The organism is Oscillospiraceae bacterium, assembly GCA_034925865.1.
In the GTDB taxonomy this organism is placed as follows: Bacteria; Bacillota; Clostridia; order Oscillospirales; family SIG627; genus SIG704.
The window spans coordinates 1-57671 of the sequence record JAYFRN010000004.1; the positions used below are offsets into that span (position 1 = coordinate 1).

Below are 57671 nucleotides of genomic sequence, written 5' to 3' on the forward strand. Positions count from 1 at the left end.
GCTGTATTTATACATCTCGTCGCCCCCAAGTGCAAGCTTTTTAACATGTTTCGGCCATTTTCCTTGCACTTATTATACCATAATTCTTGCGATTTGTCTTGCCTTGCTGTATATTTTCTTTTGTTCAGCGGGCATTAAGTATAAATTCGTCTTGCACTCATTTTATTGAACAGCAAATCATAATATGCGTGAGCGGCTTCGTAAGCATAACCCTTGCCTTGATAATCCGAGTTCAGCATCCAACATGGAGAATAGGTATCTTGTACGCTATCGGTTGGGTCTGTGCTTTCAGGCCCTGCAAACAGTTCGCCGATTACTTTTCCATTTTCCTTCAGAACAATTGCGAGATACAGTCCTGTCGTGTCGTTCATTCTTTCTGCTATACCGTTTCGGGCGTCCTCCATTGTTTCAAGCTTCATATCCATAAAACAATGTACCGACGGGGTATGCAGATATGAGTAAAGGTCTTGAACGTCCTTCGTTTCAAAGGGGCGAAGCATCAGTCTTTCGGTTTCGATTAGCATTTCAATTTCTCCTCGTTAATACTTGTATTTTTTGCGTTTTCCTATCAAGAACACGACAGTTACCGCTACCGCCATAACCTCGGCTACGACCGTGGAAATCCAGATTCCGTCAAGCTTCCATATCAGCGGCAGGAGCATTATCGCGGAGGTCTGGAATACAAGCGTCCGCAAAAATGAAATGAGCGCCGAAATCAAGCCGTCGTTGAGTGCTGTGAAGAAGGACGAGCCGAAAATAGCAAGGCCGGCGAACAAAAAGCAAAAAGAAAATATGAGAAAGGCGTGGAGTGTCATTTCCATCAGCCCGGTGTCATAACCGACAAACAGAAGCGCGAGCGGTTTTGACAATAAAAGAGCGGCGGTAAACATACAGACAGAAAACACGGCTATGATCGTCAGACTCTTTTTGAGAATGTCTTTTAGCTCGTTATGGTTCTGTGCGCCGAAATGAAAGCTGATAACCGGAGCCGTTCCGATGGAAAAGCCGATGAACACGGCGAGAAATATCATATTGACATACATTATCACACCGTAAGCCGCCACGCCGTTTTCTCCGGCGTATTTGAGCAGTTGATAATTGTACAGCATTCCCACAAGCGACATAGATATGTTGCTCATAACCTCAGACGAGCCGTTCGCGCAAATCCGTGCAAGCGCGTGTCCGTCAAAGACGGGTTTTGAGAGCTGCAGGAGGCTTGTGTTTTTACGTAAAAAGTAAATCACAGGCAGAACTCCGCCGATAAGCTGACTGAAAGCGGTCGCGGCGGCGGCTCCGGCAAGTCCCCATTTGAATACGGCGACAAACAACGCGTCAAGCGCCATATTCGTCACACCTGCCGCTATGGTCACATATAAACCGAGCTTCGGCTTTTCCGCTGTGACAAAAAGAGCTTGAAATTCGTACTGTAAAAACAGAACAGGTATTGCGGGAATCACAATGCTTGCGTATAACAGGCAGTTGTCAAGCATTTCTCCCTCTGCTCCGAGAAGGGATAAAACCGGACGGATTATAAGCAGACCGAGAACAGCGATCAGCATACCGCACACGACAGATGTAGCAATCAGCATTGAGAACAGCTTGTTTGCTTTTTCCTTATTTCTTTCGCCTAAAGTTTTTGAAATCAGCGCGCTTCCGCCTGTACCGAACATAAAGCCGACGCCGCCGAAAATCATAATAACGGGCATGACGAAATTGACTGCGGCAAACGGTGTCTTGCCGACAAAGTTTGAAACGAAGAAACCGTCAACGACACCGTAAATGGAGATGAATACCATCATAATGATAGACGGAAAGGTGAAGCGGAGCAGCTTGCGGGAGGTGAAGTGATCGGATAACTGAATCATTATAATGCTTTGACCTTTTCTTTTAATGCGACAAGGTAGCGTTCCGTCAGCGACAGATACTGTCTGACTTCCTCATCGCTCCACGAATCGAACACATCGTTTTCCGCTTTTATAATCTTTGCCACCGTGCTTTCGGAAAGAAGGACTCCTTTTTCGGTTAGCACTACTTTCTTTGATTTTGCGTTAACCGCTATAAATCCGATAATACCGTCCCGCTCAAGATTGCGGAGCGATGAATTGACCGTTTGCTTTGTCAACCCCGTCAGACGGCATATGTCCACAGGTATGCAGCCATCGCCGGAATCGCATACCGCGTACAGAATTTGCAGTACGCTGTCGGATATTCCGAGTTTTACCGATGCCGCATGATACACAGCGCCGGTTTCGCTCATCAAATAATTATAACGCCTCATGTTTTGAGATAATGCAGTTTTCATATGTCCCTCCTTATCGTCCGAAATCGGACTATGCTATTATAGTACGATTTCGGACAAATGTCAAGATGATTCAAAAAAGTTCCGATAATACTTGTTTCCTTATTCGATAATCTTCTGGAGCATTATCGGGATGTAACAAGCCGAAGGTCAGTCTCACACCGAGCCTGACCTTTTACATATGATAATTCTTTCTGAACTTTGCCGATTCTCTCTGGCTATTCGGAATGATGTATAGTATTGTGTGTCGCTGAAGGAGGTAGTCTCAGATGAGCGTAATCGACGAAATATGGAATGGCAGTCTTTATCCAGCGCAAATACTAAACGCTACACAGACAGTACAAAGCGAGTCTCGGAGCTGAAAGAGGAACTGATCGCAGTGCTTACGCCGGAAGATGTCGTAAAGCTTGAATCCTTGATTGTCGCTATGTTCGATTCAAGCGATGAAATGTCGAAGGAAGCATATCGCATGGGCATACGATTCGGATTCGATCTGTCCAAAGCAATTGAAGATAGCAACAAGACGTTACCGAAAAAGAACCGCGAATCCGACCAACAACCGGAATAGTGGTTCTTTCTTATCTCAGGCGCGGTCAGAAATGATCGCGTCATTTTAATAGAGGATAATGTCTGCGTTTATGAATCAGTGATAAAGTAAAATCCGCTAATAAGCAATATAATTGGCGGGTTATTTTTATTAAAACACCGATATAACTAACCGATAATTTGATGAATGGATTAAAATAATACACTAATTTTACTTGCTATTATGATGTATCGTTGGTATAATAAATATAGCAGGATATTCGAAATTTAAATTATAGATATAAGAGTTATATGAAAAACAACAGATTTCAAATGTTAAAAAAAAATAACCGTTTGTTTCTATATAATGAACATTTGTTAGAAATTTCAATTCATAGATGAAGCGGAGGTTTAAATATATGATTCCCATTATATTAGCCATCAAGGATGAAAGAGATCGCTTATTAGTGGAAAATATATACGATACATACGAGAAAAAAATATATATGATTGCATACAGCATCTTAAAAAACAAACAGGATGCGGAAGATGCCGTAAATAATACCATAATAAAAATAATAGATTACATTGATAACTTTGTTGATATTTCGTGTGAGGAAACAAAGCGGTTGATTGTTATATACAGCAGAAGTGTCGCTCTAAATATGTACAATTCTAAAAAGATACGATCAAAAATGTCTCTACCAATATGCGATGATGAAAATAATGACCATGAGATAAATGACATTGAAGAAAATTTACAGGATATTATTATTAATGAAGAAACCATTTCAATTGTGCGAAATGCGATAGAGAAACTTGATGTAAAATATCGTGATGTAATAATACTAAAGTATTATAATAATATGAAAGATGCGCAAATTGCGGATATATTAAGCATTTCAGAAACCGCCGTCAGCACAAGATTAACACGTGCAAAGAATTTGCTAAAAAAAGAGGGAGGATATGTGCTGTATGCAAGACTTAAATAACAGAAAATTTGAACTTTTAATTCGCGCCGCGGTTTACGACTGCCATACAGACGATGTCACCATGCTTGAAGCGCTTGACATATCCTCCGTTAAATTCGATAAGGCTTATTTACGTCGTAAAAAAAGGATTTTATCAGAACAAAAAGCGATAAATTCATATAATCATAAAAAAGTAGTATTTAACAGAATAGCCATTACTGCATTAATTATAATTTCTATTATTTTCGGTTCTATTATGAGTGTTTCAGCTGTCCGCGAATCATTATGGAAAACAGTAACAAAATGGTATGATAAATATATTGACATATATTTTAATAATTATAGCTATGAATCATCGCCACCGTCAGAGATAGAAATAGTACGAAAGCCAATGAATATATCCGCAGATTGGGAAGAAAACATATTATCTAATGATTCAACCAGTGTTTATATTGAATATTATAAAGACAATGAATTCCTTTTTTCATACCAACAAGGATTAATTCAAGACGGGTCAGTATGGATTAACGGTGAAAATGTAAAGGTAACTGATATACAAATACACGGATGTGAAGCAAAACTATCTCAAAACAACGATAATCCAGACGATTGTCAAATTATATGGAATGATGGCGAATATTATTATATGATCAGTGGATATACCTTACCTATCGAGCAAATGATAAAAATTGCGGAAAGTGTTAAATGATACATTTATATAACATATTGTGCCAGCTTATAAGAGCTGGCACTTTTGTACAACAAACATTGGTAAATTTTTATATAATGCAACAAATATAAGATTTATTGAATTTTTTTCCGACAATTTGTGAGGAAATAACTCATTCAACTGTTATATATTAGAAAGCAAAAGGATGTACGTGCCAAATATATATTTGGCACGGCAAAAATAAATATGAAAAAAATAATCACTTTAGTACTTTTATGCCTATTGTTTTTAACTTCATGTTCGGCTAATATCACAAGCGGAAGCTCACCCGATACCAGCGGCGCGGATACCGGAAAAGATTCATATTTATATTTGGCGGTGGACGGAGTATTGTATAAATACAATATTCAAACCGGTTACGCCACGCCCGTATGTCAGGATCCGTTATGCCATCACGATTCCGATAAATGCCCTTTTTACGGGATAGTCGATGCTGTGATGCCAGTAGGGAACAAATTATATTTCGTAAAAGGTAGCCAAATTTGCGTTTACGATACCTCGGACGGGGATTTGAAAACGCTGTACGATACGAACGGTGCCGTGTTTTATCCCTTTATGGCGGATAAATATATCTATTACAATACTCTTACAACTAAAAAAGAAAACGGAGAGCTTGTAAATAATATCGACCTTTTCAGGTTCAACATTGAAGATAATTCCTGCATACAGTTAAATAAAGAATTACTTTACGGATTTAATTTTTGTTCTACGATAATAAATGATAAAATATATTGGGATGATATAGGTACTAACATGTCATATTCCACAAATTTCTCATACGGCAATAAAGTCGAAGGAGCAGATTTAAAATACAGTATACAATCTAAAAACTATGAATACAGACTTGAAGTAGTTAATAGACAACCAATAAAAGTTAAGCTGATTGTTAAAAAAAAATCCGGCAGTGATGAATATATGATTGCGGATAATGTTGCTTCTTTTAAAGTTATGGACGACTGTATACTTTTGTTATATAATACCGATACCCCGAAGCAGGTCGGAACGGCTCTTGATGAGAACGAAAGCGAGACAGCGATTTATGATTATCAATGCAACGACATATATATCGCGGACTGCGACGGAGGAAATAAAAAATTGCTTTGCAGTATCTCTGATAATTATGTAATATTCAATATGACAAACAGCGACGGGGCACTGATACGCTATCCGTATATCGGGATAATGCTTTGGGAATACGAATACGATGAAAAAGGCTATATAGCGGGGAAGGAAATAGCAAAAGATATTATCATTCTAAACATAAAAACCGGGGAATATAAAATTACGATATCCGAATGATGTTAAATAACTATACGGGGGAATCGCCTTGCTTTTAAAATATGAAATTTTAAAAATAAGAAAGCTGTCGTTATTCGCTTTTATGGTATGTCTTGCGTTAAATTTCGTAGCGGCGTTCTTCAGCGCTGCCGCGCCTGCCGCCGACGTAAAAACCGCCAAGGAATATTATTCGGTGTACGAGCGTTCCCCGGAAGAAATAAACAGTCGTTTTAACGAATACGATTTTTCTCAGGATATCGAATTGCTGCAGGCAAACCCCGATTATTATTGCATAAAAAACATCATAGACAGGCAGAAATACATATTACAATATGACGATGATATGCGCACCGTGCTGTTCCATGCGAAAGTCGTGATGTCCGAAGTACCAGAAAATTCATATATGTACCGGTACGAGAGGGAGGTTATAAACAGATATACTAAGCTATATGAAAACAACAAGCTGACAGTAAGTTATATACGCGGATGGGACGAATATTTTAAATACAGCCTTCAGAATGTATTTATGCTTCTTTCGGTGTTGTTTCTTTCCGTATACCTGTTTGCTGAAGACCTGAGTATGCGAAGCATCCTCCGCGATTGCAAACGCAATTCCCGCGCCGTTTGCGCTAAACTTATAGTTCTGCTTGGCGGAACCATGCTGTTCGCTTTATTGATAACGTTGACCACACTTGAAGCTTTTCAACTTAAGACGGGGTTCGCAGGCGGAGGGGCTCCTATACAGCAGATAGCAGAATTCGAATACCTGCCGTACAAATTTACTATTTTCGGCTTTGCCGCAGTACAGACTTTTATCAGAATATTTGGATTATATATTTTTGCGGTTATCGCAGGGATATTGGTTTTACTGACACATTCCGCAATTATTTCTTTAATAGCTTCAGTCGGGATTTGCGGGCTGAATATTTTCGCTTTCAATTCGATTGATATATCCGGAACGGAATATACGCATTTTTTAAATCTATGGACGTTTTTAGAATCGAAAAGCATATTCTACAGGTTCTTTTCCTATAAGATATTTGAATATGCCGCCGACGGGCTTTTTTGCGTTTTTGTCATCGGTTTGCTTTTACTGTTTGTCCTTGCAGGTTTAAGCATCTTTTTATATCTCAAACGAACGGCGAGCCGTCTGCGCATATTTAATTTTTCGATAAAATCGATAAGAAAAACGCGTATATATAAACAAAGAACCTATCCGCAAAATTTAACGGCATATGAGATTCTAAAATTGTGTACTTACAGAGTCCTTATTCCTCTGGTAATTATACTAACGCTTTCAAAGGTTTTTTATACAGGCTATTTATATGATAATTACTATGAAAAAGACGATATTTTTCATTTATATATAGAAAAGATAGGTGGCGAGATTACCGAGGAAAAAAACCTTTTCATGTTTACGGAACGTCAACGCATTGACGACATACTTACTCAGAAGGACACAATAACTGAACAGTATAAAGACGGTGTTATAGAAGAGGAACAATACCGCGGTTATATGCGCGAATACTGGAATGCGTTCGTTTCGGACGACGCTTTTTCGGAAATCGAAGACTATTACCGCTGTTTGAAAGCACATGACAACGGCGGCTTTTTGATATACGATAAAGCGTATACGCTCTTCTTCCGCTCTTTTCCGGATTCTATCTTGTGCCTTGTTATTTTATTAATCACGCTTGTGCTGTTTACGGTAGATGTGACATCCGGAATGGATAATATAACACGAGCAACTCGCAATGGCAGAAATACGATATTGAAGCATAAATATATAACTTGCGTCGGGGCGTCGCTGTTATTTATTATTCTGTTTTCCTTAATTGATATCTCATGTTTATATAAATACTACGGTTCCGAGTCGCTTTCAGCTCCCATAAGCAGCATAAGAACATTTGCAGGAGTAAGCGTCCATATTAATATTATATGGTCTGATTTATTGTTTTTACTGTTCAGATGCTTGTGCTATATCGTCGCTGCGTGTCTGCTTTCGGTTCCCATACTTTATTTTCAATATAAAAAACATAACTACATAAAGAAAAGAAGGATCGGTATGAAAAAAGTATTTTCGCTTACTCTTTTATACGTATTGATGATGTCAATATGCTTTTCGTTTATGTCTTGCAGCAGCGAACAAAAGTATATAAAAAGCGGTAATAGCAACGATTATCTGTATGCCAAGCCTAATGATGTAATATATAAATATAATATTGAAAACGGTTATGCTGTGCCATTATGTGAAGACCCCTTGTGTAAACATGATAGCGACAGCTGTCCTTTTTACGGAGCAAGCGATGAAATTTACAAGCATGACGATTATATTATATACTTTAAAGGCAATGAAATAAACAAATATAATATTGCCAACGGTAAGGTTGAAACGTTGTTGTCCGCAGAAGGAAAAATATATTATCCTTACATGATAGATGACAGAATATATTACAATGCGGTTAATTTTAATTATAAACCCGATGCTGAACACACTTCAATTGTTAATTTATACTATTACGATATGAAAACCTTTCTTTCCGTTAAATTAAACGATTCGGAGCTGTATGATATGCAGCATATCGATGGATTGGAAGACGGAAAGCTATTATGGTATGACGATGGGCTTCAGACAGAATATACTACTGATCTTGAATATAAAAATGTATCCGATTATAACGAGGATTACTGCGGTATCGTGGCGGGTGAAGCAAAATATAGACTTGAGGTAACCGGAGTAAAGCCTATGAGTTTTAATTTGTATAATATGTCTGACGACGGAACGAAAAATATTGCTGTCCGCGATGTTGTATCCGTTAAAGGTTATAATGGTTTTCTGCTTGTGACCCATAACAGAACAGAACCAAAACTTATAGGCCAAGAAAAGACTGATGACGGTAAAATACAGGATATTTACGAATACCAGAGTAATAAAATTTATAAATATACTTCTGATGGAAAAAGCAGAGTATTACTGTGTACCTTACCTGACGGATATTATATTTACTCCCTTTCATCTGCAGCAAAAACACTTTACTCCGGGAATTATATAGGTATACTGTTGAAAGGATATAATTTCGATTCACAAGGATATGTGACAGGTTACCATGTTCTAAATAATATAGCGATCATTAATATTGAAACCGGAAAATACATTAGCACGGTATCAAATTAAAGGATGAAAAAAGATAATGGAATTATATATAAAAGCTCTTTTCGCCGACCGTTATAGCCGCAATCATTTTAAAAGCAAAAACAGATATACTGACGCATATTCAAGTACACTCCGATGAATCGATTCGTATAAAGACTCGGTCATCATGCTCGAACATATAAGAACTATAGATAAATTCCGACTACTTGATATGTTGGTAGACTGGATAAAAAACGTAAAAATAATATATCGGTATTGTTTAGCACGCTATTTTATCTTTCATTTCAATCCGTTACGACAGAATCGTATACAGAATACAATTCGGAAAAAGTATAAAGTGGTAAATTGATAAGTTTTTCCTCAACACGGTAATCTGACATAGAGGTTCTGATTCCGGTTGGAAGACCGTTTGCCGAAATGAAACTCTTCAGACTTTTGGCTTGCAGGTTTTCTTCGGCTTTTACTTCGATCGGCAGAATATGACCGCTGTGCTGAACAAGAAAATCTATCTCGCCCGTCGAGTTTTCCGCTGACCAGTAATACGGAATCGCACCGACCTCGGCGGCAAGCTGCTGGCAGACATACTGTTCGGTCATTGAACCTTTGAACTCGGTGAAAATAGCATTTCCTCGAAGTAGCGTTTTCTCGTCAATGTCAGCCATAGCACCGAGAAGTCCTACATCCACAAGATAGAGTTTAAAGGATGGCAGATCACGGTAAGCCTTCAGCGGGATTCCGCTTTTAGTGACACGACCGACCTTGTGGCACAGACCGCAGTCGAGAAGCCATTGAATAGCAAGCTCAAAGTCTTTCGCCCGCGATCCCTCGCGCAGTACACTGTAGATAAATTTTTTGTTTTCCTTAGCAAGCTGTGAAGGAATACCGTCCCACACCATCTGAATACGCGGAACAACAGCTGGCGGTGCGTGCTTGGAGAAATCCTGTTCATAGTCGGAAATAAGCTGGCACTGTATTGCGCGGACTTCCTTCAGGCCTCCGTTCTCGGCATAGACATATACCGCTTCAGGCATACCACCTACATAATAATACAGCTTAAGCAAGTCGACAAACTTGCTTTTAAACGCCGTTATCATTTGAAAATCGCACTCGTGAAGAAGTTCTAAGAGAATGTTCTCCCCCACGGCACCGAGAAATTCTGTAAAGGTAAGCGGGTACATGTCAAAACTTTCAACTTTCCCGACCGGAAACGATGTTCCTGAATGGAGCGCAATACCGAGAAGCGAACCGGCAGCGAGGATATAATAGTCGGAGTCATTGTCCTCCGCAAAGTATTTAAGCGAACCGAGCGCTGCGGGAACCTCCTGCACCTCGTCAAGAATGATAAGTGTGTTATGAAGTTCAATAGCGACGCCGCTTTCAATGGAAAGGCCGCGTAGAATACGCGGAATATCAAATCCGCCCTCAAACAGCAGCTTCATGCGCTCGTTTTTATCGAAGTTGATATATGCGGTTTTCTCGAATTCGCATCTTCCGAATTCTTTCATCAACCATGTCTTCCCGACCTGACGCGCACCGCGGATGATCATCGGCTTACGGTGCTTTTTATTCTTCCAGTCGACAAGCGACTGCATCGCGTTTCTTTTCATAGCAAACACCTCTTTCGCTTATTAGTGTACCCATATTATACTCAACGTAACGCATAATGTCAAGGGAATATGTGTGATCGTAATCAAATTGTCGTCCATAAAAGTGTGATGCAAAAAAATTTAGAGGTAACAATGCTTGTTGAAAACAAAACCAAAAGCGCAAACTATCTTCGTATCATCGCATTGTTGAAGCATTTGCTCGCAAATGCGTTGCTTTCGTTCGCCTTTTCAAAATCCGAGTTTGATGCAAATAAAAAGATGCTGTTTTTCTCCCCTGTGGTTGATGCGGATTTATAAATACATTCACTTTAGTACTTGCAAGTATTATACTGCAGTATAGATAATAATGTTTGATAAAATTAACCCACAGTTAAGTTGTACCTTTTGTTGGATAGCTTCCATTTCGAAATGCAACCTGCTATACTGTATACAACGGTACCGGAATAATCTAAACGGAGGAATCATAATGGCAGAAACAATGGGACATATAATCAGGCGCTTGCGCAAGGAACAAAACTTGACACAGGAAGAACTTGCTGAGCAACTCAACATCTCAGCTCCGGCAATTTCAAAGTGGGAAAACGATACAGGTATGCCAGATATTTCACAGGTTGTGCCGATTGCCAAAATTTTCGGAGTAAGTACCGATGTACTTTTCGGAACATTCGGCGAAAGCGACGATGACGAGGCAATGAAAATCATCTACAAAGCACAGGAGTAGACCTATGAAGACGGACGAAGCACAACGAAACGCTTGTATGAAGGTTATCTTACTGTTCAGGAAGGCTTAAAGCGTTATCCCAACAATATTTTATTGCTTCTATTCAGCCTTGAACGCAGTATTGCCCTTGCTTATCCAGAAAATGACTGTTATGATGCCGAACACGCGAAAAATATAGCCGAACACGCGAAAAATATATATGAAGAAAGTATCCGGCAAGCTAATATCGTCATCTCATACGGAAAGAACGCCGCCGATATTTTGCGTGCGCATATGATCATGGTCATACTCCATTCTGCTTATGAAAATGCCAGCCAAGCTGCGGAACATTCATACCAGTTCCCAAGCAGAGCCGATATGACTGTTTTCAACATGTCGGCGTTTATAGCTCATTCCGAACATGACTACACCCGCGAAGTCGAGAACAGGCAATATGACTTTGTTTATCATCTTGAGTCAATGCTTGACAATATGGCACTAAGCGGTAGGGCATTGGTTATGTGCGGTAAATATGCAGACGCAATCATGGTATATACTTCGGCTTTCTCGCTGATAAAATCGGTATTTGGGGATGAAAAGTATATCCCGCCGGTTCATGAGCGCGAAAGCGGAGATATGTATGTATTGATTGCGAAAGCCTGTATAAAGTCAGGCGATAAAAGCAGCGCGATATTATATCTTAAAAGAATGGTAAATTACGACTTGGAAACACGAGTTCATTTCACGGACGATATACAGGTCAGAATGCCATTGCTGCATCAGGTGCCTTTTATAACCTATTATAAAAATGCAACATCGCGTAAAGGTCACTTGGAAATACTTATATCAAAATTACAAGACAGCGCTTTTGACTGCTTGAAGGATGATGAGAAATTGAAAAGATTGATCGAACGTGTTTCTGTTGAAATCAACAAGGAATAATAGATCAAAGAAGCTATTTTACATTGGCTTTTACTTATGTGGAGAATATAATAGCCAGATTCATTGTCCTCCCGCAAAGCATTTCAGCGAACCGAACACTGCGGGAACCTTTTGTACCTCGTCAAGAATGATAAGTGTGTTATGAGGTTCAATGGCAACGACGTTTTCAATGGAAAAGCATACCATAAGGAATTGAAAATAGCCAGAGAGAATCATGGGCTCTGATAATTATTTCATCACTTTCTCAAATCGGAACATCATATCGTCCCCATCTCCTTCTTGATTGCCGTCCGGATCACCGTCAGGCATATGAGAATTAGGATGATGTATATTAAAAAATTCCACTGCATGAAAGCCACACTTGTTGATATAGAAATGGATGTTCCGCGTTTCAAAATACGGTGTGCAGGTTTCCCACACCTCGGTTTCAGGGTGTAACTTTTCAATTTCCCGCCATGCGGCATAACCTATACCGTGACTGTGAACTTCGGGATTGACGAAGAACAAGACCAATTCGTTATAATTCGTATTGAGATTGATTGATATAATTACGCCACCAACAATTTTTCCATCAGCTACGATTCTGTATATTTCCGCATAATCCGCGTCCATTGAGTCCTCAATTGTCTTGCGGGAAATGATTTCGCCTTCTTCTTCAAAGTGTTCGTCGCGTCTGCCGAATTCCTCGATCGCACCATACTTGAATGCGCGTTGATTATCCAAAACAAATTGCTTACGGTCGTTTTTTTCCATTGGTACGAGTTTTACTTTTGTGTTTTTCATTTATCTTATCTCCTTCATTATCATATAACAAACGCCCGGTTATGACATGACAGAAAATCATATCAAAACCGGGCGCACCCGACATCTTATCCGACAGGCGGCCTGCAAGCGTATCGCTTACGATCCCCTACACTACGGTGTACTGTCCTCCGATGGCAAATATTCAGTTTACACATACAGAATAACATAAAAGCTGAGAAAATTCAATCGGTTCAATATGGATTCACATCACATGTTTTGCGTTTTTGTTTATATATTGTTGATTTTCTGTCGAATGTATTATATAATAATAACTGTTTATATGAAAAGAAGATTCGGATTAAAGGGTAAATCCTATAAATCAAATTATTTCTAATCGTCACGATTAAAAACCACAATTTCGGCAAGCCGAAGCTGCCATAAAAGATAGCGGTTCGGCGGAAAGGCATGGCCATAAATGTTCGAAAATACAGAAAATATTATATATAAAGCCGTCGGACGCTTTGATGTACCATGTGCCGTTGCTGCTTTCGGAAACAGAAACGGCGATTTTTATAAAAAGGCCTTTGGATACAGACGCGTATACCCGGATAACATTAAACCGACCGGTATTACACCTCCCGGAATTTTTCCGGAATCAATAAAATGCGAAACTGATACGCTATTTGACCTTGCCTCTCTTTCAAAGCTTGTTTCAACGACCATGATAGCGCTTAAGCTAATTGAAGAAGGCACACTATGCCTGACCGACTCGATCGGTTTCTTTTTTCCGTCTGCACCTGACGATAAAAGAAATATTACAATAAAACAGCTGATGACCCACACAAGCGGGATAAAAGCCCATTTTCATCTTGAGAAAGTAATTAAAAAGCCTGTCCCAGATGACCGTGATATAATTAATTCGATATTGAATATGCCTCTTGTTCATGCACCGGGCGAAATAGTTGAATATACCTGCATGGGGTATATTCTGCTTGGCAAGATACTTGAATTAATTACCGGAAAAACCCTTGATATGCTTGCGTATAAATACGTGTTTGAACCGCTTGGGATGAATCACACAGGGTATAACCCAAAGAAAGACACCCGGCTTTTGGGAATGAATTCGGCGGTGACTGAATACAATGAGAGCTGTAACGGTTATATCGAAGGCATAGTACATGACGAAAACGCAAGATATCAAGGCGGTGTTTCCGCAAATGCCGGTGTATTTTCAACAGTAGATGATCTTATTAAATTTGCAGTAATGCTTTCAAACAGAGGCAAATATTCAAATAAAATATATTTGAACAAAAGAACCTTTGAGCTTGCGATTACCGATCATACGCCGCAAAAAGGGGATTCGCGCGGGCTTGGCTTTGAGCTTTACGACGGTGGATTATTTCCTACCGGTGATCTTTTTTCTCCGCTGTCTTACGGCCATAACGGCTTTACCGGCACGTCGCTGTATGTTGACAGGGAAACAGGATTTTTTATGATATTTTTAACTAACCGAGTGCACTTTACGCGCGAATCCTCCGCTCTTTACAGACTCAGAAGAGCCGTGGCTAATTCCGCTATATCCGAATATCTGAGAGGAATGTGATATGAACAGCAAGACCCTAATCCAAAAACGCGAAAGAATTTCCGACAGCTGCTATTCGTTTACATTATATGCGCCTGATATAGCAAAAAAATGCGAACCGGGCCAAATTATACATGTGGACTGCGGAGGCGATACCTTTTTAAGACGTCCGTTTGGTATATGTGAAGCTTCTCGCACGGAAGGAACGATCAGATTCTGTTATGAGATCAGAGGAAAAGGTACAAATCTTCTATCGGAAATGAAGGAAGGCGAAGAGCTTGATATCCTCGGCGCATTCGGAAACGGTTTTCCTGCTGCAAAGGGAAGACGCATCCTCCTTGTAGGTGGCGGAATCGGTATTTTTCCGCTGTTGTTTTGCGCAGAAAGTTCGCCTGAAAGCTGTGACACAATTCTTGCGTTCAGATGCTGTTCGAAAATATGCCTTGAAGAAGATTTTAGAAAATACTGTCGCAATGTATATTTATGCACTGATGACGGTTCGGCCGGATATAAAGGTTATGCCGCTCAGCTTCTGAGTGAGCTTAATATAAAAAAGCAGTATGACGTCGTATATGTATGCGGGCCGATGAAAATGATGAAGACTGTTGCGGAGGTCTGCATTAAAGCAAACATTGAATGCTTTGTCAGCCTTGAGGAAAGAATGGGCTGCGGAGTGGGCGCGTGTCTTGGCTGTGCATTTAGAACAATTATGCCCGATGGAAGCAGGGGCTACAAACGTGTATGTGTCGACGGACCGGTATTCAATGCGTCGGAGGTTGATTGGAGTGAAATCTGATATGGATATGAGTGTGACCATTGCGGGAGTGAAGCTTAAGAATCCCGTTGTTACGGCGTCGGGAACATGCGGTTTTGGAGAAGAATATCTTGATTATTATAAACCGGAAGAACTGGGAGCTATCGCGGTAAAAGGGCTTACGTTGCTGCCGCGTGAAGGAAATCCTCCTCCGCGAATTGCGGAAACTCCGTCCGGAATGCTCAACAGCATAGGCTTGCAGAATCCGGGAGTGGAAATGTTTGTTAAAAAGCATCTCCCTCGTCTGAAGGAAAGGGGCGCGACCGTAATTGCGAATATTGCGGGTTCATCTGCGGATGATTACGCGCGTATGACGGAGATATTGTCTGATACAGATGTGGATTTTATCGAAATGAATATATCATGCCCTAATGTAAAACAAGGCGGAGTGCATTTCGGTACAGATCCGAGGATTGCCGAGGAGGTTGTCAAAGCGGCGCGTTTAAAATCGAAGAAACCTCTGATCGTAAAGCTGTCTCCGAACGTTGCGGATATAACCGAAATTGCACGCGCTGCGGAAGCGGCCGGAGCCGATTGCCTTTCAATGATAAATACGCTTCTTGGTATGCGGATAGATATTGAAACGCGCCGTCCGATACTAAAAAACAATGTCGGAGGGCTGTCGGGCGCTTGCGTAAAGCCTATCGCCGTAAGAATGATATGGCAGGTAAGAAGGATCACCTCTCTGCCGATTATCGGGATGGGCGGCGTATGTACGGCGTCTGATGCCATTGAGCTGATGATTGCTGGAGCCAACGCAATCGCAATCGGAAGCGCGGCTTTTAAAAAGCCTGACACACCCAGAGCAGTTATCAAGGGAATAGCGGACTATATGAAGTTAAAAAGCATTCGTGACATATCTGATATTTCAGGATCAATAATAACATATTAATTTAGGTATAGGTTGCCTTTATAATAAAGCTTATTAATCGGATTTTCTTATCTTCGACAGCCATGTCCCGTTTTACCTCGCTTTAATTATATGTGGATGATTACAAACACAAACTTCTTTTAAAAAAGGGATAAGCATATTAAATATTTACTGTAAGCATCGACAATGCTTGACAATTTGTTACAAATATGTTAAAATTTAAAAAATGAAGCGCTTTACTTATATTTTGCGTATATTGCGCAGAGGAAAAAATGAACACCGACAATAACAATAAAGAGAACGGTAATAAAAACAAGCGGGAAGAAGAGCCTAAAAACAATGATTTAAATATAAAGCTTTCCGATAAAACCGCTCCTGATAAAAAAAGAATCAATGCAAAATGGAAAAAAGCCGCAGGAATCGTGTTAACGGTAATTGCTATCATGATAGTTTCAGCGCTTGCGGTTACAGTTATTGCGCTGTATATCGCGTATAACAAAGTATATACTGAGGTTCCGATTCAGGAACGGACAGGAGATTACATTCCTCCTGTCCTTGATACCGACAAACTTCACGATATCAGCGAAATTATCGGCGAAGGTGAAATACCTCCGATGTCAATTGATCCGGTTATTACCGATACGCCACCTGTGCAGACAACATCAGGTAATAATGATACTGAACCAAATGATGATATAACGCCTGAAAATAATAACACTACTGGCAAAAATTCCGACGTTTCCACTGGCGGTTCATCCGGTGTTTCCACTGGCGGTTCATCCGGCGGATCTTCAGATGTAGAGCCAGTGCGGGTAAGATATGATAAATATGTCGAGCCAAAAGGTACAAAGACAACTATATATAAAGTTGCGCAAAAGGATCCCAATGTACTGAATATTATTTTATTGGGACGCGATGCCCGTGATCCGCTTCACGACAGAGGACGCACGGATGCGATGATGATTGTCAGTTATAATAAGAAAACAAAAGATATAAAAGTAACATCGCTTTTGCGCGACACGCTTGTCCCGATCGAAGGGTGGCATTGGAACAGAATAAATGCGGCATATTTCTTCGGCGGCACAGGCCTTTGCATTAATACCGTAAACGACGTCTACGATATGGATATACAGAATTATGTAACCGTAACCTTTGACAGCGTTGAAGGTATAATCGACCTTCTCGGCGGAATAGAAATAGAAATTACAAAGAAAGAAGCTGAATGGGGAGGTTGGGGAATATTTACTTCACAGATCCATGAAGGAAAATGTCTTATTACCGGCGCATGCGCGAGAGCGTATATGCAAAACCGTTCGATTGGCAAAACCGATTTTGCCCGCACCAACAGACAAAAGATTGTACTGGAAGCGCTATTTCATAGGTTTGTAACAATAAAAAGTATTTCCGAATTTTCCGATGTAATAAACTATATCCTGAACATGGTGCAGACAAATATGAAACTCGATACCATACTGTCCCTTGCGTCAAGCATACTTTCCAACGGGATAAAAAATTTCGAATATGCTTATCTTCCTTATGAAGGTAACTATAAATCTCAATATTACGACACCGGAAAAGCAAAGCTCATGATACTTATGACCGACCTCGATAAAAGCACTAGATATCTGCATAATTTTATTTATAATTACTGAAATCCTGTTGTGGGTTTCGCAATACTACGTTAAAACGAAGGTAACCTTTTGACAGCTTCATTTGAAAAAATGCTGAGACTGTTCGCGCTTTCCGCGTGTACCGGAGACGCGGATGGATATCCTGACGATTTTATACCGGATATCAATGAGATTAAAACAGTTCTTACGCTCGCGGACGAGCAAACTGTCGGCCGTAATGTACGCGCCGCTCTTCTTCTTCTTTCTGCGGCCGGACGTGCTCCGGCGGTTACGGAAAACGATCGCGTGGTATGGAAAGCACTTATAAAAACCGATATATTCGCTAAACTTAAACATGAAGATGGGCAAACCGCCGTTCTAAAAGCTCTGAAAGCAAAGGGAATTCAAGCCGTAACGCTAAAAGGCACGGCGGCCGCCAGGTTCTATAAGGTTCCGGAATACCGTTTGTCTGTCGATACCGATATATATGTCGTCCATGAAGACGAAGAAAGCGCGTTATGTGTATTTCGCTCCCTGGGCTTTCAAGTCGCTCCGCGAACACTGTTTTCAAACCATTCTTCCTGCCGCAGTCCGGAATACGGCGAATATGAGCTTCACACATCGTTTTACGCGGATATAATAAGAAATAATGTGCTTTGCCGTGAAAATGAGTCGGATGCTGTCAGAGAGCCTTTTGATGAATACGAGGTTTATGGCGCGAAACGCCTGTCACTCGGCCCCACCGACGCGGTATGCTATATGTTCGCGCATTTTGCCGGTCATTTTGTAAATTCAGGCGCTTCGATAAGACAGATATGTGATATATTGCTGCATATCAGATATGAGAGACGACGCATAGATTTCCAAAGATTTCTGACATCACTTGACAGATGGGGCTTTCGCAGCTTGTATGATGTAATATGCTCGTTGGGGATACATTATCTTAGCTTTTCTCTTGATGAGCTTCCTGGTTGCTCGGCGGTATCCGCCGATGTTTTTGATATGTTCATATATGACCTTGAAGAAGGCGGCTGGATAGGTAAAAAGCGTGAAAACAGCGGTGAAGCTTTAAGATATTTCGGTCTTGCACGGGCGGGAGACAGGAAAGCATATTTAAAGGAATTAAAAAAATATCAAAAAAGCAGAATTGCCGCCGCAATATTTCCGCCCAAAGAACGAATAGCGGCAAAATTTTCTTTCATTAAAAAAAGCGCTCTGCTGTTACCTGTCGGATGGGTCTGTTGGTTGTTTTATGGATTGGCTTTGATGAAAAAAGGCGAGCTGAGCTGTTCTGCTCCGGACAGCGCGAGAGAAGCAGACGAAGTAATCCGCAGACGCATTATGTTATTCGAATCGCTCATGATGATAAAAGAAAGGGCAGAACATGACTCAGAAAATTAATTTCACCATGATTTTCAAATTGCTTTTCAAAAACATTTGGATTATTCTGTTGTTTGCGGTATTGGGAGCGGAATTTACTTATTTTACTACCGAATATAATAAAATTCCCATTTATACCGCGAAGGCCACTATGTATGTTGCAAACGCCAATTATTCGTCTACTGACGGTAAATGGTATTTTTCTACCGGTGAGTTTTATGCCGCAAAAGAGCTTGTCAATCTATATACACAGCTGGTAAAAAGCTCAAAGGTTTGTGAAGAAGTAGCGGAAAAGCTTGATAATAAATATTCAGCGGATTATATCCGAGGTTCTCTTTCCATATCATCTTTAAGCGAAACCTCCATAATGGTCATTTATTCAACAACAACAAATATGCAGACCTCTGTCGATATTTGCAACGCTGTTTTGGATGCCGCTCCTGAAGTTTTTACCTCGGTGGTTAAATTCGGATATTGTGAGCCTGTAGATAATGCTTATATGCCGAAATATCCGGTACAGTCCAATCCGAGATCGCTTCGGAATACTTTTGTCAGTGGATTTATGGGTGTTGCTGTAGCAATCGCTTTAATATTATTAATATATATGTTAGACAACAGGATAAAAGGCACATCAGATATTAAGGATAATTATCAGGTCGCAATTCTCGGCGAAATTCCTAATTTTTCATTAAAATCCGACGAAAGGTATTCAAATTATGGCTCGTCAAAGGAAAAGGGACAGAGAAGAGGATATTAACCTTCTCAATGACAGTTCACCGTTTCAAATTACCGAAGCATATAAGACACTACGAACAAATTTAATATTCTCATTGGCCGCGAATAAATCGGAAACAAACGACCATAAAGCAAAAATCATTGTCATAACAAGCTCAATCCCGAGCGAAGGAAAATCTACGACCTGTGCGAACCTTTCAATAGCAATGGCACAAAAAAGCGAAAAAGTACTTATAATAGACGCTGATCTAAGAAAGCCTGTCCAAAACAAGCTTTTTGAAATTGATAACAGCCGCGGGCTTTCCGATGTTCTTATCGACGAGTGCGTGCTTGAAAATACAATATCTAAAAATGTAAGACCATTTTTGGATCTATTATCTTCCGGGACAATAGCGCCAAATCCTTCAGAGCTGCTTGGCAGCAAAGCTATGGAGCAGATGCTTAAAACTCTGTCGGAAAAGTACGATTATATTTTTATTGATTCACCTCCGATCAATATCGTTTCCGATGCGCTGGTTGCTTCTGTCAACGCTACGGGAATTGTTATGGTTGTTCGTCCAGAAATCTGTACACATGAACACTTTAAACATGCCACCGAATCGATAAAGCTTGCCAATATCAAGCTTTTGGGAGTGGTTATGTCTAATGTCAAGGAAGATAATTTAGGATTTAAATATAAGAGAAAGTACTATAGTTATCGTAAATATAAAAATTGATGATTATATAAAAAAGAAGGGACAATCTTCTTGAAAGCGGATTTTCACAGTCATATTTTGCCTTGCTTTGACGACGGAGTAATAAATACCGCCCAGACGGCGAAATATATAGCGTTATTAAAAAAGAACGGTATTACCCATATATACTCGACCTCTCATTATATTCCGCACAGAGAGCCGGTGGATGATTTTATCTGCCGCCGCAAAGAGGCATATGCGAAATTAGTATCTGAGCTTGAATCGGATGGAAAATCGATACCGGAAATAAGACTTGGCGCCGAGGTTCATATGGAGAAAGGTATTTCTCAGAATGACAAATTGCCTTTATTGTGTATAGAGGGAACAAATGTTATTCTGCTTGAACTGCCCTACAGGGAATACGAACCTTGGATGCTCGAGGAAATTTATAATATAGTATTTAAATTTAAAATTCACCCGTTGATTGCGCATTTAAACAGATATTTTTCCATATATAACGATTCACAGTTGTCACAAATTTTATCAGTAAAAAATGCCGTTTATCAGTTTAACCTTGAAGCATTTGAAAGCCGCTCGTCATCCAGACGAATAATACGCCTAATATCAGGGGGATTGCCGGCAGTTTTCGGAACCGATTATCATGGGGACATGGATGAGCTCGGTGACTTTTTTATAAATTTTGAACGTCGGACGAAAAAAAAGGACATTGCCGATATGACGGAATCAACGGAGCAAAAAGTATTGGAAGGTATGCTTTAAAAAGCGAAAGGGTATCATGTTTTGAAATCGAGATATCGCGCGTTTATATTGATGCTTTCGGATACTGCGATAGTGGTATTTCTTTTCAGCTTTATATACGCAATATGTCATATCGATGAGGCGCTGCCGATACAGATTTTTTTTAAATCCCTCTTGCTTGCCGCGGTGGTATATCTGCTCGTAATGATTTTATTCGGTATTTACAAGAGTCTTTGGCGATATGCGCAGCCAAAAGAATATTTCATGTGCAATATCGCGTCTTTTGCCGCCGGATTTGTTTTTTTTGGTATAAGCAGACTGATTTTACCGGAAATAATACCGTTTTACTTTTATTTGCTCGTGATGTCGACAATTTCTATTGCTTTTGTGACTGTAAGGCTTTTATATCGTGTTTTCCGTGATTATTATATAAATCAATCAAGGATGCTCAAGCAGGACAAACGAAATATTTTAAAAAAGCGTACAATTATAGTAGGCTGCGGAGCCGAGACGCGTAATCTGCTTGATGAAATCACAAAGGATGGAAGCTCTGATATTCTTCCTATAATCGCGGTTGACGACGATATTTCAAAAATAGGTAAATATTTTCAAAATATAAAGGTTGCAGGAGTGTGCGGCGATATTCCTCGTCTATGCGAAGAATACGAAATTGAAATGATTGTAATCGCCATGCCCTCTGCCACAAACTCACAGCGCTCCGTGATACTCGAATACTGTGTCGAAACCGGATGTGAAGTTAAAATAATGCCGCATTCCTACGATTTTACCACAGATACAGATTATTTGAGTAAGCTTAGAGAAATCACAACAGACGAGCTTCTCGGACGTGATCCGCAGGTAATCGCAGACAATGAAATTTATTCATTTGTAAGCGGAAAAACGGTAATGGTTACCGGCGGCGGCGGATCCATCGGTTCCGAGCTGTGCAGGCAGATCGCAAAATACAATCCGAAAAAGCTTGTGATTGTGGATATATACGAAAACAATGCATATGACATAGAACAGGAATTAAAGCGTAAATATTCTGACAGTCTGAATCTGGAAACAGTTATTGCTTCAGTGAGGGAATATGATAGAATAAACCGGATCATGGAAGAACAAAAGCCTGTTATCGTATTCCATGCCGCGGCGCACAAGCATGTTCCGCTTATGGAGAATTCTCCTCAGGAGGCCGTAAAAAATAATATTTTCGGAACTCTGAACGTTGCGCGTGCTGCGGAAGCAAACGGCGTTAAAAAATTTATAATGATTTCCACCGACAAAGCCGTAAATCCCACTAATATTATGGGAGCTTCAAAACGCATATGTGAAATGATCATACAATCAATGAGTAAACGTTCTAAAACGGTGTTTGCGGCGGTCAGATTCGGAAATGTTCTCGGTTCCAACGGATCTGTCATACCTCTTTTTAAAAAGCAGATAGAAGAAGGCGGACCGGTTACAATCACACATCCCGATATAATAAGGTATTTCATGACGATTCCGGAAGCCGCTCAGCTGGTTCTTACCGCCGGCGCAATGGCTGCCGGAGGCGAAATATTCGTGCTTGATATGGGTAAACCGGTGAAAATTCTAGATCTTGCAAAGAAGCTTATATTCCTCGCGGGCCTTGTTCCGGACAAGGACATAAAAATAGAATATATAGGACTCAGACCCGGAGAAAAGCTTTTTGAAGAACTCCTGCTTGATGAAGAGGGAATTAGAACAACTGATAATAATAAAATATTCGTCGGCAATCCTTCGGACATATCATATGAAAAGCTTATACCGATGTTAGATAAAATAAAAGAAATCGCATATAAAACAGATATTGACAGTAAAGCCATGCTGCATGAAATCGAGACAGAAATGATGAAAATAGTACCTAATTTCAGGCGGGCTGTTTAATATACTTAGACGAAGGGACTTGATTATATTGTCAAAAAGGATATTTTTATCGTCTCCCACCATGAATGGGAGCGAAAAAGCTTATATAGATGAAGCATTCCGTACAAACTGGATCGCCCCTCTCGGTGCGAATGTGGACGGATTTGAAAAGGAATTATGCGAATATTTAGATCCGGTCGGGTTTGCCTGCGCTCTCGTTTCCGGGACATCGGCAATTCATCTTGCACTTAAGCTGGCCGGAATAGACGAAGGCGACAGGGTTTTTTGTTCATCACTGACTTTTTCCGCATCGGCCAACCCGATCGTATATGAAAAAGCTATTCCGGTTTTCATCGACAGCGAAACCGAATCATGGAATATGTCGCCGGAAGCATTGGAAAAAGCTTTTATAAAATATCCTGATACAAAAGCTGTAATTGCAGTTAATCTCTACGGAACACCGGCAAAGCTTGACGAGATCAGTGATATCTGCACATCACATAATGCCGTTTTTATCGAAGACGCGGCCGAATCTCTCGGTGCTCGCTACAAAAGCAGGCAAACAGGAACATTCGGCAGATTTAGTGCATTTTCTTTCAACGGAAATAAAATAATAACTACTTCCGGCGGGGGAATGCTTTTTTCATATGACGAAAACGCCGTAAAAAAGGCACGCTTCTGGGCGACGCAGTCACGTGATCCTGCAAGGCATTATCAGCACAGCGAAATTGGATATAATTACAGGATGAGCAATATTGTCGCAGGAATAGGTCGTGGACAGCTTAAAACACTTGATGAGTTTATCTCACGTAAAAAAGCGATAAGGGATAAATATCTATGCTCGCTTTCCGGATTGCCGGAGCTGACTTTGAATCCGGTTCCGGCTTATTCGGAACCGAATTACTGGCTTACCTCTGTAACGGTCGACAAAAGCTCAAAAATAACGCCGGATGATATTATCAATACCCTTAATGATGACAACATAGAATCGCGTCCTATATGGAAGCCTATGCATCTCCAGCCGGTTTTTACAGGTATGGATTATATAACCGCCGGCAAGACAAGCGTATCGGATGACATATTTACTCGCGGCGTATGTCTCCCAAGCGATATTAAAATGGATGAAAATGATATGGAAAGAGTCACACAACGTATATTAAAGCTCTTTGGAAAATGAAAAATACGGATAAATTTTCTGTCTTAATGTGCGTTTATGCATTAGACGATGCCAAAAAGTTTATAAATGCATTTAATTCCATATACTTTGAGCAAACGATAAAGCCTGATGAGATAATAATTGTAATTGACGGATCATTGCCGCCGGAACTGAGTGATACAGTTGAAAATGTCATTTCATCCTGCCCGGCAGTAAAAATAATAAAGCTTAATGAAAACCTTGGCCGGGGTGAAGCCAGAAGAATAGGAATGCTGGCTTGTACAATGCCGCTTGTCGCAGTTATGGATGCAGACGATCTCAGTGTATCAGAACGTTTTGAGCTTCAGCTTGAGTGTTATCGGAAGGATCCTTCGCTTTCGATCGTCGGCGGATACATCGAAGAGCTTTCTTCAGAAAAAGGAATATCTCACAGATTGATAAGGACTGTCCCGTTGAATGACAGTGATATCCGACGCGGTATGAAGGACAGGTCTCCGTTCAATCATATAACCATAATGATGCGCAGAGACGATGTGATTGCCGCCGGAAACTATTCCGGGCACTTTGAAAGCGAGGATTATGATCTTTTTTTCAGAATGGAGCAAAAAGGCTTCCGTTTTCTGAATCTCCCCATGGTACTGTGCGTAATTTCTAGTGATAAAAACATGTACCGCCGCAGGGGGGGATGGCATTATTTCAAAAGTGAAGCATCACAACATATCGAAATGTATAAATGCGGCTTCATCTCGTTTCCGCGGCTTATTTATAACATTGCACTTAGATTTGTCGTTCATTCGGCCGCTCCAAACAGTTTCAGAATAATTTTATACCGAATTTTCGCAAGAAAGAGCAAAGATAAGAGAAATAGCAGTGATTAAAATTTTTATATGCTTTACAATAGGATTATTTTATGTATAAAAAATTCATTAAAAGACTGCTTGATATAGTAATATCCTTTTTAGGACTGGTTATACTCTCGCCGGTCATGCTTATCACCGCAATACTCGTCAGAATCAAGCTGGGAAAACCAATTTTGTTCAAGCAGGTAAGGCCCGGTAAAAACGAAAAGCTATTTACAATCAAAAAATTCCGTACAATGACCAACGAGTATGACGCGTCAGGGAAAATTATGTCTGATGAAAAGCGCCTTACAAAATTTGGCCGGATTTTACGATCGACGAGCCTCGATGAGCTTCCCGAGCTTTGGAATATATTTATTGGTGAAATGAGTATTATCGGCCCGCGACCTTTGCTTGTTGAATACCTTACGCAATACACTCCGCGTCAAAAACACCGTCACGATGTTTCTCCCGGGCTGACAGGTTGGGCACAAGTCAACGGACGCAATGCACTGACCCGAGAGAAAAAAATTGAATATGACCTCGAATACATAGACAAGATGTCATTCTTGTTTGATTGTAAAATTTTCTTAAAGACAATTTCAAAAGTTTTTAAACGCGAAAACATAGAGCCGGCACCCGGAACTGAGGACGCGTAAAAATTGTAAATTAATCTATCAATCTTCAGAATAATCGGCAAAAACAACCGCAATTTGGTTAAGACAAAACCGCTGAAAACTTGCGGCTCGGTAAAAATGCCGTATAGAGAAAGGCATATCAATTTATGAGCGGCAAGCGTATACTTATTCTTTCAAACAACGGACTCGGGCTTTATAAATTCAGAAAAGAGCTCATTGAAGCGATGATTTCACATGGCAATACAGTGATCCTCGCTTTCCCATTTGATGAATATAAAGAAAGACTTACAGAAGAATTAGGTTGTGAATGCATAGATACGCCGCTTGAACGCCGCGGTACCGATCCTGCAAAAGATCTCAGTCTTTTAAACGAGTATACCCGCTTAATGAAACGCGTAAAGCCCAGCATTGTTATTACATATACGATAAAACCGAACATATACGGCGGGCTTGCCGCAAAATCAAGAAAAATACCGTATTACTCGAATATAACCGGTCTTGGCACCGCGTTTCACACAGACGGTATGATGAAAGCTCTCGTGACCGCGCTGTATAAAGCCGCGTTATCTAAAGCATCGCATGTTTTTTTTGAAAATGCTGAAAACAGGAATATATTTTTATCTCTGGGTATTATTCCTGAAAACATCACAACCATATTGAACGGCGCAGGCGTCAACACGAATTATTATTCTTTCCAAACATATCCCGATCCTGAAAGCGTTCCGATAAAATTTTTGTTCATAGGAAGGATAATGGCGGAGAAGGGAATTAACGAGCTTTTTGAAGCAGCTCGCAGAATTAAAGCAGAAAAAATAAACGCAGAGGTTAATATTGCCGGATATTTCGACGATGACTATAAAAAGCAAACCGAAGCTCTGTGCGACGAAGGAATTATCAGATATCTTGGATTTCATGACGATGTCAGACCTCTTTTAAAAGAAACACATTGTTTTATTCTTCCTTCATATCATGAAGGAATGGCAAATACCGTTCTTGAAGCCGCATCTTCCGGGCGGCCTCTGATTGTTTCTGATATAAGCGGCTGCAGAGAAGCTGTTGAAAACGGGGAAAACGGATTATTGATTGAACCACATTCTGTTGAATCGCTTTTTTCGGCCATGAAAAGCTTTGCGGAACTCTCTAATGACATACGCATATCAATGGGAGAGGAATCAAGACGCATTGCAGTAAATAAATTCGATAAAAACAAGGTCGTCGATATGGTTATGGAGGTAATAGGATTATGAGCGCTCGGGAAAAACCGTTTGCGTGCTTTCTTATAAAACATATACAGCATTACGACCATGATAAATATTGGAGAATGCGAAACGCCGTAATCGATCCGCAAAACAATACTCCGCTTTTGATCAAATATTTATATCTGCTTAAAATTAAAAAAATGGATGCGTATAACAACGCATCGCTCGGAACAGATATTGGTTACGGATCAAGGTTTGCCTCTCCACCGTCGCTTCCCCATGGTATAAGAGGAATTTTTATTCACAATAATGTTGTTGTCGGCAAAAACTGTACCATATTTCAGCAGGTCACAATCGGCGCGAGAAAACAGGCGATCGATCCCCACGACGAAGCCACGCCGATAATCGGTGACAATGTTCTCATCGGAGCAGGAGCGAAAATACTCGGCGGCATAGTGATAGGAAACGGAGTGAAAATCGGAGCAAATTGCGTGGTTACTATGGATGTTCCCGATAACGCCGTTGTTTTTTTACCTGAACCCACAGTTATTATTAGGAAAGAAGCTAATGAACACTGAAAAAAAGATCTCAGTGATAATGGGTATATATAATTGTTCATCGACGCTTGCCGCCGCAATTGAATCCATTCTTTCACAAACATATGATAATTTTGAGCTAATAATATGCGACGATGGATCTGTCGACCGGACATATGAAATTGCAAAAGCATATGCCGATATCAATCCCGAAAAAATCAAGCTGATAAAAAACAAAAAAAATATAAAGCTGGCCGCGACACTTAATCGTTGTCTGGAATATGCAAAAGGCGATTATATAGCGCGAATGGACGGAGATGATATTTCAGTCGCAGAACGCTTTGAAAAACAGACTGAATTTTTAAACACTCATCCGGAATACGACCTGGTCGGGACTCAAATGATTTCATTTGACGAAACCGGTGATGTCGGGGTCAGGGAAGTAATCGGAATTCCTGATAAAAAATGCCTCGTAACTCGCAATCCTTTCGCTCACGCAACAATAATGTGCCGCCGTAATGTCTATTCTGTATTAAAAGGTTACAGTATAGAAACGTATGCCGAAAGATGCGAAGACATGGAGCTTTGGTTCAGATTCTTTGCGCACGGTTTCAAAGGTTATAATCTACAGCTTCCGCTTTATAAAGTGAGAGAAACGGCGGCTGATTATAAAAGAAGGAAGCTTAAATACGGATTTGGAGCGTCAAAAGTGCTTATAAAAGGATACCGGCTTCTCGGATATCCGTTATATTTATATCCCTTCGCATTAAAGCCGATACTCGCTTATGCACTTCCGACATCAATTATGAAAGCATATCACAACAAAAACGATAAAAACACAGCGTCTGCCAATTGAACCTATGACGCCGCGGAGGAAAAGAAATTGCTCGTATACATCCTTCTGATATTCGCTGTTATGGCGGTTTCTATGATAGATATAAAAATACACAGCAGAAGGAACGTCGTAAACAGCGTATTATCGAATACAGTTGACATAGTGTCCGCTCCGGTAAGGCCTTCATGGTTTGCGACAATTCTGATAATCGCGCTGCTTACCGTAATTGCCGGATGGAGGAGTTTTGTCGGAACTGATTATAGCAACTATATAGACTGTTATACGGTTTTCTCGGGATGGTCATACGCGGATGCATTCAAGGAATCAGAGCCGCTTTTCACCGTACTTAATATTTTTGTCAAGGATGTATTCGATAATTATATTGGCGTTTTCGCAATCTCCGGATTTTTAACCGTTGTCTGTCTTGTACTTTCAATCAGGTATTATTCATCAAATTTTTCATTGTCTGTATACCTGATGTTTACGTCTATGGTATATTTCAGCTCGTTTAACGGCGTACGCCAGAGGTTAGCGGCTATGATCATAATGCTTGCATATCCGCTGATCAGGAAGAAGAAATATGTCTGGCTGTTAATTGTGATTTTTATTGCATCGCTGATACACGCCTCATCAATTTATATGATTGCTTTTATCTTATTTTCATATACCAAGGCATGGTCAAAATTTACAGGGATAACGATTTCATGTTTCATGCTTGCTTTTGTGTTTTATCAGCCGTTTGCGGGTATAATTTTCAAGCTGCTTGAAACATTTAAAAGTACTTATACATCATATGAGACGGAGCTTACTCAGACAGGCTTCGGAGCAAACGCGTTAAGATTCATCTTTTTGGGGATACCGGTTATTCTCAGCTATATTTTCTATGATTCGCTGAAAAAGACACGCCCGGATATTGATATTTTAATAAATTTTTCGCTGTTGAATTCACTTTTTATGTTTCTCGCGATACGCCATTGGCTTTTCGCAAGGTTCAATATTTTTCTAGATATATTTAATATTTTGTTATGGCCTGAAATTATAAAGGTGCTTCAGCCTAAGGAAAAGGTATTTATCGGATATATAGTAACTCTCGTATTTTTCATATATATGTGTCTTATGCTTAAAACCGAATCGAATCTTTTACCGTATAAATCATGGCTTTGGAGTTATGTCAGTATATAAACATAAGAATGAGTGAAATTATCAAGACAGCAAGTTTCGTACTTTTGCGGTCATAGTACCAGCGATTTTACAAGCTCAGCCGCTATAAAATGTTGAAAGGCATAATCTTAAATATGAAAAAAATCCTGTTTATGATTCCTACGCTCATGCATGGCGGCGCCGAAAAGGTCCTTGTCAACCTTGTCAATAATTTAAGCCGGGAAAAATACGATATAACATTGATGACTCTTTTTGATGAGGGAGTAAATAAACAATATTTAAAAAAAGATATTAAATATAAATATGTTTTCAAGCATATTTTCAAGGGCAACACAAAGATATTAAAGCTTTTTTCGCCACAAGCACTTTATAAAAGATTTATTAAAGACAAATATGATATTGCAGTTTCTTATCTGGAGGGACCGACCGCAAGGATTATTTCCGGATGCCCGAATAAATCGACAAAGCTTGTCAGCTGGATACATATCGAACAAGAAAATGAAAAAATATTTGCGTACAGCTTCAGAACCGTCAGTGAAGCTCGAAAATGCTATAATAGGTTCGACAGAATCGTATGCGTTTCTGATACCGTAAAAAAGGACTTTGAAAAATTATTACCATTTGAAATGAAACATCCTATTGATGTGATATACAATATAAACGAAACGGATGCAATATGCGTTAAAGCAAAAGAACAGGTGGAAGATATCGTTTTTGATAAAAATACAGTGAACATCGTTTCTGTGGCAAAAATAATGAAGACGAAAGGCTATGACCGCCTTGCTGCTGCACATAAAAGATTGATCGGTGAAGGATATATACATCATATATATATTCTCGGTATCGGAGAGGAAAAAGAGAACATTCAAAAGTATATCGATGAAAACGGGCTCGGTTCCTCGTTTACTTTTCTCGGCTTCCGCGACAATCCATATAAGTACGTTTTAAAATGTGACTTATATGTATGCTCGTCGCGCAGGGAAGGCTTCAGCACAGCGGTAACAGAGGCTTTGATTCTCGGCATTCCTGTCGTCAGCACACGGTGTTCAGGAGCAGAGGAGCTTTTAGGTAAAAACAATGAATTCGGTATCATCGTAGATAACTCCGAGGAAGGAATTTATCTCGGGATGAAAAAGCTGCTTTCTGATAAAAACGCACTTGCCGAATACAAAAAAGCGGCGCGGAAGCGCGGAGCTTCTTTCGTAAAGAGCGAGGTTTTAAAAGCAAACGAGGATTTTTTTGACAGCATATGATTAGAAATATAGCATTTTTAACCGGCAGCATGTCGAAATCCGGCGGCACGACAAAGGCTGTATCGCTTATTGCCTCTGAACTGGCAAAAGAACCTGAATATTGTGTGTATATAGTCGATCTTTTCAATTTTGAAAAGAAACCATATTTTGATATAGCCGGAAATGTAAGCTATTCGACTTTGAATGGCGGCTCGGTATTGAAAAATATTTCGCTTTTAAGAAGATATATATTGAAAAAGAAGATAAACGTCATCATCTGCGTAGAGGCGATGATGGGAATTTATTCTATGCCCGCTGCGCTTTTTACAAAAACAAAGCAAATCATCTGGGAACACGGCAATTTTTATCAGAAACAATGTTCTTCGATCGATAAAGTGCGCGCGCTTGAATACAAGCTTTGTGATTATTACATTACTTTGACAGAACGGGATAAAAGCAATTTTATATCTCATTTCAAAGGAAAATGTAAAACTGATTATATATATAATCCCGTTGAATATTCTTCAGAACGAGCTTCATATGATTTGGCTTCTAAAAAGCTTCTTACTGTCGGGATAATCAGAAAAATTAAAGGCTATGACATGCTCTGCGATGCCGCGAGGATTATTTTTGACGCTCACCCGGACTGGACATGGGAAATATACGGAAGAGACGATTTTGAACCAGAAACAACAGCGGAATTGAAAGAAAAGATATCCAGGCTGAAGCTTGATAAGAATTTATTTCTGATGGGTACGACTCACGATATGCCCTCAGTGTATAAAAGCGCCGCTATATATGTCATGACATCGAGAATGGAAGGCCTTCCAATGGTATTGCTTGAAGCAAAATCCTTCGGCCTTCCGCTAATCAGCTTTGATATAATGACAGGACCCTCGGAAATTATATCGAACGATGTAAACGGATATTTGGTAGAAGAAGAAAATACGTCAGAGCTAGCCGCACATATTTGCGAGTTGATTGATAATCCGCAAAAACGGATCGAATTTTCAAATAACGCGAAAAGCGGTATTGAGAGATTTTCAATTGAAGTCATTATGAATAAATGGATGAAAATAATCGGAGAATTAATATGAGCAAGGTTCCTGAATATGGTAAAAGAAATGTAAATATTGAAATGCTGAGAATTATATCAATGATATTCATTATTCTTGGTCATGCTATGTTATATGGAATTGATGCAGGAAACATTTCAGGTTCTTTATATTACATATACAGTTTTTTAAGAATAATATCGATACCGTTTTTAAATGTATATGTGATTATAAGCGGGTACTTTCTTGTGAATTCGGGTTTTAAAATCAAAAAGATTTTTCTGTTTTGGATTCAGACATTCTTTTATTCTCTTGCACTATATTTGTTAATTTCATTATTGACCGGAACCCAAATCTCAATTAAGACTTTGTTATATTCATCATTACCTATATCTGGCAACAGATATTGGTTTTCTCGAGTGTATTTTGGTATGTATATACTTTCACCGTTTTTTTCTGTTTTTCTAAAAGCAATGACAAAACGACAATATAAACTGTTTTTGTGGATAATTACTTCTTTGTTTTGTTTATGGAGAATGATTATTCCGTTTGCAACTACATTAAATTCAGAAGGCGGAAACAGCATAATTTGGTTTTTTACACTTTATGCATATGCTGGATATCTTCGTCTTCATTTCAACCGAAATTTTAACTATAAAAAATTATTCTTATTGTTCTGCGCTTCTCAACTAGTTACATATATAGGATATCTTTTCATTAATTTTCTATCAAATAGTATAGGTCTTGCAGGAAAAGGATCATCAATTATTACTGAGTATACTTCAATAACCGTATTGGCAAGTTCATTACTTATATTTTTGACTGCATTAAATATGGATCAAATAAAATCCAAAAAGATCCAAAATGCTATATATTATTTCTCTAACTCAAGTTACTCAGTGTATTTGATTCATGAAAATCCGGATGTCAGGGGATTATTATGGAGCAACACTTTATATATGCTAAATCCTTATTTAACAATGGGTATATCTTTAATTTTCTCTCCGTTGCTGTATATTCTTTGCATGTTGATTGATAAAATCTCATGGAAACCAATATATAATATATTAAATAAAATACAATGGATGCCTGTCCAAAAGAAAATAGATAATATAATGGAAAATCAAGTAAACTTGCAGACATATAAACACGATTAACCGTTTAAATGAGGTAAATGTATAATTATGTTGATATCGGTCATAGTTCCCGTATACAAAGTCGAGAAATATCTTCGCAGATGTGTGGATTCAGTAATTAATCAAACTTATAGGGATTTAGAAATTATTCTAGTTGACGACGGATCTCCAGACAACTGCGGTGCTATATGCGATGAATATGCCACGCTTGATAAGAGAATAAAAGTGATACATAAAGAAAACGGGGGCGTTTCGGATGCAAGAAACGCCGGAATTAATGCATCCTCCGGCTTTTTCATTTCATTTATAGATTCTGATGATTATGTTTCTGATAATTATATATTGAATTTATATAAAGGTATATCAGATAATGACTGCGATATGTGTATATCAGGATGTAGATATATAGATGAAAATCTAAATTTTATAAATGCAAGAATCTCGAAAAAGAATATATATAACACTGAAGACTTTATTGACAAATTTGATGATACATCATTATTCGGATATTCATGTTCAAAAATGTATGTTTCTTCAATAATTAAAAATCACAATATCGAATTCAATATAAAAATGACTTTACGCGAAGATATGGATTTTAATATTAAATATTTGTCGAATGTTAAAAAGATTTCTGTTATCAATGATACATCCTATAATTATTTACAGAGAAAAAGCAGCGCACTCAATAATACGGATTGCAGTAATATAGAAAAAAAAATTAAATCATGCGAACTTCTATGCGAGACTATAAGAAACAAAAATAATGTTATTAGTAAAAAAGCTGCTTCTGATATAATCACTTGCTTTTTATTTGACATTTCATGCGAAATTATTAAAACTACAAATTTAAATATTGCCATAAAATATGAAATGTTATCAAGGATTTATAAGAATGAAGTGTATAAAAATCTAGTCATATATTCCGTGGATAAGCCATTGTTTATTATAATATATATAATTACGCTTAAGATTAAATGCTACAAATTATTTTATTGCCTTTACCATGTCTATATCAAACATAATGTTTGATCGTATAAATTAAACTTAGTAGTAAAAGGAGAATGGGTTATGCTAATATCAGTCATTGTTCCTGTATATAAAGTTGAACCATACATACATAGATGTGTTGATTCAATTATAAATCAAACCTATAATGATCTTGAAATAATACTAGTTGACGACGGTTCTCCGGACAACTGCGGTGCTATATGCGAAGAATATGCGAAGCTTGATAAAAGAATTAAAGTGATTCATAAAGAAAACGGCGGTCTTTCATCTGCAAGAAACGCAGGGCTTGATATTGCTCAAGGAGATTATATAGCGTTTGTCGACAGTGACGATTATATAGAGCTTAATATGTATGAGAATCTATTTAAAAATTCAAATGATTATCATGCCGATATTTCAGTTGGCGGTGTGATTGACTGTATTGACAACGGAAAAGAAATAAAAATCGTCAAAACTTCCGATGTAAAAGGTATCAATGTGGAATGCCTCGATAAAGAAGCCGCTATAAAACGGTATTTACTCGGTTCATGGTCTTCATGGAATAAAATATACGCAAAAAGCGTATTTGACAATATCAGATTTCCTGTCGGTAAGATAAACGAAGACGAAAATATCGCGCTGCTGCTTCTTGAAAAATGTCATAGAGTTGTTTATACTACAAAGCCCTTTTATCACTATATACGCCGCGAAAACAGCATAACAACCGTTCCATTTTCAGAAAAACGCTTTGCATGGTATGATAACTGCAAAAACAATCTCGAATACACAAAGCTTCATCATCCTTCAATCGCCGAAGCCGCCGAAGCAAGGTTTCTCGATTGTTTACTCTATTATGTTCGTGAGATTACTTTAGCTGAAAATTCAAAGACTTTTGAAACCAGATTGAAACAAGTAATTATAGAAATAACAGAGAATAAAAAGTTGTATTCCAAGAATAAATATCTATCATTCAGGTCGAAGTTGACCGCCAAAGCTGTAATTTACGGTTACAGACAATATAAGAATTTAATTTTGAGAAGGCATGGAAGATGAACAAGTTTCTTTCAGAAGAATGGCAGGTGTTTTACAGAAAACGTAAGTCTGATATATTAAATGACACCGATAACAGTAAATTCAATATTATTAGAGGCAATTTTAGGTATTGGTGCGCTGATCCGTTTATTATAGAAGAAAACGGCAAAGCGTTTGTATTTGCCGAAATGTATGATAGATTGAAGCATAAAGGAGCTATCGGATACTGTATATTATCAGAAAATGGCAATTATTCGCCATGGAAAAAAGTATTGGAATGTCCGTGGCATTTATCATATCCATTTATATATAAAAGAGGCGGAGACTTTTATATGATTCCCGAATCATATGTATCCGGGAAAGTATCTATTTATAAAGCGGCTGCTTTTCCCGAAAAATGGGAAGAAATAAAAGTGATAGCTAATTGTCCATGCGTTGATACGACAATTCAAGAAATTAATAATAAGAAATATATATTTACAACAATTTGCGAAAACGAAAAAACTGTTATTTCATCATTCAATGATGAAATGTTCGATCCAAACAAGGCGCAGGTTATAAACAATAAATACAATCAGGCACGCTCAGCTGGAAAATTTTTTACTCATGATGAAATGTTGATAAGGCCGGCACAGGATTGTACCGGAGAATACGGTAAAGCCATAAATCTTTATATACCGGCTATCTCTAACGGTATTTATTCAGAAAAACTTCTGAAAAAAATAACAGCAGATCAGATTAATACAAATGAGCGGATAAAAGCGGCAGGTATACATACATATAATTTATCCGAGCATTATGAAGTTATCGATATAAAACGATATAGTTTTAATTTGGTTTGGTTTATTATTCGTCCCTTTGATTATCTCAAAAGAAGGATAAATAGGTTATTCAATGATAGAAATAAAGAAAATAACTCTTGAAAACGATTTTGATGAGTTGATAGCCTTATTCAATGCCGGTCTCGGTGAAACGACAAAGGAGCATTGGAAATGGAAATGTTTTTGTGAATCGGGATTCAAGAAGCAGGAAGTATTTACGGCTTATGATACCGAAGCTCACAAAACCATGGGTATGATGTCATTTTTCCCCGAAAGATACAATAAAAATGGGAATACTCTTGATGTTGTTCAGATGTGCGATTTGGTTGTAGCTCCTGAGTATAGAGGAAAAGGGATAATGACCAGCCTGTATTCTTTTGCGGAGAATTATTATAAGTGCATTGATGTATTTATGGGATTTCCAAATGATTGTTCGCATAAAAGATTTTTTAAATACGGATTTATAAATATTTGTGAAATGCATATATATAATACTCATTATCATTATTTTACAAAAAAACTAAAAGACGGTTTAGTGGCTCATATTGGCCCTTATTCGCTTACAAAGTATTCCTATGTTCCTGATTCAATAGAAGCTGTAGATAAAAAATCAAATATTTCGTCAGAATACTGGCGGATAACAAAAAGCCATGCATTATATGAATATAAATATAATAAAAATCCGGATACAAAGTACATTACATTTGTAATTGCAAAAGACTCTTCGCCCGAGGCATATTTTATCGGTAGCTTAAACAAAGGAAGATTGACGACGGCTTTTAATATTTACGATTGGAATATTTCAAATATGCTGGCATCAGATACTGATAACTTAAAGCAAATATTTCTTAAAATGAGACCGATTGCAAACCGTATTTACATATGGGGCAACTATAATCAGAAAATATTTAGCATGCTCAACGGTATTGGCTTTGAAAAGCAGCAAGGATCATCTTCAAGAATGATAATGAAAATATTTACTCCTGGCATAAAAATTGATTCTTCCGAATGGTTTATCACAAGAATTGATACTGATTACTAAAATTTGAGAAATTATGAAAATACTCTTCACGTAGGAGTTATTAGGTATGATACCAAAAACAATTCATTATATATGGTTTGGCAATAAACCGCTTTCACCATTAACGCAGAAGTGTATAAGAAGTTGGCAAAAATATTTACCGGATTATGAAATTAAATTATGGAATGAGAATAATTTTGATATATCAATGAATAGGTTTTGCAAAGAAGCGTATGAACAAAAAAAATATGCTTTTGTCAGTGATTATGTGCGTATTTATTTACTCTATTATTATGGAGGAATATATATGGATACTGATGTTGAAGTCGTGAAACCTTTTCCTGATGAGTTTATTAATTGTGAAGCTTTTTCCGGGTTTGAATCAACAAAAACGATTCCAACAGGAATAATGGCATCGAAAGCATACCATCCGTTTTTTAAAGAATTATTGGCATATTATGATAATATTTCTTTTGTCCTCAATGACGGACAACTAAATACAACAACTAATGTAAAAATAATAACTGATATATGTCTGAACCATGGATTTTTACCGAATGGGAAAAAACAAGTAATAAGTGGTTTTACATTATATCCTCAGACATATTTTTGCCCATTGTCACACGATTCTGCAGAAACATTATTTTCGGATAATACATATACAATACATCATTTTAATGGTTCTTGGTGCGATAGAAAGACACAGTTTGTGGGTAATTGGTACAGAAAATATCAACCAAAATATAAAAAAATATATGGAGAAAATATAGCGCTTATTATTTATAAGTGTTTATATAATTATTTTAGAATTTTAGATAATATAAATCCGAAGTGAGCAGATCACAGATCCGTTGACGGATATATTGTTGACAATTCCGTTGATGGGATTTATAATGGTTTAGTAAAAGCACTTACCGACAAACAAAAAACCGCGTTGCTTTCACCCGGAAACGTATCCCGCATTACCGACAACGAGATTAAATATAAGTATTTTATACAAATAATCGGAGAAAAGAAATGACGGACGAGTACGGAAATCTTGAATTACATAAGGTGCTGCTTGCGGCAATGAAGGATATAGATAAAATATGTCGCGAAAACGGGCTGAGATATTATCTTTATGCTGGCACTTTACTTGGCGCGGTTAATTTTAAAGGCTTTATCCCCTGGGATGATGATGTTGATATAGTGATGCTCTCAAATGATTATAATAAATTCAAATCCATAATTGAAAGAGATTATGGCGAACGATACAAAATGATGACATTTGATAATACTGCAAACTGGTATAGCAAAATGTCAAAATTACAAGTGTTGGGAACTGAAATAATAACGAATAACGGTGAAGCCGCTCCGATTTTCGTTGACATATCAACACTTCACAACATGCCGGATAATAAGCTCTCAATGTTAATTCAAAGAAAGAAAATTGAATTTTATAATTTGTCTTTGGCTGTTTTATCAGGTGCAGTCATTCCTACATCATTAAAATCCAAATTAACTATTGGACAAATGGCAAAGCAGGGTAAAGACAAATTAGGTAAAAAATTAGACACAGCTTTATGCAGATACGACAGAAAACGCACAAAATATGTTGGCATAATGTGCAATACAATATGCCCGAATCCTTATACTGGGAAATGCGGATATATAACTGACAGAACAGAAATTAATTGGCATGATAATCCGCGTTATGTTGAATTTGAGGATACAAAATTAATGACTATTTCAAATATTGAAGATTATCTTGATTGGCAATACGGGACTAAATGGAGAGAACCGTATCCCAAAGAAAAACGGATAACAAAACATAATGTTCGGGAGTATCAAATAGATTCAAAAGTACGTGAATGGATTGGAAAATAATTGAGGTAAAATATGAACGTTATTTATTCCAGTGATAATAATTACGCAAGACATGCCGGCATATCGATAATGTCATTATATGACCACAACAAAGATTTTAATGAGGTTAATGTTTTTCTTATTAATGATGGAATCGCTGAGGATAACAAAAACAATTTAAATAATATTGCCTCTTCATATGGCAGGAAAATAACATTCATTGACTTTTCTAAGTACAAAGCTAGACTCATTTTGAATAATAAATGGGAATTGCCGATCAGCGCATATGCAAGGCTTTTTATTTCTGAAATGGTGCCGGAAAGTATTGATAAAATACTGTATCTTGATTGCGATATTATAATAAATGACAGTCTTTCGGATTTATGGAACATAGATATGAAAGGATGTACAATAGCAGCGGTTGAGGATGTTGCTTCTTGCGTTTTTCAAAGCGAAACTGGTATAGATGAGAAATTTAGATATTTTTGTTCTGGTGTGATTTTAATTGATTTGAAAAAGTGGCGTGATATAAAAGTTCAGGAAAAGCTTTTAAAATATCTTGACAGTCGTAACGGAATTGTCAGGCATCATGATCAGACTATATTGAATGGTGTGTTTTGGAATGATTGCTTTATGCTTCATCCGAGGTACGACGCGTTATCACCGACTTTTATAATGTCATATGAAAACTTAAAAGCATATTTCAAATTATGGGATAGATATTATACAAAAAAGGAAATTCGCGAATCAATCAAGAATCCGGCAATTATTCATTATACATCTTCAAATATAGGGCGTCCATGGGAGAATAAAGCTCATCCGCTTTCATATAAATACAAGTATTATTGGGACAAGTCTCCGTGGAAAGATGCTCCTTGGGGGACATTTAAGCCGACATATGATAAAGTTCAAAGGCGTACATATTGGCTTTACCAGCATGTACCTGTAAAAATAATCAATTTTGTAGCGAAAAAGAATAAAGGATAATATTTATGGACGAGATAATAAAAAAGAAAATTGCGATTGTCTTTTCTTATTTAATTGTTGGGGGAACAGAAGAGTCTCTTATTAATTTTATTAATTCAATAGATAGAAATAGATATGAAATAACTTTATTCACAAGAAGAATACCAGAAAATTATTTAAAGCGATTGGAAGGTAAAGTGAAAATATGTTATATAACAGGCACAGATATAATTGATTATGATGGAAATATTATTAAGGATAATACGATAAAAAAAGTTATCATCAATATAATATTCAAAATAAAACTTCATATAACAAAAAATAATTATAAAAAAAATCTTTTTGCTTATAAGACTTTACCCAAGTATAGAGAAGCTTTCGATTGTGCTATAGCATATAAAGCGAATTATATTGAACCCCCTATATTATTATCAATTTTAAATACAAAAAAGAAGATTACATGGGTTCATAGTGAACTTTCTAGTAATATAGTTACAATTAAAGAGTATTCAAACTGTCTAAACAGTTTTGACAAAATATTTTGCGTATCGCAAAGATTAAAGCAGATACTTATTAAGTATTATCCTCAAACATGTAAAAAATCTGAGGTGTTCTATAATATTCTTGATATTAAAAAAATTACAGATAAATCTTCTGAGCGAATAGATGAAAATGACTTGTTTATTGATAATACAATAAACATAGTAACTGTCGGAAGAATTTCTGGAGAAAAAGGGTATGACAGAATACCGGATGTTATGAAGCAATTAGTTGATAATAATTATAAAATTAAATGGATAATAATCGGTGACGGTCCTGATCGTGAAAGAATCGAAAATTTGATAAAAGAGCATAATGTAGAAAATAATGTTGTTTTGCTTGGAACTAGGGAAAATCCTTATCCATATATGAGAGCCTGTGATATTTATGTTCAGCCATCATACACTGAAGGATATTGTACGACAACATACGAAGCAAAAATATTGCATAAGCCTGTTGTTACTACCGATGTTCCTGGAATGCGGGAACAATTCGAAAGCGGTAAAAACGGTCTTATAGCTGAATCAAGTGTCGACGGATTATATGATGGCATAAAAAAATTAATAGACGAGCCGGAGCTTCGTGAAAAATTCATACATAATCTCGAGAATGAATCGATGGATAATTCCGGAGAAATTGAAAAACTCTATAAATTTATTGAGGAATGATAATGCCTGACACACAACTCACTGTCATAAAGCCCAAATCAGGTTGGTTTGAAATAAACTTTAGAGAGCTTTTCAAATACCGCGATCTGATCAGCCTATTCGTGAAGCGAACCTTCACATCGCAATATAAACAGACAATTCTCGGTCCTGCATGGGCGATAATACAGCCGCTTTTAACTACGGTCATATTTACGATAATTTTCGGCAATATCGCAAAGCTGCCGACAGACGGTGTTCCGCCGTTTCTTTTTTATATGTGCGCAAATGTCCCGTGGACATATTTTTCAAATTGTATCACACAGACCTCGAATACCTTTGTTTCCAACGCTTACATATTCGGAAAAGTGTATTTTCCGAGATTGATCATACCGATATCAAATGTGATTACCGGTCTTATTTCATACGCTATACAGTTTGTGTTCTTCCTTTGCTTTCTTGCGTATTATTTGCTGACACCGGGTTGTTCGGTGCATATAACAGCATATGCGCTTATGATGCCGCTGTTTGTTATTCAAATGTCACTTTTAAGCCTCGGCTTCGGAATAATCGTTTCATCATTGACAACAAAATACAGGGATCTTACAATGCTCGTCGGCTTCGGTGTTCAGTTATGGATGTACGCCACGCCGATAGCTTATCCTTCCTCGATAATCCCCGAAAAGTGGATGGCTCTTTATATGCTCAATCCCATGTCACCTATAATAGAATATTTCCGATATGCGTTTCTCGGCTGCGGCAGTATTGACTGGAAATATATAGGGATCAGCGCTGCGATGACACTTGTTATTCTCGCGATAGGTGTTATACTGTTCAGTAAAGTAGAAAAAACATTTATGGATACGGTTTAAAAATGAGTGATAAAGTAATTAAAATAGAAAACGTATATAAAGAATATCGTCTGGGAGTGATCGGCGGCGGAACCTTAAAGGGTGACCTTCAAAGTCTTATGGCAAAGCTGCACGGAAAAGAAGACCCTAATCTTAGAATCGGGCAGAAATCAGCTCCGAAGAATGAAAGATTCCTTGCTTTAAAAGATGTTTCGTTTTCGGTAAACAAGGGCGACGCCGTGGGAATAATCGGCCACAACGGAGCGGGGAAGTCCACCTTGCTCAAGCTTTTGGCTCGTGTGACCGCTCCGACAAAAGGCACTATTTCATATAAAGGCAGAATAGCCAGTATGCTCGAAGTAGGAACCGGATTTCATCCGGAATTGACAGGGCGCGAAAATGTATATCTCAACGGCGCTATTTTAGGTATGTCGAAAGTTGAGATAACAAAGAAATTCGATGAAATAGTTGACTTTGCCGAAATGGAGCAGTTTATTGACACGCCGGTAAAAAGATATTCAAGCGGAATGTATGTGAAGCTCGCTTTTGCGGTCGCCGCGCATCTTGATTCCGATATATTGATAATGGATGAAGTGCTCGCTGTCGGAGACATGAAATTTCAACAGAAATGTCTCGGGAAAATGGGCGACGCCGCCGACAGGGAAGGGCGCACTGTGCTTTATGTAAGTCATAATATGAACACTATCAGACAGCTTTGCAACAGATGTGTTGTGCTTGATCACGGGTGTGTTATTTTTGACGGAGATACTGAAAACGGAATTCAGAAGTACAACGGCGTAAACGCGCTGGAAGAAAAAACGCACTATGATTTTAAAGATTGTAAAAGAGAAAGCTATCTGCCTGTAATAAGAAAAGCGGAAATGATGTCTCTTGATCTTTTAAATAAAGAACATCCGATATATACTCAGGGACAGACGCTTGAATTTGATTTAAAAATTCATTGTTATAAAACATGTGAGCATATAGGTCTGAGAGCGGAATTCAGGAATATGTCTGATACACCGGTTATGACAGTGCTGACATCAGATGATGATTTTATCAGATTGGATAATGACAGCGACGTGGTATTAAACGCAAGAATTAATATAGATATGCTTACGACAGGAAAATATAAAATTCTGCTTGTTTTATATGATGCTAATGAATTCGGTACAAATACAGACATTGATTGTTTGAATCCTGCTTTTGTTATCGAAAAACAGAACGATATTTTAATTCATTGGAATTGCAAAAGCTGGGGAAATATATACTCAGGTAATATTATGATAAAAGAATATGAGAAGTAATCATGATAGATTTAATTAGTGTAATAGTACCAATATATAATGTAGATAAATATTTAAGAAAATGTATTGATAGTATATTAACGCAAACGTATAATTTACTTGAAATTATTTTAGTAGATGACGGATCAACTGATTTATGTCCTGATATCTGCGATGAATATGCAAAAAAGGACTCTAGAATTATTGTAATACACAAAAAAAATGGCGGACTAGCAGATGCTCGTAATGCGGGACTGGATAAAGCAACCGGGAGATATATTTCATTTATTGATAGTGATGATTATATAGAGACAGAAATGTATTCAGTTATGTTGGAAAAAGCGAAAGCTAATCATGCTGATATAGTTTCATGTTCTATAAAACATGTTGATGAAAAAGGGGAAATTATAAATATTTGGCCGATTATTGAAAAAGATGTATTATTCTCTGAAAAAGAATTTATTACCAATTTTTATCCATATATTAAAACTATTATATGTCCATCGGTTTGTAATAAACTTTATAATTCGTTTATCTTTGATTCAATACGATTTCCAGTTGGTAAAATATATGAAGATGCTTTTATACAGCTGGAAACATATGATAAATGTGAAAATATATTGTCAATTAAAGATATATTTTATAATTATTTTAAAAGAAGTTCAAGTATTATGAACTTACAACATTATAATTTATCAATAGATGCTATCGAATTTAGGAAAATAAATTATAGCTATTTTAAAAATACTTCAAATGAATCGCAAATTCAATATTCCCTTAATGAATATATAAATACATATTTTCAAATTTATTTTTTATATATATATAATTATAAAATTAATAATATGAAAAAATGTTTTAGTGTCCCGCGAAAACAATTTAAGATGCTAAGAAAAGAAATACTGTCAAATCCAAATATTTGTCATATGAAAAAAATTATGATAATTATTCATAATGTGTTTCCATGTATAGCTCAATATATTGCAAATAAATATTTTCCTGAATGCATCCAAAAATAAATTAATATAAGAGAAGTCATGATGATTTATAATTGTACATTATCTATAATTATACCTGTATATAATTGCTTTGAATATATATATAAATGTACTAATAGCATATTATCTCAAGAAAATGATGATGTTGAGTTAATACTCGTTGATGACGGTTCAACTGATGGATCTTATGATATATGTGATAATATTGCTAATTCTGACCCGCGTGTAAAAATCATACATCAAAAAAACCAAGGTGTATCTTCCGCAAGAAATGCAGGGCTTGAAGCAGCGAGAGGAAAATATGTTACTTTTGTAGATGGCGATGACACTGTTTCTTCAGATTATATAAAAGTGATTACAGAATCTATAAATGAAAATAATGCTGATTTAATTATTTGGAGTATTCAAAGCATATATTATAAAGAATCTATAAAAGATATTAATCATGCAGAATCAAATAATATATATAATATATTTTATAAAAATTATACTGAAGAAAGCTGTTATTACTTGATTAATAACACCAATTTGATATCTGGATGTAACAAGCTATATAAATTGGATGTTATCAGAGAAAATAAAATTATTTTTAATGTATCACAATCCGTTGTAGAGGATTATACTTTTAATGTAAAATATATGTCCTATACAAATTCAGTTCAATGCATTTCAGATATATTATATAATTATTATATTAAAAGTCATACTAATTATACATCCAAAAGAAGAAAAACAAATTTTATAAATGATTTAAGAATAATGTATGATTCCGTTGTACATTTCTTTAAAGAAAAGAATCTGCCATTAAATCTCGATTATTTAATGATATATTTTAATATTGGCATATTAAACCTGAATGAAATAAAAGATAAGCAAATCCCATATAATCAGAAATCCAAGATATGCAATTCTATTTTAAAAGATAATGTATTTCAAATGATGTTGGAATATCAACGTAAGAATGCAGTTTATGATAATAAATATATTTTTGTATTAAAGAGAAAATCATTTTTATTATTAACTATATTTGATATGCTTGTTAAGCTAAAAAGCTCGATAACAATAAAAAGGAAGAAGTTATAATGACACCAACCCAACTTAAATCGCTTGCAGCGCTTCTTTATCCCAGTATTGGCACGACGCCGGAATACTTTGAAGAAAAATATCCTCCCCGCAATTTGCCGGAAGGAGCGAAGGTGACGCGATTCGCGCCGAGTCCGACGGGCTTCGTGCATTTCGGCGGGATGTTTCCGTCCACTGTATCAGAGCGGCTTGCCCATCAGAGCGGCGGCGTATTTTTTCTTCGCATAGAGGATACCGATTCTAAAAGAGAAGTCGACGGAGCTGAAGAAAACATAATAAAATCATATAATTCTCTCGGGATCATGTTTGATGAAGGAGTTACCCTCAACGGAGAAACGGGAGCTTACGGTCATTACCGGCAAAGCGACAGAAAACAGATTTATCAGACCTATGCGAAAAAGCTTATAGAAGAAGGGAAGGCATATCCTTGCTTCTGCGCTCCGGAACAGCTCGACGCCGTCAGAGAAGAGCAGGAAAAGAATAAAGAACTGCCGGGTTATTACGGAAAATACGCCGTCTGCCGCGAGCTTACTTATGAGCAGATAGCCGGCAATATCAATGCAGGCAAGTCCTTTGTACTCAGATTAAGATCAACGGGTGACCCGGATAACAAGATCAAGTTTACCGACCTTGTAAAGGGCAATCTTGAGCTTACAGAAAACAATATAGATCACATCCTTTTAAAAAGCGACGGAATGCCCTCATATCACTTCGCTCACGCGGTCGACGATCATCTGATGCGGACGACACATGTCGTAAGGGGTGAGGAATGGCTGCCGAGCCTTCCTTATCACATACAGATATTTGCCGCTCTCGGCTTCAGATTGCCGAAATATCTCCATATTTCTCAGTTGATGCGTATGGAAAACGGCGCGAAGAAAAAGCTTTCAAAACGCGATAACTGCGCCGCATTGTCATATTACAACACCGCCGGTTATCCCGCCGCGACGGTGAGAGAATATGTCATGACCTTGCTTAATTCCAACTTTGAGGATTGGCGCAGAGCAAATCCCGCGGCGGATATAAACGACTTTCCGTTTTCGATTAAAAAAATGAGCGGCAGCGGATGTCTTTTTGATTTTGACAAGCTTAACGATGTGTCCAAGAATGTCATCAGCCGGATGAGCGCGCATGATGTATACGTATTGCTGACAGAGTGGGCAAAAGAAAACGATCCGGATTATTATGCCCTGCTAACGCGTGACAGTGAATATGCTGAATCTATTCTTTCAATCGGGCGCGGAGGGGCAAAGCCGCGGAAGGATCTGACTACCTGGGCTGACGCGAAGCAGTATATGAATCTGTTTTACGATGAACTTTTCGGAATTCAGGATATGATACCGGAAAAATACGATAAAAACGATGTAATGAACGCTTTGCAAAAATTCATATTAACGTATAATTATGAAGATGTTCAATCGGCATGGTTTGAAAAGATAAAGGATATTTCGGAATCTTTGGGTTATGCGTCCGACATGAAGGAATACAAGCAGAATCCGGAAGCTTTCAAAGGAAATGTCGGCGATATCAGTATGTTTATACGCGTTGCCGTAACCGGAAAGCTGAATTCGCCGGATATGTACGAGGTTATGCGTATTCTGGGGTATAATACTGTTATAAACAGAATAAAGAAATTTATAAAAATATTATAAATAATATTTGAAAGCGATATAAATTAATGGAAGAAAATACAAGCTTCTTTTTACATGACATTATAGATGAAGATATCAAAAACGGACGGGTAGAAAAAATACACACTCGTTTTCCGCCCGAGCCCAACGGCTATCTCCATATAGGCAGCGCCAAAGCAATTTATATCAATGCCATGACAGCGAAAAAATACGGCGGTCTGTTTAATCTGCGTTATGACGATACGAATCCGGAAAAAGAAGATGACGAATATGTAAAAAGCATATACGAGGATCTTATTTGGCTCGGCGCGGAGCCTACCGGCGGTGTTTTTTACGGCAGCGATTATTTTGATAAATGCTGTGAATTCGCGATACAGCTGATCAACCAGGGCGACGCATATGTATGTGATCTTTCCGCAGACGAAATGCGCGAATATCGCGGCACTCTGACAGAACCCGGTAAAGACAGCCCTTTCAGAAACCGCTCGGTTGAGGAAAATTTAAGCCTGTTTGAACGTATGAAAAGCGGAGAATTTCCGGACGGCTTCTGCACTCTCCGCGCAAAAATAAATATGTCCAGCCCGAATATGAATCTGCGCGATCCGGCAATTTACAGGATACTTCACACGTCGCATCACAGACAGGGCACGAAGTGGTGTATTTATCCTCTTTACGATTATGCTCATCCGATACAGGACGCACTTGAGGGCATTACCCATTCAATGTGTTCGATCGAATTCGAAAATCACCGTCCTCTGTACGATTGGGTTGTCAATAAAATAGGATTTGAGAAAAAACCTCATCAGTATGAATTTGCCCGCCTGAATGTTACGCATACCGTAATGAGCAAAAGATATCTTCGCAGCCTTGTGGAGCAGGGCGTGGTTGACGGATGGGACGATCCGAGAATGCCCACTCTCTGCGGCCTTAGAAGAAGGGGATACACAGCATCTTCTATTATAGAATTTGTGAAGCGCGCAGGGGTCTCGAAGGCGTTCAGTATTGTTGATATCGATCTGCTTGAACATTGTATCCGTGACGAACTAAATTTCAACGCGCAACGCAGAATCGCAGTCATTGATCCGGTCAAGGTAGTCATAGAGAATTATCCCGAAGATAAAACCGAGCTTTTTCAGATCAAAAACAATCCTAACGATCCCGAAGCCGGCGAAAGACAAATACCATTTACTCGTGAAATGTATGTCGAAAGAAGCGATTTTCTCAAGGAAAAGTCTCCTAAGTTTTTCCGTCTTTATCCCGGTGGAGAGGTTCGCCTTATGAGCGCGTATATTATAAAGTGTACAGGATTCGAAATCGACGCTGAAGGGAATGTTACGCTGATCAGATGCGAGGCAGATCTCGAAACCGGCGGTAAAAATCCAGCCGACGGAAGAAAAATAAAAGGAACAATTCATTGGGTTTCCGCTTCAAACTGTATAGATGCGGATATTATGAAATACGGCCTTTTATTCAACGAAGAGAATCTCACCGCTCTTCCGGAAGATAAATCCTACGGCGATTATCTGAATCCGGATTCAATTAAAAAAATTTCCGGAGCGAAGCTTGAATTATCGCTTTCTAATGCAAAGCCGGGCGATAAGTATCAATTTGTCAGAAACGGATATTTTTGCAGAGATACAAAAAACGCCGGTACATTTAACAGTATTGTAGATTTAAAAGACAGCTATACAATAAAAGAAAAATAACATATAGTGCAGATTGAACAAAATGTGTATGATTCTGTTGTCAAATATGTACATTGACATTCGCTTGATTATAATATAAAATGTGATAAGATAGTTATTATTAATTAAGGGAGGTCGCAATTAAGAAATGAAAAAAACGACAGCGTTAATCTTATGTATACTTTTTGTTTTATCCGCATTTGTCGCTGCTGTTTCGGGGTGCTCGCTTATTCCCGGAAATAAAACAGGAAAAGGTGTAACCGAAACTGTTACCGGTACAAATGCAACCTCTTCCGATGAAGAGCCATGGCCTGTACGGGACATGGGTGAATCTGTTTTTCGCATTCTCGGTAGAAGCGGGTTTAAGAATAAGGACTATATCTACAATCCTGAAACCGAAGATGACGTAATAAACGATGCCTTGAATACGAGAAACGAATGGCTAAAGGATCATTATAACTTTACTTTGGAATTTACTGAAGTAGCTGATGCGGAGTATATGGCGACCGCAAAAGCCGAGCTCAGCGGCGGTACAGCCGGATATGATCTTTTTGTAGCTCCCGGAAGGACAATTGCAACCATTTCGCAGGAAGGTTCTCTGATAGACCTTGCTTCGCAAAAAAATATTGATCTGAAAGCCGAATGGTGGGATCAGAGCGCAAACAGAGATCTTTCTATTGCAGGACGCGTTTTTATCACCACCGGCGCAATGTCGACTTCAGATATGAACAGCACATATGTTATATTCTTTAATAAAGATCTTATTGAAGAAAAATCACTTGAAAATCCGTATCAGCTTGTGTATGACAACAAATGGACTATTGATAAAATGCTGGAGCTGTGCAAAGGCGTTAAAGTTGACATCAACGACGACGGAAAATGGACTAATGTCGATATGTACGGTTATGTATGCGAGAACTATGATTCTTACGCAATGTTTTTCTCGAGCGGTGAAAAAGTTATAGGAAAAGATAATGATGATCTTCCCGCATTATGTGTTAATACTTCTCGCGCCAGCGAAGTTATTGATTCACTAAAAACTTTTTACTCTGATGAAAGCACATATGTTAATTTGGCAGCAGATATTATACCTATAATCAAAGCTGGAAGATCAGTTTTTTGCGGAACAATTCTCGGCGCAATAAGTTCTTACAGAGAAATGGAAGCCGATTTTGGCATTATTCCTCTTCCTAAATACGAAGTTGATCAGGATGAATACATAAGCCCTGTGAGTGCTGCGACAACCGGTTCATTGATCGGAGTTCCAGTTTCATCGACAGATATCGATGCTTCGACATTTATGCTTGAAATGCTTTGCAGAAAATCACTCACGACGCTCCGCACCGCATATTATGATGTTGTGGTCACAAAGCAGAGCCTGCGTGATGAAGATTCCAAAAAGATGCTTGAAAAAATTCAAGCTGGTCATATGTTTGATATCGCTTATATGAATGATTGGGGCGGATGGTTCCTATGGCTGTATAGTATAGCGGGAAATCCTTCAGGAGCTAACCTTGCTTCACAGTTTGACGCGCAGCAAGCTAACACGAACAAGCTTATTCAAGACACGATTGACGTTTACATGAAATATATAAACGAATAAAAAGCGATTATAATTCCTTTCTTTTTACAAATGGAAATCGGTCTGTCGGTAAAACGGCAGGCCGGTTTTCATTTGTCAGAATTTTTCGAGTATGTATTTTATTGTAAATTTTCAATTTTAAAATTTATTATACATTATCTGCAAAAAGGTATTGACAAAAATAAAAGCGCATATTATAATGATATAAACTCTTTGCACTGCATTGTGTTTCTCAAATGAAATACGAGATCAACAGTACAACTGAGCAGGCGATGCACCTTTATAAGGTCATGGGGCCGGGCCGTCCAACGAGCGGCAACAGATGATGAATCGAAGCACATCTGTGGGACAGTAGTATGTTCCATAGAGGTGCTATTTTTGTACCCAAATGGAACCGAAGACCTCAGGTGGAGTGCCATAGGAGAAATCAAACGCCGCCAAAAAGCGAAAACGGAGGTTCTTTTATGACAGACAACAAACAGAATATGACGGGGCTCACAACAGCCCAAGCGAAAGGATTACAGGACAAGTACGGCAAAAACGAATTGACACAGCAAAAAAATGAAAGCTTTATAAAAAAAGTGTTTCATATTGTTTGCGAGCCAATGTTTTTGTTGTTAATTATTGCCGCGGTTATTTATTTTTTACTAGGAGAACCGAGAGACGGCGCAATAATGCTTGTTTTTGTAGTCGGTATTATCAGTATTGATGTAATTCAAGAATGGAAAACCGATAAAACACTAAACGCGCTGAAAGATTTATCTGCTCCGCATGTTGAGGTGATTCGCGATGGAAAACAACAGATCATCGCAAGCATTGATCTTGTTCCGGGCGATTTTATGTTTATATGCGAAGGTGTAAAAATTCCTGCGGACGGTTCAATTATTAAATGCAGCGATCTTTGTGTAGATGAGTCTTCTTTGACAGGCGAGGCAGAAGGTGTATGGAAAACTGACACTGAACACACACAGCCAACAAAAGATTATTGGAAAAAGGATTATTGTTATGCCGGTACGCTTGTTACGCAGGGAACGGCAATTGTTTTGGTGGATAAAATCGGTTCACTGACCGAATATGGTAAAATAGGAGCCAATATTTCATCTGCTCCGGATGAAAAAACCCCGCTTCAGAAACAAACGGGCAGCCTTGTCAAGCTGTGCGCAGGGATTGCGGCTGTGCTTTTTGCGCTTGTTGGTTTGATAACATATTTAAATATTCCTGATCATAAAATCAACGATCGTATAATCGAAAGCATTTTATCTGGAATTACTCTTGCAATGGCTATGATTCCGGAAGAATTTCCTGTAATTCTCACTGTGTTTCTATCCATGGGCGCATGGCGTTTGGCTAAAAAGAAATCACTTGTCCGCAAACTGCCATCTGTCGAGACACTCGGGGCGGTTTCCGTGCTTTGTGTCGATAAAACCGGAACAATAACCATGAATCAGATGAAGGTTCAAAAAACCTGGGCTTTGAACGGCGATGATCACACACTGCTTGAGACTATGGCATTGGGATGTGAGGTTGACGCTTATGACCCGATGGAAAAAGCAATGCTTTCTTATTGCTCTGAGAAAGGTATTATTGAAGAAAAGCTTTTTTCAGGTGATCTCATTACGGAATATGCATTTACAAACGAGCTGAAGATGATGGGGCACGTCTGGCGCCGAAACGATGAAATTATTATCGCTGCAAAAGGATCTCCGGAACATATATTGACTCTATGTAATAATGCTGACATAGACTTAAATATTATACAAGAAAGAATCACGCAGATGTCTGCCGAGGGATTGCGCGTAATTGCGGTTGCTGAAGCAAATCCGGAATCGGAAGCTGAAATACCCGAAAATATCACGAAATGCCATCTCACACTGCTCGGTTTAATCGGACTCGCAGATCCGCCAAGAGAAGGTGTAAAGAATGACATAGAAACCTGCAACAAAGCCGGGATACGCGTGGTAATGATCACCGGAGATAATGGTATTACAGCGTCTGCAATCGCCAGGAAAGTCGGTATGAAAAATTGTGAAAGCATTATAACCGGAGATATGCTTGACAATATGAGCGATGAAGAGCTGCGTGAGAAAGTCAAATCTGTCAGCATTTTTTCTCGGGTTATACCGGAACACAAAATGCGTATTGTGAAAGCTTTCAAAGGAAACGGTGAAATTGTCGCCATGACCGGTGACGGTGTCAACGATGCGCCGGCTTTAAAATATGCAGATATAGGCATTGCCATGGGTAAACGCGGCAGCGAGGTATCACGAGAAGCAGCTGATCTTATCCTGATGGATGATAATTTCAACACTATTGTTGAAACGGTGAAAGACGGAAGAAGAATTTATGATAATATTCGAAAAGCAGTAGGATATGTATTTTCAATTCACATTCCAATTGCGTTGGCTTCGCTGCTTGCTCCGTTTTTGGGAATAACTCCTTCTGCGCTGCTTTTGCTTCCGCTTCATGTTGTTTTACTTGAGTTGATCATTGACCCTACATGCTCCGTCGTTTTAGAACGTCAGCCGGCGGAAACCGACATTATGGAAAGATCTCCTCGTAATCCAAAGCAAAAGCTTATAAACACAGCCATATTGATGAAGAGCCTTCTACAGGGAATTATTATGTTTACCGCGTCTTTTTGTACGTATTATTATATGCTCAACCAGGATTCCAATGCGATAGTTGCCCGTTCTATGGGATTGACAATAATTATTATGTCTAACCTGTTTCTTGTGCTGGTCAACAGCTCCGACCGCGATTTTATATTTCATTCTGTCTCACGTTTGGTTAAAGACAAAGTTATGTGGCTTGCTTTTTCAGGAACAATTATAATACTGACAGTGATTTTATATTCGCCGCTGAATATATTCCTGAAGCTTGCGCCGCTAAGTGCCGGGCAGCTTCTTATTTCCATAGGTATTGCGGCGGCAGCGGTTTTATGGTATGAACTTGTTAAGCTTGCGAAAAAAATTGCAAAACATATAAGCGCATAATTGGTGATTTGGTAAAATATTTACAACTCAACGTTTAATTAAGGCATTGAATGTTAAAAATCAGTATACTGAGTTATTACTCGGCATACTGATTTTTGGTTCTTGGCATACTTATTTATATCAGGAAGGAGGATACTCTTTTTGTGTCAAAATTTTTGTATTTTCTTATAGCTCCGAAAAAATGAATTGAGTATTATGATCTTCTGTTCATGATCATGCTCAGAAAAGCGGCTAAACCAAAGCTTCTTGTATTTCTAATAATTTGCTCAGCAGAATTATAATTGTAATATTTATTCAGGAGGATAAAAATATAATGTTATTCGGCAAGAAAAAAATAAAGACAAAATGTTGCTGTGAGGGCTCCTGCGGAGCGGAGGAAAGTAAAACAGAGGGAAAAAGTAAAGCGGTGGTTGGTGAAAAAATTATAATACTTGGATCAGTGTGCGCAAAATGCAATCAACTTGAAGCAAATACCAAGGAAGCGCTTACGCTTCTCGGTATTTCAGATGAAATTGAACATGTAACCGATTTTGCGCAGATAGCTTCATGCGGAGTCATGTTTACCCCGGCTTTAATGATGGGAGAAAAGGTGATCTCATCCGGCAGAGTATTGAAAGCAGAGGAAATAATCGAGTTATTAAAAAAGCAATAATAAGATAATTAACAATATTGCATATATAAAAATGGCTTCCCGCAATCATTTAACTAGGCAATTAATTATAGCTAAACAGGAAAAAGGCTTTAGTAAATGAACTTTATTCTCTTATAAAACAAGGTTTATATAATGTCTGCTGAACAATCATGAAACACATACGACAGTAAGGAAAAGATGAAAACAATGATTGTTCAGGTGCAAGGTTTTTAAGCTTTACAGCTCAAAAGCCTTGCACCTTTAAATTGGTCGACTCCCGACCAATTTAGAAAACAGGCGGCAATCAATGAATGCTGAACTCCAAAATCAATGATTTTGGAGAGTTTTGGCTGGTTTTTCAACTGCCAAAACCTATGCCGTTCGAAAACGGTATTATTCAGTAGACATTATTTAAATACCGTTTTAATAAAAGATGGGAAGTCGTTTTTATATAATGCTTGCCGATAATTATATATCGTAAAGGTAAAAAATTAATTGTCAGTTTTTGTTCTCGTCATTTTGACAGCTGATCAAGAGTGCTGTTTATTTTATCCATCAAAGTCTTTAAGTACTTTATTTCTGACAGCTTTTTTTCTTCGGCAAGCGAATAATCGGCTTTTATCTTGGCAATTTCAATTTTCCTGGAGTGTTCGGATTCGCTGAGCTTTTGCTGAAGAGTATAAACAGAGCGTTCAAGCTCGCTCGTTTTTGCTTCAATTGCGAATTTCATTTCATTGTATTCATCGGCTGCAGTTTTCAGTTGATCGTTCTGAGCAATTAACTTGGCGTTTTCAGCTTCAAGCGTTTCATATTCGTCAATGCGTTCCGTTAGCCGCTTGTTTTCGCTTTTTATTCCGGAAATATTTTCTTTTTCATTGTTTAGAGATTTGAAATCATTTGACAATTTGTCAAATGATTCTTTTTGTGCAGCTAGTTCTTTCTTCAGAGATTCCACTTCATGAGAACTCATGATACTGCTGACCCTCATCTGTTCTATTTTATCTTCGTAAGAAGATACGGAGGCTTCGAATTTACGTTCGCTGTCAGTGACGTAATCGTCGACCTCCTTTTTACTGTATCCATTTATTACCGTCCTGAATTTTTTAGGTTCAGATTTTATTATAGACGAAGATGATTTGTTGTCGATATTATCTACATCGGTATTTGACAAGAAAAGAGCCATTGTGATCCTCCTGAAATTTAATGTTTTGTACCAATTTTTACTGCAGGTATAGTAAGATAGTCTCCCTTTTTAAGTCCCCGGCTTGCAGCGGCTCCTGGTGAAAGCTCCAGCACATGATCCGCTCCTTTTATCATGGGCGATACCTTGCCGGCCTGCATAGAAGAAATGATATCGATGATTTCGCCATCGGATGACAAGAACAAGACATCAATAGGATATTGCATACCGAGCGTATGAATTTTATTGCATGGTGATATCAGCATACCTCCGTGCGATGCAAGACTTTCTGTTTTTAAAAGTCCGACAAGCCTTTTTATAAACGTATTTGCTATTTTTACGTTTTTAAAAAGTATGACCGGTCCAACATATACTTCGCATTCGGAATATTTCAAAATCAAAGCCTCCTATTGCTTCACCTTGTTTTTTTAGAATGTAAAATCATATATAATGTTATAACTTCAAGTGAATTCTTCCATCAGCTGTATTGCGACCGGAGCTAAAAGAATGATAAAAAGAACTGGCAATATAAACATAACCATCGGTATAATCATTTTAACAGGTGCCTTCATGCCTTTTTCCTGAGCACGCTGCTTTCTGGCGGTGCGCATTGATAAAGATTGTGTTTTTAATACATTCTTTATCGGTATTCCAAGCTGTTCGGCCTGTATTATTGCCGAAGCAAATGTCTTTAACTCTTGAACATCCGCGCATTCTCCAAAATCCTGATATGCTTTTTTTCTCTGTTTTCCCATCTGTATTTCTCTGCAAAGAAGTAAAAATTCGTCTATCAGAGGTCCGCTCATTTTTTCGGATATTCTCATTATCGATTCGTCCAGGCCTAGACCGGCTTCAACGCTTACCATCAGAATATCCATGACTTCAGGGAGTTGTTTTTGAATGGAGTTTTTTCGCGCGGTCGTTCGCTGACGTACATACAATGTCGGAGCCATAACTGCAATGAGAAGTCCGACAAGAATAGCAAGCAACCTGAAATTAGGCTCTTGGAAGAATATTAAAGAAAATAACATAGTCAATATAAATACAATACCGATAAAAAACAGTTTTATAGTATTGAATTCTGTAATCTCGGCGCGTATTCCCGCCTGCCGCAGCATTTTTATGAACTTTTCTGTTTCGGCAGTATTGTCTTTTTTCTGCTTTTTTGAAGCAGTTGACAGAATTGACAGCTTTTTTTCAATTCCGTCAATGAAGGGTTTTATAAATCGTTGATAAAAGGTTTTTTCAAATATCTCATACATTTCGACATGCTCGGAGGCATTTGTTTGTGCTTTCAATCTGCGCTCTTTGATATCGGCTTCTTTTCCTCCGTTATAAAAAAGAGTGATGATTATAAAAAACATAAACAATCCGAAGCTGACGCACATCCAGACCATGGATATTTCCTCCTTTGATGCTTAATGGGTCTATATACAAACTTTAATAAATCGTTGGGAGCTATGCGTTTCGGCATTAGTTCGGTAAGGTTTTCAATATTCGATATTCGATATCTTCGATATGAAAAGGAATCCGATTATTTCCAAAAAAACGCTGAGCGATAAAAGGCTGATGCCAAGTGTGGTGTTAAACAAAACTGACATATAATCCGGATTTGTAATCATCAGAATAAGCGATATTCCTATTGGCAGCAATCCGACTATCAAACCGGAAATACGTCCGGTTGCGGTAAGGGTCTTTATTTCGCTTTTAATTTTAATGCGATCGATGATTGTTGAAGAAATATTATCCAGTATTACAGAAAGGTTGCCTCCGACCTGGCGTTGAATCAAGATGGCAGATACCATAAGGTCGAGGTCCTGATTTCCGATTCTTTCCGCGAGAGCGCTTAATGAATGCTCAAGATTGCTTCCGAATTTTATTTCACGGAGTACACGTGAAAATTCAAGAGCTATGGGATCAGGCATTTCATTGGATATACTTTCAAGAGACTGCTGGAAAGTAAGACCTGATCGCAGGCAATTGCTGATTATTATAAGGCTGTCTCCGAGCTGTGTGTTGAAAAGCGCGAGACGTTTGTTTGTTTTGTATTTAACATATAAAATCGGAGCACAGAAAGCAATAATTGCGACAGCTGCTGTTACAATAATATTGCGTGATATCATATATCCCAAAAGTGTTGGAATTATAAATATAAAAACCCATATTGTTAAAAACTCGTCTGCTTTCAGCATTAATCCCGCCAAAGCAAGCCTGGAAGTGATAGCATCAAGAAGCTTCGTATCCCCCATTTTAGAAAATAATATAGAATTATTATTTTTTTTACGCTTTGAAAGCTCGAGCTTTTTCTCCTGTTTTACAAAAATTTTTCCGAGTCTTTTTTGCAGAGTCAAATTTTTTTTATTCAGTTGGTAAAAAAACATGACAGTAATTAAATATAAGAAAAGAGAAACAAAAACCGACATAAAGAGCGCCGGAAGTGAAAAATTACTGAAACCATTCATCGTTCACAGCCACCCCGTTTTCTCTGATTTTATCAAGACACAATGGTTTTATACCTGTGCTTTGAAACATACCCTTGAATTTACCGTTACTGTCAAGCTGACCGAGAGTTTTATAATTGAATATTTCCTGCATTAATATAGTGTCGCCTTCCATTCCGCATACCTCTGAAACGCTTACTATTTTTCTTGTTCCATCGCGCATACGGCTTTGTTGAACTATAATATCGATGGCGGCGGCTATCTGCTCGCGTATTGCCCGCAGTGGTAAATCCATACCGCTCATTAAAACCATTGTTTCGATACGGGCGATCGTATCACGCGGGGAATTGGCATGAGTCGTTGTAAGGGATCCGTCATGGCCTGTATTCATTGCCTGAAGCA

56 protein-coding genes and 1 riboswitch (1 of these 57 running past the window's edge) are annotated in these 57671 nt (G+C 38.1%); of the genes, 45 read left to right on the forward strand and 11 right to left on the reverse strand.

The window, feature by feature from the left end:
• Nucleotides 1-134: 134 nt before the first annotated feature.
• The 3 genes from VB118_01320 to VB118_01330 are packed head-to-tail and all read right to left on the reverse strand — an operon-like array spanning nt 135 to nt 2302.
• A complete protein-coding gene (locus tag VB118_01320) occupies nt 135-524 on the reverse strand; it encodes a GNAT family N-acetyltransferase (GenBank protein ID MEA4831238.1) in 390 nt (129 codons plus the stop codon).
• A 15-nt stretch (nt 525-539) separates the two neighbouring features.
• On the reverse strand, nt 540-1865 hold the full coding sequence (locus tag VB118_01325) for an MATE family efflux transporter (protein MEA4831239.1): 1326 nt from the start codon (nt 1863-1865) through the stop codon (nt 540-542).
• Entirely contained in the window at nt 1865-2302 is a 438-nt protein-coding gene (locus VB118_01330) for a MarR family transcriptional regulator (GenBank protein ID MEA4831240.1), read from the reverse strand. The genes VB118_01325 and VB118_01330 overlap by 1 nt, the downstream gene beginning before the upstream one ends.
• Nucleotides 2303-2588: 286 nt before the next feature.
• Between VB118_01330 and VB118_01335 the strand changes: the two genes are divergently transcribed.
• The 5 genes from VB118_01335 to VB118_01355 all read left to right on the forward strand — a co-directional run bounded on the left by VB118_01335 (nt 2589) and on the right by VB118_01355 (nt 8978).
• A complete protein-coding gene (locus VB118_01335; protein MEA4831241.1) occupies nt 2589-2867 on the forward strand; it encodes a hypothetical protein in 279 nt (92 codons plus the stop codon).
• Nucleotides 2868-3243: 376 nt separating this feature from the next.
• The gene (locus tag VB118_01340) at nt 3244-3816 is read left to right on the forward strand and encodes an RNA polymerase sigma factor (GenBank protein ID MEA4831242.1); all 573 of its coding nucleotides are present in this window, start codon (nt 3244-3246) and stop codon (nt 3814-3816) included.
• Nucleotides 3800-4504 carry a DUF4367 domain-containing protein gene (locus VB118_01345; GenBank protein MEA4831243.1) on the forward strand — a complete coding sequence of 235 codons (705 nt, stop codon included), beginning with the start codon at nt 3800-3802 and terminating at the stop codon, nt 4502-4504. The genes VB118_01340 and VB118_01345 overlap by 17 nt, the downstream gene beginning before the upstream one ends.
• Nucleotides 4505-4711: 207 nt before the next feature.
• Entirely contained in the window at nt 4712-5824 is a 1113-nt protein-coding gene (locus VB118_01350) for a hypothetical protein (GenBank protein MEA4831244.1), read from the forward strand.
• Between the two features lie 28 nt (nt 5825-5852).
• The gene (locus tag VB118_01355; GenBank protein MEA4831245.1) at nt 5853-8978 is read left to right on the forward strand and encodes a hypothetical protein; all 3126 of its coding nucleotides are present in this window, start codon (nt 5853-5855) and stop codon (nt 8976-8978) included.
• Nucleotides 8979-9241: 263 nt separating this feature from the next.
• Here the strand turns inward: VB118_01355 and VB118_01360 are convergent, their stop codons facing one another.
• Entirely contained in the window at nt 9242-10564 is a 1323-nt protein-coding gene (locus VB118_01360) for an ATP-binding protein (GenBank protein ID MEA4831246.1), read from the reverse strand.
• A gap of 132 nt (nt 10565-10696) precedes the next feature.
• Between VB118_01360 and VB118_01365 the strand changes: the two genes are divergently transcribed.
• The 3 genes from VB118_01365 to VB118_01375 all read left to right on the forward strand — a co-directional run bounded on the left by VB118_01365 (nt 10697) and on the right by VB118_01375 (nt 12206).
• Nucleotides 10697-10861, forward strand: a complete 165-nt coding sequence (locus tag VB118_01365; GenBank protein ID MEA4831247.1) for a hypothetical protein — start codon at nt 10697-10699, stop codon at nt 10859-10861.
• A 169-nt stretch (nt 10862-11030) separates the two neighbouring features.
• Nucleotides 11031-11285, forward strand: coding sequence for a helix-turn-helix transcriptional regulator (locus VB118_01370; GenBank protein MEA4831248.1), 255 nt, complete (start codon nt 11031-11033; stop codon nt 11283-11285).
• A 33-nt stretch (nt 11286-11318) separates the two neighbouring features.
• A complete protein-coding gene (locus VB118_01375) occupies nt 11319-12206 on the forward strand; it encodes a hypothetical protein (GenBank protein MEA4831249.1) in 888 nt (295 codons plus the stop codon).
• A 60-nt stretch (nt 12207-12266) separates the two neighbouring features.
• Here the strand turns inward: VB118_01375 and VB118_01380 are convergent, their stop codons facing one another.
• Nucleotides 12267-12422, reverse strand: a complete 156-nt coding sequence (locus VB118_01380; GenBank protein MEA4831250.1) for a hypothetical protein — start codon at nt 12420-12422, stop codon at nt 12267-12269.
• Nucleotides 12423-12434: 12 nt separating this feature from the next.
• On the reverse strand, nt 12435-12989 hold the full coding sequence (locus VB118_01385; protein MEA4831251.1) for a GNAT family N-acetyltransferase: 555 nt from the start codon (nt 12987-12989) through the stop codon (nt 12435-12437).
• A gap of 46 nt (nt 12990-13035) precedes the next feature.
• On the opposite strand from VB118_01385, the gene VB118_01390 reads away from it, so the two are divergent.
• From VB118_01390 to VB118_01570, 37 genes are all read left to right on the forward strand, one after another.
• Nucleotides 13036-13179 (forward strand): hypothetical protein, encoded by a 144-nt coding sequence (locus VB118_01390; protein ID MEA4831252.1) that lies wholly within the window; start codon nt 13036-13038, stop codon nt 13177-13179.
• Nucleotides 13180-13425: 246 nt separating this feature from the next.
• On the forward strand, nt 13426-14553 hold the full coding sequence (locus tag VB118_01395) for a serine hydrolase domain-containing protein (protein ID MEA4831253.1): 1128 nt from the start codon (nt 13426-13428) through the stop codon (nt 14551-14553).
• A 1-nt stretch (nt 14554) separates the two neighbouring features.
• Nucleotides 14555-15328 carry a dihydroorotate dehydrogenase electron transfer subunit gene (locus VB118_01400; protein MEA4831254.1) on the forward strand — a complete coding sequence of 258 codons (774 nt, stop codon included), beginning with the start codon at nt 14555-14557 and terminating at the stop codon, nt 15326-15328.
• A gap of 1 nt (nt 15329) precedes the next feature.
• The gene (locus VB118_01405; protein ID MEA4831255.1) at nt 15330-16238 is read left to right on the forward strand and encodes a dihydroorotate dehydrogenase; all 909 of its coding nucleotides are present in this window, start codon (nt 15330-15332) and stop codon (nt 16236-16238) included.
• Nucleotides 16239-16489: 251 nt separating this feature from the next.
• Nucleotides 16490-17869, forward strand: coding sequence for an LCP family protein (locus tag VB118_01410; GenBank protein MEA4831256.1), 1380 nt, complete (start codon nt 16490-16492; stop codon nt 17867-17869).
• A 48-nt stretch (nt 17870-17917) separates the two neighbouring features.
• Nucleotides 17918-19228, forward strand: coding sequence for a nucleotidyltransferase family protein (locus VB118_01415; GenBank protein ID MEA4831257.1), 1311 nt, complete (start codon nt 17918-17920; stop codon nt 19226-19228).
• On the forward strand, nt 19212-19964 hold the full coding sequence (locus VB118_01420) for a Wzz/FepE/Etk N-terminal domain-containing protein (GenBank protein ID MEA4831258.1): 753 nt from the start codon (nt 19212-19214) through the stop codon (nt 19962-19964). The genes VB118_01415 and VB118_01420 overlap by 17 nt, the downstream gene beginning before the upstream one ends.
• Nucleotides 19924-20658, forward strand: coding sequence for a CpsD/CapB family tyrosine-protein kinase (locus VB118_01425; GenBank protein MEA4831259.1), 735 nt, complete (start codon nt 19924-19926; stop codon nt 20656-20658). Before VB118_01420 ends, VB118_01425 begins: the two co-directional genes overlap by 41 nt.
• A 30-nt stretch (nt 20659-20688) precedes the next feature.
• The gene (locus tag VB118_01430) at nt 20689-21396 is read left to right on the forward strand and encodes a CpsB/CapC family capsule biosynthesis tyrosine phosphatase (protein MEA4831260.1); all 708 of its coding nucleotides are present in this window, start codon (nt 20689-20691) and stop codon (nt 21394-21396) included.
• Nucleotides 21397-21417: 21 nt separating this feature from the next.
• Entirely contained in the window at nt 21418-23283 is a 1866-nt protein-coding gene (locus tag VB118_01435; protein ID MEA4831261.1) for a nucleoside-diphosphate sugar epimerase/dehydratase, read from the forward strand.
• A gap of 28 nt (nt 23284-23311) precedes the next feature.
• Complete coding sequence (locus VB118_01440) at nt 23312-24439, forward strand: aminotransferase class I/II-fold pyridoxal phosphate-dependent enzyme (protein MEA4831262.1); 1128 nt, start codon at nt 23312-23314, stop codon at nt 24437-24439.
• Nucleotides 24436-25296 (forward strand): glycosyltransferase, encoded by an 861-nt coding sequence (locus VB118_01445; GenBank protein MEA4831263.1) that lies wholly within the window; start codon nt 24436-24438, stop codon nt 25294-25296. Before VB118_01440 ends, VB118_01445 begins: the two co-directional genes overlap by 4 nt.
• Nucleotides 25297-25328: 32 nt before the next feature.
• On the forward strand, nt 25329-25916 hold the full coding sequence (locus tag VB118_01450) for a sugar transferase (protein MEA4831264.1): 588 nt from the start codon (nt 25329-25331) through the stop codon (nt 25914-25916).
• A 125-nt stretch (nt 25917-26041) separates the two neighbouring features.
• Nucleotides 26042-27142, forward strand: coding sequence for a glycosyltransferase family 4 protein (locus tag VB118_01455; protein ID MEA4831265.1), 1101 nt, complete (start codon nt 26042-26044; stop codon nt 27140-27142).
• The gene (locus VB118_01460; GenBank protein MEA4831266.1) at nt 27139-27672 is read left to right on the forward strand and encodes a serine acetyltransferase; all 534 of its coding nucleotides are present in this window, start codon (nt 27139-27141) and stop codon (nt 27670-27672) included. The genes VB118_01455 and VB118_01460 overlap by 4 nt, the downstream gene beginning before the upstream one ends.
• Complete coding sequence (locus VB118_01465) at nt 27662-28486, forward strand: glycosyltransferase (GenBank protein ID MEA4831267.1); 825 nt, start codon at nt 27662-27664, stop codon at nt 28484-28486. The genes VB118_01460 and VB118_01465 overlap by 11 nt, the downstream gene beginning before the upstream one ends.
• 27 nt (nt 28487-28513) lie before the next feature.
• A complete protein-coding gene (locus tag VB118_01470) occupies nt 28514-29647 on the forward strand; it encodes an EpsG family protein (protein MEA4831268.1) in 1134 nt (377 codons plus the stop codon).
• Between the two features lie 113 nt (nt 29648-29760).
• A complete protein-coding gene (locus tag VB118_01475) occupies nt 29761-30879 on the forward strand; it encodes a glycosyltransferase (GenBank protein ID MEA4831269.1) in 1119 nt (372 codons plus the stop codon).
• Nucleotides 30876-31955, forward strand: a complete 1080-nt coding sequence (locus tag VB118_01480) for a glycosyltransferase family 4 protein (GenBank protein MEA4831270.1) — start codon at nt 30876-30878, stop codon at nt 31953-31955. Before VB118_01475 ends, VB118_01480 begins: the two co-directional genes overlap by 4 nt.
• Nucleotides 31925-33070 carry an acyltransferase gene (locus tag VB118_01485; GenBank protein MEA4831271.1) on the forward strand — a complete coding sequence of 382 codons (1146 nt, stop codon included), beginning with the start codon at nt 31925-31927 and terminating at the stop codon, nt 33068-33070. The genes VB118_01480 and VB118_01485 overlap by 31 nt, the downstream gene beginning before the upstream one ends.
• A 27-nt stretch (nt 33071-33097) precedes the next feature.
• On the forward strand, nt 33098-34081 hold the full coding sequence (locus VB118_01490; GenBank protein MEA4831272.1) for a glycosyltransferase family 2 protein: 984 nt from the start codon (nt 33098-33100) through the stop codon (nt 34079-34081).
• Nucleotides 34082-34120: 39 nt separating this feature from the next.
• Nucleotides 34121-35092 carry a glycosyltransferase gene (locus VB118_01495; protein ID MEA4831273.1) on the forward strand — a complete coding sequence of 324 codons (972 nt, stop codon included), beginning with the start codon at nt 34121-34123 and terminating at the stop codon, nt 35090-35092.
• Nucleotides 35089-35994 carry a hypothetical protein gene (locus VB118_01500; GenBank protein MEA4831274.1) on the forward strand — a complete coding sequence of 302 codons (906 nt, stop codon included), beginning with the start codon at nt 35089-35091 and terminating at the stop codon, nt 35992-35994. The genes VB118_01495 and VB118_01500 overlap by 4 nt, the downstream gene beginning before the upstream one ends.
• On the forward strand, nt 35966-36934 hold the full coding sequence (locus VB118_01505; protein MEA4831275.1) for a GNAT family N-acetyltransferase: 969 nt from the start codon (nt 35966-35968) through the stop codon (nt 36932-36934). Before VB118_01500 ends, VB118_01505 begins: the two co-directional genes overlap by 29 nt.
• A 46-nt stretch (nt 36935-36980) precedes the next feature.
• On the forward strand, nt 36981-37748 hold the full coding sequence (locus VB118_01510) for a glycosyltransferase (GenBank protein MEA4831276.1): 768 nt from the start codon (nt 36981-36983) through the stop codon (nt 37746-37748).
• A gap of 182 nt (nt 37749-37930) precedes the next feature.
• Nucleotides 37931-38779, forward strand: a complete 849-nt coding sequence (locus tag VB118_01515) for a LicD family protein (GenBank protein MEA4831277.1) — start codon at nt 37931-37933, stop codon at nt 38777-38779.
• Nucleotides 38780-38791: 12 nt separating this feature from the next.
• Nucleotides 38792-39745 carry a glycosyltransferase family 8 protein gene (locus VB118_01520; GenBank protein MEA4831278.1) on the forward strand — a complete coding sequence of 318 codons (954 nt, stop codon included), beginning with the start codon at nt 38792-38794 and terminating at the stop codon, nt 39743-39745.
• 5 nt (nt 39746-39750) lie between these two features.
• The gene (locus VB118_01525) at nt 39751-40932 is read left to right on the forward strand and encodes a glycosyltransferase (protein MEA4831279.1); all 1182 of its coding nucleotides are present in this window, start codon (nt 39751-39753) and stop codon (nt 40930-40932) included.
• A gap of 2 nt (nt 40933-40934) precedes the next feature.
• Nucleotides 40935-41780, forward strand: coding sequence for an ABC transporter permease (locus VB118_01530; protein MEA4831280.1), 846 nt, complete (start codon nt 40935-40937; stop codon nt 41778-41780).
• A 2-nt stretch (nt 41781-41782) separates the two neighbouring features.
• Nucleotides 41783-43066, forward strand: coding sequence for an ABC transporter ATP-binding protein (locus tag VB118_01535; protein MEA4831281.1), 1284 nt, complete (start codon nt 41783-41785; stop codon nt 43064-43066).
• A 2-nt stretch (nt 43067-43068) separates the two neighbouring features.
• Complete coding sequence (locus VB118_01540; protein MEA4831282.1) at nt 43069-44064, forward strand: glycosyltransferase; 996 nt, start codon at nt 43069-43071, stop codon at nt 44062-44064.
• Nucleotides 44065-44082: 18 nt separating this feature from the next.
• Complete coding sequence (locus tag VB118_01545) at nt 44083-45126, forward strand: glycosyltransferase family 2 protein (GenBank protein MEA4831283.1); 1044 nt, start codon at nt 44083-44085, stop codon at nt 45124-45126.
• On the forward strand, nt 45126-46778 hold the full coding sequence (gene gltX, locus VB118_01550) for a glutamate--tRNA ligase (GenBank protein ID MEA4831284.1): 1653 nt from the start codon (nt 45126-45128) through the stop codon (nt 46776-46778). Before VB118_01545 ends, gltX begins: the two co-directional genes overlap by 1 nt.
• Before the next feature lie 26 nt (nt 46779-46804).
• A complete protein-coding gene (locus VB118_01555) occupies nt 46805-48463 on the forward strand; it encodes a glutamine--tRNA ligase/YqeY domain fusion protein (GenBank protein ID MEA4831285.1) in 1659 nt (552 codons plus the stop codon).
• A 127-nt stretch (nt 48464-48590) separates the two neighbouring features.
• On the forward strand, nt 48591-50045 hold the full coding sequence (locus tag VB118_01560; protein MEA4831286.1) for an extracellular solute-binding protein: 1455 nt from the start codon (nt 48591-48593) through the stop codon (nt 50043-50045).
• 231 nt (nt 50046-50276) lie between these two features.
• Nucleotides 50277-50378: riboswitch (NiCo riboswitch) on the forward strand.
• A gap of 110 nt (nt 50379-50488) precedes the next feature.
• Nucleotides 50489-53017 carry a cation-translocating P-type ATPase gene (locus VB118_01565; GenBank protein ID MEA4831287.1) on the forward strand — a complete coding sequence of 843 codons (2529 nt, stop codon included), beginning with the start codon at nt 50489-50491 and terminating at the stop codon, nt 53015-53017.
• Between the two features lie 313 nt (nt 53018-53330).
• Nucleotides 53331-53669: a thioredoxin family protein gene (locus tag VB118_01570; protein ID MEA4831288.1), complete on the forward strand. Its 339-nt coding sequence runs from the start codon at nt 53331-53333 to the stop codon at nt 53667-53669.
• 493 nt (nt 53670-54162) lie between these two features.
• Here VB118_01570 and VB118_01575 read toward each other — a convergent pair whose 3' ends face one another.
• The 5 genes from VB118_01575 to VB118_01595 form a co-directional block, all read right to left on the reverse strand.
• Nucleotides 54163-54831 carry a hypothetical protein gene (locus VB118_01575; protein MEA4831289.1) on the reverse strand — a complete coding sequence of 223 codons (669 nt, stop codon included), beginning with the start codon at nt 54829-54831 and terminating at the stop codon, nt 54163-54165.
• A 17-nt stretch (nt 54832-54848) separates the two neighbouring features.
• Nucleotides 54849-55223, reverse strand: a complete 375-nt coding sequence (locus VB118_01580; protein ID MEA4831290.1) for a DUF192 domain-containing protein — start codon at nt 55221-55223, stop codon at nt 54849-54851.
• Between the two features lie 66 nt (nt 55224-55289).
• Nucleotides 55290-56225, reverse strand: coding sequence for a type II secretion system F family protein (locus VB118_01585; GenBank protein MEA4831291.1), 936 nt, complete (start codon nt 56223-56225; stop codon nt 55290-55292).
• A 93-nt stretch (nt 56226-56318) separates the two neighbouring features.
• Nucleotides 56319-57179, reverse strand: coding sequence for a type II secretion system F family protein (locus tag VB118_01590; GenBank protein ID MEA4831292.1), 861 nt, complete (start codon nt 57177-57179; stop codon nt 56319-56321).
• A 94-nt stretch (nt 57180-57273) separates the two neighbouring features.
• Nucleotides 57274-57671 carry the 3' portion of a CpaF family protein gene (locus tag VB118_01595; protein MEA4831293.1) on the reverse strand. It continues 952 nt past the right edge of the window, so only the last 398 of its 1350 coding nucleotides appear in the window; its start codon lies off the right edge, out of view; the stop codon is at nt 57274-57276.

Excerpts from the sequence above, each read along its gene's own strand:
- VB118_01320 (MEA4831238.1), bottom strand. The coding sequence starts at position 524 with ATGCTAATCGAAACCGAAAGACTGATGCTTCGCCCCTTTGAAACGAAG.
- VB118_01325 (MEA4831239.1), bottom strand. The coding sequence starts at position 1,865 with ATGATTCAGTTATCCGATCACTTCACCTCCCGCAAGCTGCTCCGCTTC.
- VB118_01330 (MEA4831240.1), bottom strand. The coding sequence starts at position 2,302 with ATGAAAACTGCATTATCTCAAAACATGAGGCGTTATAATTATTTGATG.
- VB118_01335 (MEA4831241.1), top strand. The coding sequence starts at position 2,589 with ATGGAATGGCAGTCTTTATCCAGCGCAAATACTAAACGCTACACAGAC.
- VB118_01340 (MEA4831242.1), top strand. The coding sequence starts at position 3,244 with ATGATTCCCATTATATTAGCCATCAAGGATGAAAGAGATCGCTTATTA.
- VB118_01345 (MEA4831243.1), top strand. The coding sequence starts at position 3,800 with ATGCAAGACTTAAATAACAGAAAATTTGAACTTTTAATTCGCGCCGCG.
- VB118_01350 (MEA4831244.1), top strand. The coding sequence starts at position 4,712 with ATGAAAAAAATAATCACTTTAGTACTTTTATGCCTATTGTTTTTAACT.
- VB118_01360 (MEA4831246.1), bottom strand. The coding sequence starts at position 10,564 with ATGAAAAGAAACGCGATGCAGTCGCTTGTCGACTGGAAGAATAAAAAG.
- VB118_01365 (MEA4831247.1), top strand. The coding sequence starts at position 10,697 with ATGCTTGTTGAAAACAAAACCAAAAGCGCAAACTATCTTCGTATCATC.
- VB118_01370 (MEA4831248.1), top strand. The coding sequence starts at position 11,031 with ATGGCAGAAACAATGGGACATATAATCAGGCGCTTGCGCAAGGAACAA.
- VB118_01380 (MEA4831250.1), bottom strand. The coding sequence starts at position 12,422 with ATGATTCTCTCTGGCTATTTTCAATTCCTTATGGTATGCTTTTCCATT.
- VB118_01385 (MEA4831251.1), bottom strand. The coding sequence starts at position 12,989 with ATGAAAAACACAAAAGTAAAACTCGTACCAATGGAAAAAAACGACCGT.
- VB118_01390 (MEA4831252.1), top strand. The coding sequence starts at position 13,036 with ATGACAGAAAATCATATCAAAACCGGGCGCACCCGACATCTTATCCGA.
- VB118_01395 (MEA4831253.1), top strand. The coding sequence starts at position 13,426 with ATGTTCGAAAATACAGAAAATATTATATATAAAGCCGTCGGACGCTTT.
- VB118_01400 (MEA4831254.1), top strand. The coding sequence starts at position 14,555 with ATGAACAGCAAGACCCTAATCCAAAAACGCGAAAGAATTTCCGACAGC.
- VB118_01405 (MEA4831255.1), top strand. The coding sequence starts at position 15,330 with ATGGATATGAGTGTGACCATTGCGGGAGTGAAGCTTAAGAATCCCGTT.
- VB118_01410 (MEA4831256.1), top strand. The coding sequence starts at position 16,490 with ATGAACACCGACAATAACAATAAAGAGAACGGTAATAAAAACAAGCGG.
- VB118_01420 (MEA4831258.1), top strand. The coding sequence starts at position 19,212 with ATGACTCAGAAAATTAATTTCACCATGATTTTCAAATTGCTTTTCAAA.
- VB118_01425 (MEA4831259.1), top strand. The coding sequence starts at position 19,924 with ATGGCTCGTCAAAGGAAAAGGGACAGAGAAGAGGATATTAACCTTCTC.
- VB118_01445 (MEA4831263.1), top strand. The coding sequence starts at position 24,436 with ATGAAAAATACGGATAAATTTTCTGTCTTAATGTGCGTTTATGCATTA.
- VB118_01450 (MEA4831264.1), top strand. The coding sequence starts at position 25,329 with ATGTATAAAAAATTCATTAAAAGACTGCTTGATATAGTAATATCCTTT.
- VB118_01455 (MEA4831265.1), top strand. The coding sequence starts at position 26,042 with ATGAGCGGCAAGCGTATACTTATTCTTTCAAACAACGGACTCGGGCTT.
- VB118_01460 (MEA4831266.1), top strand. The coding sequence starts at position 27,139 with ATGAGCGCTCGGGAAAAACCGTTTGCGTGCTTTCTTATAAAACATATA.
- VB118_01465 (MEA4831267.1), top strand. The coding sequence starts at position 27,662 with ATGAACACTGAAAAAAAGATCTCAGTGATAATGGGTATATATAATTGT.
- VB118_01475 (MEA4831269.1), top strand. The coding sequence starts at position 29,761 with ATGAAAAAAATCCTGTTTATGATTCCTACGCTCATGCATGGCGGCGCC.
- VB118_01480 (MEA4831270.1), top strand. The coding sequence starts at position 30,876 with ATGATTAGAAATATAGCATTTTTAACCGGCAGCATGTCGAAATCCGGC.
- VB118_01485 (MEA4831271.1), top strand. The coding sequence starts at position 31,925 with ATGGATGAAAATAATCGGAGAATTAATATGAGCAAGGTTCCTGAATAT.
- VB118_01490 (MEA4831272.1), top strand. The coding sequence starts at position 33,098 with ATGTTGATATCGGTCATAGTTCCCGTATACAAAGTCGAGAAATATCTT.
- VB118_01495 (MEA4831273.1), top strand. The coding sequence starts at position 34,121 with ATGCTAATATCAGTCATTGTTCCTGTATATAAAGTTGAACCATACATA.
- VB118_01500 (MEA4831274.1), top strand. The coding sequence starts at position 35,089 with ATGAACAAGTTTCTTTCAGAAGAATGGCAGGTGTTTTACAGAAAACGT.
- VB118_01505 (MEA4831275.1), top strand. The coding sequence starts at position 35,966 with ATGATAGAAATAAAGAAAATAACTCTTGAAAACGATTTTGATGAGTTG.
- VB118_01510 (MEA4831276.1), top strand. The coding sequence starts at position 36,981 with ATGATACCAAAAACAATTCATTATATATGGTTTGGCAATAAACCGCTT.
- VB118_01515 (MEA4831277.1), top strand. The coding sequence starts at position 37,931 with ATGACGGACGAGTACGGAAATCTTGAATTACATAAGGTGCTGCTTGCG.
- VB118_01520 (MEA4831278.1), top strand. The coding sequence starts at position 38,792 with ATGAACGTTATTTATTCCAGTGATAATAATTACGCAAGACATGCCGGC.
- VB118_01525 (MEA4831279.1), top strand. The coding sequence starts at position 39,751 with ATGGACGAGATAATAAAAAAGAAAATTGCGATTGTCTTTTCTTATTTA.
- VB118_01530 (MEA4831280.1), top strand. The coding sequence starts at position 40,935 with ATGCCTGACACACAACTCACTGTCATAAAGCCCAAATCAGGTTGGTTT.
- VB118_01535 (MEA4831281.1), top strand. The coding sequence starts at position 41,783 with ATGAGTGATAAAGTAATTAAAATAGAAAACGTATATAAAGAATATCGT.
- VB118_01540 (MEA4831282.1), top strand. The coding sequence starts at position 43,069 with ATGATAGATTTAATTAGTGTAATAGTACCAATATATAATGTAGATAAA.
- VB118_01545 (MEA4831283.1), top strand. The coding sequence starts at position 44,083 with ATGATGATTTATAATTGTACATTATCTATAATTATACCTGTATATAAT.
- gltX (MEA4831284.1), top strand. The coding sequence starts at position 45,126 with ATGACACCAACCCAACTTAAATCGCTTGCAGCGCTTCTTTATCCCAGT.
- VB118_01555 (MEA4831285.1), top strand. The coding sequence starts at position 46,805 with ATGGAAGAAAATACAAGCTTCTTTTTACATGACATTATAGATGAAGAT.
- VB118_01560 (MEA4831286.1), top strand. The coding sequence starts at position 48,591 with ATGAAAAAAACGACAGCGTTAATCTTATGTATACTTTTTGTTTTATCC.
- VB118_01565 (MEA4831287.1), top strand. The coding sequence starts at position 50,489 with ATGACAGACAACAAACAGAATATGACGGGGCTCACAACAGCCCAAGCG.
- VB118_01570 (MEA4831288.1), top strand. The coding sequence starts at position 53,331 with ATGTTATTCGGCAAGAAAAAAATAAAGACAAAATGTTGCTGTGAGGGC.
- VB118_01575 (MEA4831289.1), bottom strand. The coding sequence starts at position 54,831 with ATGGCTCTTTTCTTGTCAAATACCGATGTAGATAATATCGACAACAAA.
- VB118_01585 (MEA4831291.1), bottom strand. The coding sequence starts at position 56,225 with ATGGTCTGGATGTGCGTCAGCTTCGGATTGTTTATGTTTTTTATAATC.